This is a genomic window from Pseudomonas sp. WS 5071 (assembly GCF_012985765.1).
Classification (GTDB): domain Bacteria; phylum Pseudomonadota; class Gammaproteobacteria; order Pseudomonadales; family Pseudomonadaceae; genus Aquipseudomonas; species Aquipseudomonas lundensis_A.
The window spans coordinates 57,672-99,439 of the sequence record NZ_JAAQWY010000017.1; the positions used below are offsets into that span (position 1 = coordinate 57,672).

Here is a 41,768-nt window from a genome sequence, read left to right on the forward strand (position 1 = left end):
CCTCTCAACGAATTTGTCGGCAGCGCGATTGGCAAGCGCAAACAAGCCAGCGAGCCGGGCCACGTCAGCACCACCATGCCTGGCAACATCGTCGATGTGTTGGTCAGCGTCGGTGACACCGTCAAGGCTGGCCAATCGGTACTGATCACCGAAGCCATGAAAATGGAGACTGAAGTACAGGCCGCCATTGCAGGAAAAATTGTCACCATCCACGTAATCAAAGGCGACCGCGTCAACCCGGGCGAAATCCTGATCGAAATCGAAGCCTGATACGCCTTTGATTCAAACGCTTTAAACCTCGGGGGAGCACGTGCTCCCCTTTTTTTTTGCGCGCTCCTGCCACGCTGTTCACCCTGCGTGTCGCTGCTGCTCGCGTCCTGTGCGCGGTCAACACGTATCAAGGGCTGACGCGGTTAAAACGTCCTGTTCTTAGTCTCATTGCCGCCTCAATCCAGGCGCAGAGACAACCTTTGTGGTTTCAACATATCAACCGGCACATTGACCCAATTGCTGATCCCGTCTTGATCAATCATCGCCACCAGCACCGTATCGCTTGCGCCCTTGGGGTTTGAGTAAAGCGACCGAACCCCGCCGTGGCGCCAGAATCCGTCACCGATGTACGACGCAGCTGGGCGATGATTTCCATTGCGGCAGCAGACAGCGTCAACTGGATACCCGCTTGGGTGGGTAGCACCTTGGTCGCGGCTGCGGTTGGAGGTTTATCGGGCCAATTAATGTTGCACTCGCCGCAATGGCCCGATGGGTCATCAGAAAGTCTGCTCGAAGAGGGTTTATCACTACGCCTCTCAGGGTTGCAGGCAGCGGCAGTCTGCAACGGTGGTTAAAACGTACATTGAGTAAATACCTGTTCGAGCAGTACATCGACAGTCTGTTTTATTAACGTTAAGTCATTGCGCGGGTTTCATTTATTTAAAGAAGCGTCTTACATCGATGCGTGATAAGTGGCGTTATTTATTGATGATAAAACGCGAAAGTTGCCGTGTAGTTGTAGGGGATTCTCCAAGTTGGCGATTGAAAGGTAAGGCATGTTGTCGAGGTGATGCCTGTTCTGATCATTTTTTATACAGTCATTGCCCTGCATTCTTCCAGCGTCTTGATTTGGCCGCTTACTGGCTGGTTATCACGTGCCAGCCATTTTTCAAAGCCGGTGGCGATAGCGGGCCATTCCGTACTGATTATGCTGTACCACGTGGTATCCCTGTTTTTGCCTTTAACTACCATATGCTGGCGAAAAACACCTTCGAATGTGTAACCCAATCGTACTGCAGTACGTTTGGATCGCGCGTTGTCGTTGTTGCATTTCCACTCCAACCGACGATTGCCCAAGTTGAAGGCTTCTCTGGCCAGCAGGTAGACGGCTTCGGTGCTTTTGGGCGAGCGCTGCATGGGGGCGCCAAATGCCACATGGCCAATCTCGATGCGCCCGTGCTCCGACACGATACACATCAGGCTGAGCAGGCCCTGGGCCTGTTCAGCGGCGCTGTCGATGACTGCATAAAAATGCGGGTCGCGGCTGGCGGCGTTTTTTGTCAGCCATTCATCAAATGCAGAGCGTTCGCTGAAAGGTCCATAAGGCAAGTAATCCCACAGCTTGGGATCACTCGCTGGTCCCTGTAAGGCTAGCCACAAATCGTCGCTATGCCGGGTCGGATCGAGTTTTTCGAGGCGAATGTAAATCCCCTCAAGGGTTCTGCTATCCGGGGCTGCGGCCGGTTGCCAGTGTTGTAGAGATTCGGACATGGCGCGTTCCTTGATTACGACAAAACGTTACGAAATTGAATGAAGCCGGGACGATCTGCGATGCGTTCATACAGGCGAATCGCCGTGGCATTGGTTTCCTGCGTCAGCCAATGCACTTTGGCGCAATCAAGGGCGCGGGCGTGGGCATAAACGTGCTCAATCAACTGGCGTCCCACTCCGGTACCCCGCACCTGCGGGCTGACATACAGGTCTTGCAGGTAACAGGAATTACCCACGCTCCAGTTAGAGCGATGAATGACCGTCTGCACCATGCCCACTGCCTCATCACCTTGCCAGGCAAGGGCCAGATGGGTGGGTTCGGACGGGTCCATGAAGCGCTGCCATGTGCTCTCGCTCACTTCGTCGCCCAGCGTGGTGTTGTAGAACGTCAGGTACGCCTGCCAGAGCGGCATCCAGGCGTCACGATCGGCCGCCGTGGCGGGTTTGATTTGAAGGGACTGAGTCATGGGGCTATTCCTTGGTGATTAAATGAGCGAGTGCGTGGTCTTGCGGGTTATTACTGGCCAAAAGGCCGTCGCGCACGCCCGCCTGATCGGCAGCGCTGCGGCTTTGGCTGAGTTTGCGTTGGCCGATGAGGCGGCTGATGGGCAGGCTGAAACCGACAATCGCCTTGAGCAGGCTGTCGATGTAGTCGCGCGGTGCGTCACTGACCGCCCACGGTTGGGGTCGATTGGCCTCATGGCGCTCGCTTAACCGGGTGACCACGCGCAACAGGCCTGGGCCGTCATCAAAAACAGTGGCCTTGCCGTAAGCATGAACGGCGACGTAGTCCCATGTCGGCACGGCTTTCCCGTGATCGGCTTTGCTGGGGTAGAAGGTCGGGCTGATGTAAGCCTGTTCACCCGCAAAAATGACCATTGCTTCAGCACCCTCGGCCAAGGCGCGCCATTGCGCATTGGCGCGCGCCAAGTGGCCATAGAGCGTGCCGTGGCTGCCTTCATCAGGGCTTAGCAATAAGGGGATGTGACTCGCTGCCAGACCTTGCTCGCCTTGGGTGACGACCACGGGTAGCGGAGTTGCCAGGATTTGGGCATGCAAACGTTCGAGGTCGTTTTCTGCAAAGGCGCGGGGTACGTACATGGAAGATTTCCTTGGCGAATGCCTGCATCCTAGGCAGGCTATTGGCTTGTTGTAAGAGCCACTCCCGGTCAATTTCGTAGGTCCAATTTATGTCGGATTCAGCACTGTCCATCGCTTTCAACCCTGCGGGTATCCAGCTTGACCCCAAAAAGGGGCTGAGCCGACAGCTGTATCACGCGTTGCGTGAGCGCGTGCTGGACGGTCGGCTGAGTAGCGGCGCGCGTTTGCCCGCCAGTCGCGATCTGGCTGCAGCGCTGGGCATTTCACGCAATAGCGTGGTGCGCGCCTACGATCAGCTGTACGCCGAAGGCTTTATCGAGGGACGCATCGGGGACGGCACGTACGTGGCGCAGTTACCCGATAAATCGGCCTTGCCGAAAAAGTTGTCCACCAACTTGTCCACAGGGTTTCCAACAGGCTTACCCACAGGTTTATCCACAAAAATCCCCGTTTTACCTGTAATTACATCCAGTAAAGTTATCCACAGCAGTGCTTTGCACAAGGTAGCCAGGCACTCATTGGACTTGCCGCCGAGTGGTCCTCCGCGGGCTTTTAGGGTGGGCGTTCCGGCCTTTGACTTATTCCCTTTTGATGTATGGAGCAAGCTGCAAGCGGGTTTCTGGCGAAAACCGGATTTACAACAACTGTGCTACGGCGACCCGGCGGGGGATGCGCGATTACGTGGGCTAATCGCAGCGTACTTACGGGCTTCACGGGGATTATCCTGCACAGCTGAACAAATTTTGATCACCTGCGGCGCGCAACAGGGAATTAGCCTTTGTGCACAGTTGCTGGTGGAGCCCGGCGAAGGCGTGGCTGTGGAAAACCCGGGCTACCACGCTGCCGCGCAAGCGTTTGCGATTGCAGGGGCGCAGGTGCTGGGCGTGCCGGTCGATCAAGAGGGCATGCGCTGCGACTTGTTGGCGAGGCTGGCCAATTGCCGTTTGGCGTATGTCACGCCTTCTCACCAGTACCCTTCAGGTGTGACCCTGAGCCTGGCGAGGCGCCTGGAGCTACTCGATTGGGCCGAGCACACCCAAGGCTGGATCGTCGAAGACGACTACGACGGCGAGTACCGTTACAGCGGGGCACCACTGTCGCCACTGGCGGCGCTGGATCGTCAAGGGCGAGTGATCTATGTAGGCACCTTCGGCAAGGTGGCGTTTCCGGCGCTGCGTTTAGGGTATTTGGTGCTGCCCAACGCCCTGATCGAGCCTTTCGCTCAGCGTCGTTCGTTGGATATGCGTCACTCGGAAGTCAGTACTCAGGCCGTGATGGCTGAGTTCATGGCCAGTGGGCACTTTCAGCGTCATATCAGGCGCATGCGCCGTGCTGCCATCAGTCGGCGCAATGCGTTGATGGCGCATTGGCCGCAGGGGGTGGAAGGCTTGGGGGATTTACCGGCGATTGCAGCAGGCCTGCACGTGACCGTGGCGGTCAGTAGCCTTGAGCGCGAGCAAGCCCTGTTGGCGCAAGCCAATGAGGTGGGTGTGGAAATCAACGGCTTGAGCCGCTACTGGCTGCATCACTCCACCGAGCCTGTGGATAACCGTGCCGGGCTGGTGCTCGGGTTCGCAGCCGTGCCCGAAGCGGATATCAAATCCGCGTTAGCGCGGCTCAGCCGCGTGTGGCGATAAAGCCCTGTAGCCGCTGGCGCCGCTGGCGCCGCTGTCGCGGGTTGCGCCAGCGGCTCCGGTCGACTCAGGTGCCCGACTTGATTTTGGTCCAGGCCCGCGTGCGGGCGCGTTCAGCTTCACGGGGCAGTGGGGTCAGGGTGTACAGCGTTGTCATTGCCGCTTCAGTCGGGTACAGGTTCGGGTTGTTGCGGATGCTCGGGGCCACGAGGTCGGTCGCATCTTTGTTCGGGTTGGGGTACCCGACAAAATCACTGATTGGCGCAATGACCTTGGGTTGTAGCAAGTAGTTGATGAAGGTGTAGGCGTCTTCTTTATCTTTAGCGCCTTTGGGGATCGCGAGCATGTCGAACCAGATCGGGGCGCCCTCTTTAGGTAAGCGCATGTCCACGGTCACGCCGTTGTTGGCTTCTTTCGCCCGGTTGGCCGCTTGGGAGAAACTGCCTGAATAACCCACCGCCACGCAGATGTCGCCATTGGCGATGTCGGCCATGTACTTGGATGAGTGGAAATACGTGACATAAGGCCGAATCTTCAACAGCAGCGCTTCAGCTTTGGCGTAGTCCTTTGGGTTGGTGCTGTTGGGATCAAGCCCCAAATGTTGCAGCGCCAGCGGCAAAATTTCCGACGGAGAATCCAGTAACGCCACACCGCATTGTTTGAGTTTGCTGATGTTCTCTTCGTTGAAAATCAGATCCCAGCTGTCCACAGGCGCATTGTCACCCAGTGCGGCTTTGACTTTGTCCGGGTTGAACCCGATCAAGATAGTGCCGTACATGTACGGCACCGCGAACTGGTTGCCGGGGTCGTTGGCTTCGATCAGCTTCATCAACTTGGGATCAAGGTGGTTCCAGTTCGGCAGCTTGCTGCGATCCAGGGGCTGAAACACGCCCGCCTCGATTTGCTTGGCCAGAAACACATTCGACGGCACCACCACGTCATAGCCTGAGTTGCCGGTGAGCAGCTTGGCTTCCAGCGCTTCGTTAGTATCGAAAATGTCGTAGATGAGCTTCACGTTGGTGTCTTTTTTGAAATCCACCAAAGTTTGCGGGGTGATGTAGTCGAACCAGTTGTACACCCGCAACGTGCGGTCTTCGGCATGCACGGCGGCGCTTGCCAGTGCCGCAGCACACAGCGCGGGAGTGAATAAACGCGTAAGAGCTTTCATTGTTGTTAGGTCCTTATTGAGCGCTCAAAAAGCCTTCAAGTACGTTGACGGCATTGACGCCAATCTCTTCTACCGCGTACCCACCTTCCATCACAAACAACGTCGGCTTGCCCAGGCGCGCAATGCGTTCGCCCATGCGCAGGTAGTCCGGGCTGTCGAGCTTGAACTGGGAAATCGGGTCGGTTTTGAACGTGTCCACGCCCAACGAAATCACCAGCACCTCGGCGTCGTAACGCTCGATTTCAGCACACGCCTCTTCCAGGGCGGCGCTCCAGCGATCCCAGGCCGAACCGGCGGCCAGCGGATAGTTGAAGTTGAAACCTTCGCCCGCGCCTTCACCCCGTTCATCTTCGTAGCCCAGAAAGAACGGAAACTCGGCTTCGGGGTGACCGTGAATCGAGGTGAACAACACGTCGTTGCGTGCATAGAAAATCGACTGCGTTCCGTTGCCGTGGTGGTAGTCCACGTCAAGGATGGCCACTTTGCTGCGGCCCTGATCGAGGAATGCCTGCGCCGCAATGGCTGCGTTATTGAGGTAGCAATAACCGCCCATCAAATCGCTGGCGGCGTGATGACCCGGCGGCCTGCACAACGCGAAAGCGCTGTGAGCGCCACGTTGAATTTCTGCTTGTGCTGTAAGCGCCACTTGCGCGGCGCTGTAAGCCGCTTGCCACGTGCCCGCTGTAATTGGCGCGCCGCCATCGAAGCTGTAATAACCCAATTGCCCATGCAGGCTCGTGGGAATGACCGCGCGTAAGGTGCGGGCAGGCCAGGTGTAGGGCAACAAGTCGCCGTCGCGCCCGTGCTCGGTCCAGCGCTCCCACGCGCCCTGGAAAAAATCCAGATAGGCCGGGGTATGAATGCGTTCGATGGGCACGCGGCCAAAATCGCGCGGGGCCTGCACCGGGCCCAGTTCACGGGTTTGAACCCGTTGCAGAATGTGATCGGCACGTGAGGGCATTTCGAAGCAAGGCATCAGTTGCCCGTCCATCAACTCGCAACGGCCGTGATGCAGGTGGTGATCATCTGAATAGATCGTCAGCATTTTTCTTATTCTCCGCAGGCTTGATCGGTGACCTACAGTCTTGCGGCCTCGGACGTTTCAGAGAACGGCAGGAGCGGCCAAAAGGGGATGGATATGGCCAAAATGACTGACCTGAATTCGCCCCTTTTCGGCGCGGGTGTGCGCCATTTTCAGGCATAAAAAACAGACGGCAGGGTGGTGGGGTTAGGCGCGAAACTGGCTGGGTGAGACACCGCTCCAGCGCACGAACGCGTGGCGAAAGCTGGCGGTTTCGCTAAACCCCAGGTTCTCGGCAATCCGGTAGATCGGCCATTCGGTCTCATTGAGTAGCAGTTTGGCGCGCTCAAAGCGCAGGTCGTCGAGCAGCGTTTGATAGCTGCACCCCATGTCGTGCAAGTGGCGACGCAACGTACGCGGCGAGCAGTTCATTTGTTCGGCCAAGCCCTCCAGCCCCGGGGCGGCATGCAGTTGTGCAGCCAACAGCTGGCGGATGCGATCCAGCCACGACTGGCGGCCCGTGAACTCCAGGTTCTGTTTGCGGCAGCGCTCGGCCATCGCCTGATGGGTCACGGCATCGGCCAGCGGCAAGGGTTCATCGAGCCAGCGCGGGTCGAAGCCGAACGCGTTGTCACAGGCTTGGAAGGCGTGTGGGCAGTCAAAGCTGTGCGCGTAGTGGGCGTAATAGTCCGGGGCAGGGTGAGCGAAGCGTGCGCCCGCGAGGGGAAGCGGACGGCCTAATAAATCCTCGCAAATGACTTTGAGCGACGTCAGGCACAGCTCGGCGTTGAATACAGCCAAGTGCGGGCTTTCGCGATAACCGGTTGCGCAGAACCAGACGACCTCGTCTTCAACGTTCAGGCTCAGTTCAAAAAGTGTTCCCAGCAGCGCCGGGTAGCGCAAAGCCAGGCGTAAAGCGTCACCTAAGGTGGCACTGGTGAGTAAGGCGTAACCCAGCATGCCGTAGGACGACACGTGCATACGTTGACCCAATTCCAGACCGATTTCGCGGCGAATGGCCACGGCGTTGGCGCACACGCGCATTTCCTGATTGGTGGTGATGCGCGTGTCGGCGCGGCTCAAATCGGCGGCGCGTATACCGCTGCCGGCCAATAGCGCTTCACTGGACAAGCCTTCGGCCCTGAAGGTGCTGAGCACCAACGAAACCGCGTTCAGGGTGGTGAGATGGGAATGCAGCATGCTCGCTTCCAGCGGGAGGATGCTGGAAGGGAGCAAGTTGTGTGCCGGATAACGATGTGATGAGGGCGTTACACCAGCTCCCCGCACACATCGAGTTCAATCAGGCGGCGCACTTCGGTCAATGGCAGGTCGGCACCCAGCAAGGCATGGAGCTTGCCAAACACCGCTTCGCGGGTCATGCCGCCACCTGAGAGCACACCCGCCTCACGTAGGCGGCTACCGGCTTCGTACACGTCCAGCTCCACACCGCCTTCATGGCATTGAGTGATGGCGACAATCACGATGCCGTTTTCCTGCGCCCGTTGCAGGCTGGCGAGGAAAGCCGGGTCGTCACTGGGGCCTGTGCCGCTGCCGAAACACTCCAGTACCAGGGCTTCGATGCCGCTGTTGAGCAGCGCATCGAGTTGCGGCGCGCCAATGCCCGGCACCAGTGGCAGCACGCCCACGTTAGCCATGTGCTTAGGCCGGGTGTAGAGCAGCTCGCCGGGGATGTAATCCGCCGGGGTGCCACCGCCGTTGCGGGTGAGCGTCACGAACGGGTTGCGCCCGAAGCTGCGCACTTTGGCGCAACGGGTGGGCGCCATCAGTTGGCCATGGAAGTACAGCTGAACCCCGTGTGGTTGGCCTTGGCTCAATGCTGACAACGCGCCGCTGACGTTTTCCCACGCGTCGCTGTCAGGCACGCCCGCGGGCAGCATGGAGCCGGTGAACAGTACCGAAGCTGGCAGGCCGATCAGTTGAAAGCTCATTGCCGCCGCGCTGTAGGCCAGTGTGTCTGTGCCATGCAGGACCAGGACGGCGTCGCAGCCTTCCTGCTCGATTGCCGCAATGATCGCGGCACTCAGGCGCAGCCAGTAGGCGGGGGTCATGTTGGCGCTGTCGATCAGCGGGCTCATTTCGCGAAAGCACCATTGCGGCACGTTCAAGTCGGGCTGGCTGGCGAGAAACTCGCCCATGCGCGCTTCAAAACCCGAGGCAGGCGCAAGGCCGTTGGCGCTGGCTTGCATGCCGATGGTGCCACCGGTGTAGAGCACCATCACGCGTTCGGCAGGGTAGGAAGTGGCAGCAGTCATGTGTAGTCCCCATAAGCAAAAACGCGGCGGTTCTGTTCAGAACCGCCGCGTCAGTGTCAGCGTTTTGTGTCTTCGACCTTGGCGGCCGGTGTCGGCGGCCAGGCCTTCAAGTCCAGGTCCAGGTCCGAGAATTTACTGGAATCGAACACCGGTGTCTTGATCCCGGCGCGACGTTGGTCGTCGTAGTCCTTGAGCACGCGCATACAAATTTTGAACAGCATGGCCAAGGCAATCAGGTTCACGAACGCCAGCATGGTCATGGTGATGTCAGCGAAGGCGAAGACCGTTTGCAGGTTTTCAATCGAGCCCCAGAAGATCAACACCAGCACCAGTGCGCGGTAGCCCATCAGTGCCTTGCGGTTTTCACCGACCAGGAAACGCAGGTTGTTCTCGCCCAGGTAGTAGTTGTAAAGCATCGAGGTGAACACGAACAACGCCAGGGCCACGCTGATAAAAATGCGGCCCCATTCACCGACAACAGCGGCCAGCGAGTTTTGGGTCAGGGCAATGCCGTCGCCTTCAAAGCCCGGCGTGTAAAAGCCCGATAGCAAAATCAGCAGCGCTGTACAGGTGCAGATGACAAAGGTGTCGAGGAACACGCTGAATGCTTGCACCACGCCCTGCGCGATCGGGTGCTCAACGTCTGCCACTGCGGCCACGTTCGGAGCGCTGCCCAAGCCTGCTTCGTTGGCGAATACGCCACGTTTGACACCCATCACAATCGCGCTGCCGATCAGGCCGCCAAACACCGGGTCCATGCCGAAGGCGCTTTTGACAATGTGGCCGAGCATGGCTGGCACTTGGTCAAACTGCAGCACGATCACGTACAGGGTCACGGCGATGTAGGCGAGGGTTTTGACCGGCACCAGCAGGTCGGCCACCGAGGCGATGCGTTTGATACCGCCGATGAACACCAGGCCCAGCAGCACGGCGATGGCGAAACCGGTGTAGTTAACCTCAAAACCGAAAGCGTCTTGCAGCGAGTGCGTCACGGCGTGGGCTTGCAGGCCCATGAAGGCAAAGCCGAAGGTGATCAGCAACAACACCGCCATCAGTTTGCCCATCCAGGCTTTGCCCAACCCGTGCTTCATATAGAAGGAAGGACCGCCCCGCAGTTGGCCTTCGGCATCGCGGCGTTTGTACAGTTGGCCCAAAGAGCATTCGATCAGGCTGCTGGACATGCCGACCAGCGCGGTCACCCACATCCAGAACACGGCGCCGGGGCCGCCGAGGGTCACGGCAATGCCGACGCCCGCGATGTTGCCCGCGCCCACACGGCCCGCAAGGCTCAGCATCAATGCCTGAAACGAGCTCAGTTGACCGGCGCTGCTGCGCAAGCTGTCTTTGAACACCGCAAACATGTGCAGGAAGTAACGAAACTGAACGAAACGCGAGCGGATCGTGAAGTAGCCACCGAGCCCAACCATGAGCACGATTAGCACTTTCCCTGAGAGGAAGTCATTGATGACTTCAAGCATGGATTATTCCTCGCTGTTTTTATCTGATGGCAATACGGCCGGATCGAAATATCGCGTTACACCCGTGTGTGCAGGGCAAAAACGTAGGCGATCAAGGCGACCCTGGCCATGTTGCTGCTTGGTTTACGATGCTGTTTGCGCAGTGCCGCTGGCCGCTGTTGCGGGGCCGATGCATGGCAAGAGGGCGGGCACTATACCTAGGCGCAGTGGAAGCGTCTGCATAAGCCATTGATTTTTCATGTGCACACGTCTGAAAAGTGCTGTTTTGGTGTAGGAATTAACCTTGATTCCGGGGGGCCAGCACGTGCCGATATCACTGCGTGGCAGTGGCTGAAAATCGGATGGACGGGCGCCTTGCCCTCGATCGTTGCTGCAAGCCGCACCCTGTTCTTAGGCAGGAGCTCAACGCCACGCACGATGGGCTGCGAACCGCTAAAAAAGAGGGTTTTCGTACGACGCTTCCCTTTCAATCCGCAGAAACTTCCTTGAAAATCCCGTTCGCTTGCGCCTGCCAATATCGGGGTCTAGTCTCGGCCCATCGCTGCACACTCAGCGGTCGGGTTTAGTCGCCCGGTATGAAACCAGGCGCAAGGCGCCACCTCCGCGAGGCGTTTTTTTCGGCCTCTCGTTTTATGGTGGCCGTGCGCAGGGCGCCTTCGAGCGCGCCGGGTTCCTGGTTTCTCCGGTCGACTAACCTGCGTACGGCTGCCACCCATTCGTTTAGTCGCGACAGGTGACAGCTCCTTTATTGAAACCAGGAGTGATGTCATGAAAAAAATTGTTCCAGATCCCCCTTCGTCCATCCTGCCGGATGCGGCGCAGTGCCTTTCTCCGTCACTTGACCGTGCGGCCGCCGAACGCGCGCTCAATTACTACCTTGACGACCATCAGCCTGCTCGCCCCGTGGGGACGGCCACGTATGCCATCCCGGACAGTGTCAATTTAGAAGCGGCCCTGGCCCAGGCGTCAGACTTGTTGCGCTGCATGGGGGCAACGGCGAGCGAGGCGGGGAATGGATTGAACGGGTCGCCGCGTGATGTGGTGTTGTCGATTGTGTATCTGGCGGAGCTGGCCAAGGCGTACGTCGACAAATCGCTGGACTGTCTGGTGACGCACTAAGCCGCACGCGCCTGCTTGGCGACAGGCGCGTCAACCCCCTCATGGCGTGCAACGATACGCGAGCAAAAAAAAGGACCTGCAGATAAATCTGCAAGTCCTCAAAAGGTGAGAGGTGTCTAGTCCCTCGACCTGGTGATCGTGTTACCGCATCAGGCCTTCAGAGGCACCAGACGCGGAGCAATCATGTTTTCCGGGCGCAGGATGTCGTCGAGCATGGCGTCGTCGAGCAAGCCTTCTTCACGCACCAGTTCCAGCACGCCGCGGCCGCTTTCAAGGGCGATGCGGGCGATGCGGGTGGCGTTTTCATAGCCGATGTACGGGTTCAGTGCGGTCACCAGGCCGATCGAATGTTCGACCAGTTCGCGGCAACGCGCTTCGTTGGCGGTGATGCCGACGATGCAGTGTTCGCGCAGCATGTCCATGGCACGTTGCAGCAAGCGGATCGAGTCGAAGATCTTGAAGGCGATCAACGGCTCCATCACGTTCAATTGCAGTTGGCCACCTTCGGCGGCGATGGTCAGTGCCAAGTCGTTACCGATGATCTGGAACGCCACCTGGTTAACGGCTTCCGGGATAACCGGGTTGACCTTGCCGGGCATGATCGAGCTGCCGGGCTGACGCGCTGGCAGGTTGATTTCATTGATACCGGTACGTGGGCCGCTGGACAGCAGGCGAAGGTCGTTGCAGATCTTCGACAGCTTGACCGCTGTACGCTTGAGCATGCCGGAGAACAGTACGAACGCGCCCATGTCGGAGGTGGCTTCGATCAGGTCGGCAGCCGGAACCAGCGGGTGACCGCTGATGGTGGCCAGACGGGTCACGGCCAGGTGCTGGTAGCGCGGGTCGGCGTTGATGCCCGTGCCAATCGCGGTACCGCCCAGGTTCACTTCGGTCAGCAGCTCTGGCGCCAGTGTCTTCAGGCGTGCCAAGTCTTCGCCCAATGTGGTGGCGAATGCGTGGAATTCCTGGCCGAGGGTCATCGGCACAGCGTCTTGCAGCTGGGTACGGCCCATCTTCAGGACGTGGTTGAACTCGACGCCTTTGGCCGCGAAGGCCTGAATCAGGCTGTCGAGGCTGGCCAGCAGCGCGTCGTGACCCAACAACAGGCCCAGACGGATGGCCGTCGGGTAAGCGTCGTTGGTGGACTGCGCCATGTTTACGTCGTTGTTTGGGTGCAGGTATTGGTATTCGCCTTTCTGGTGGCCCATGGCCTCCAGCGCGATGTTGGCGATCACTTCGTTGGCATTCATGTTGGTTGAAGTGCCAGCGCCGCCTTGAATCATGTCCACCACGAACTCTTCATGGAAGTCGCCGCGTACCAGACGGGCGCAGGCTTCGCTGATGGCCGCATGCTTTGGCGCGCTCAGGTGGCCCAGTTCGCGGTTAGCATCTGCCGCGGCTTGCTTGACCATGGCCAGGGCCACAACCAACTTTGGGTAATGCGAAATCGGAACGCCGGAGAGACGGAAGTTGTTCACCGCTCGCAGGGTCTGGATGCCGTAATACGCTTGAGCGGGTACTTCGAGTACGCCAAGCAGGTCTTTTTCAGTGCGGAAAGATGCAGCGGAGGACATGATAGAAATCATCTCGATAAGGACCCGGTATAGGCCGGAACGCTGCGAATCCTAGGCTTGCGGACTATTTTGGGCCAATGCCTTTAAACACTATCCTATGCAGAAACGGCATAATGCCGACGTGACGCGACGGGCGCGTCGAACGTGTGACCCAAATTGGTGCACCTCGGAGAGGCTCAATGAATCTCGAAAGTAAATGGCTGGAAGACTTCAGTGCACTGGCCGCCACCCGCAGTTTTTCTCAAGCGGCTGAGCGTCGTTTCGTGACGCAACCGGCCTTCAGTCGACGTATTCGCAGCCTCGAAGCGGCCTTGGGGCTGACGTTGGTGAATCGTTCCCGCACCCCGGTGGAGTTGACTGCGGCCGGTCAACTGTTTTTGGTCACCGCGCGTACGGTGGTCGAGCAGTTGGGCGAGGTGTTGCGCCACCTGCATCACCTTGAAGGCGGGCAGGGTGAGGTCATGCAAGTGGCTGCCGCGCACTCGCTTGCGCTGGGTTTTTTCCCGCGCTGGATCGCGCAATTGCGCAATGAAGGGCTGAACATTGCGACACGCCTTGTTGCGACTAACGTCGGAGACGCGGTGCATGCATTGCGCGAGGGCGGCTGCGATTTGATGCTGGCTTTTTACGATCCGGACGCTGCGTTGCAGATGGACCCGGAGATTTTCCCGTCGTTGCATTTAGGCAATACCGAAATGTTGCCAGTGTGCGCTGCCGATGCGGACGGCAAACCGCTGTTCGACCTGGAAGGCGATGCAAGCGTGCCCTTGCTGGCCTACAGCGCGGGGGCGTTTTTAGGGCGCTCGGTCAATTTGCTGCTGCGCCAGCGCAGCCTGCGCTTTACCACTATTTATGAAACTGCCATGGCAGATAGCCTCAAGAGCATGGCGCTAGAGGGGCTGGGCATTGCCTGGGTGCCTCATTTGAGCGTGCGCGCCGAGCTGGCGCGCGGCGAACTGGTGGTGTGTGGCGGGCCGCAATGGCACGTGCCCCTGGAGATTCGTCTGTATCGCTGTGCGTTGGTGCGCAAGGCTAACGTGCGATTGCTGTGGCGCAAGCTGGAAGGCGGGGCTACCCCTTCGGCAACGTGAAAAGGAAGGCCTGTCGAGCAGGCCTATCCGCTTATTCGACGCTTTCGTTAAAAGCCGAATGGGCAACCACGCGTGCGGGGGGTCAGGGGGCGTCTTTCAGGTAATTAACAATGTGCTCACGGTTTTTCCGGGTATAGCGATAGCAGTTTGCACGGGCTGCACTCACCTCTGGGTACACATAGGTTTCGCACGGGATACCCCAGGGGTTCCAGCCTATTTCCGCGTCTTCATGAGTCGCTGTGAAACTATGCCCTACTTCATGGGCAATCACTTGGTAGCTACTGACACTGGCAATGAGGGCGGGTTTTCGCGGGATGGCGGCCCCTAAGACCTGGTCGTTAATCTTGCCATTGATCACCAGAATGTAGCGCTCGGTTTGGGTCCAGCCCAAGTTGTTGGCGTTTTTATAGGCGGCGGCCACGGCCATCCAGCGATCCGCGACCTCTTGAGCGCTTTTGGAGGTGTAGTTGAAATCAGTGACCCCCGGAATGTTTCTTAGCAAGTTGAATTTGAATGTGCGCCCTGTAATGGCAGAGATTTCGTCCGTGAAGTCTTTGAAATATTGAAGGGCGAGAACACGATCGCTCAAGGTCACATCGTTGTGTACAAAAATATGAAACGTGATGGGCTTCATCTATAAATCCTTTTATGCATGAAGAGCGCTTTGCAGGGTGTGCTGGGCACGGTGTCATGTCGCTTGTTATCAAGCTGGCTTCATTAGTTAAGGCGTAGACGGGGGGGTTAACGACGCGTGGTGTCTGTGAGTCGACCTGCTTTTTTCGCCTGTGGCTGTAAGTTTTTTCGATTGCGTGTTGGCGTGGCCGCAGGATGCGCGGGCGTGCATGTGGCCTGACCCAAGGGTCAGTAAAACCGGGTGTTTGCACGATTTAAATGGCTGCGGACAGATGGTCGTCAAAGGTGCTTTTAACGCACTTCTTTGGGGTATACTGCGCGGCCTTCGGCTGGCTTGACCGGCCTTAATTCCTATAACAAGCCACGTCGGATCCCCCACGTGGCTTGTTGTTTTTTGACGCGCCTGCGGGCGCCCAAGAGAAGAGGCGCGACGATGAGTGCACTGGTAGGCGTGATCATGGGCTCCAAGTCCGATTGGTCCACCCTCAGCCACACCGCCGATATGCTGGAAAAACTCGGCATTCCTTACGAAGTGAAAGTGGTCTCTGCCCACCGCACGCCGGATTTGCTGTTCCAGTATGCCGAAGAGGCCGAAGGCCGCGGAATCGAGGTCATTATTGCCGGTGCCGGTGGCGCAGCCCACTTGCCAGGCATGTGTGCGGCAAAAACCCATTTGCCTGTGCTCGGCGTGCCGGTGCAGTCATCGATGCTGTCGGGCGTCGACTCGCTGTTGTCGATCGTGCAAATGCCCGCGGGCATTCCAGTGGCGACGCTGGCCATCGGCAAGGCCGGGGCGATCAACGCCGCGTTGTTGTCCGCCAGCATCCTGGGCGCCAAGCACCCGCAGTTCCATACCGTGTTGAAAGCATTCCGTGCTGAACAGACTGACAGCGTGCTGGACAATCCAGACCCGCGCCTGGCCTGAGGTTTCTAACGATGAAAATCGGTGTAATCGGTGGCGGCCAGTTGGGTCGCATGCTGGCTCTGGCGGGCACTCCGCTGGGCATGAACTTCGCCTTCCTTGACCCTGCGCCTGACGCCTGTGCGGCGCCTTTGGGCGAGCATCTGCGTGCGGATTACGGCGATCCGGATCACCTGCGCCAGTTGGCGGACGAAGTCGATCTGGTGACCTTTGAGTTCGAAAGCGTGCCGGCCGAAACCGTGGCGTTCCTGTCGCAGTTCGTACCGGTGTACCCGAGTGCCGATGCGCTGCGCATTGCCCGTGATCGCTGGTTCGAAAAAAGCATGTTCAAGGACTTGGGTATTCCTACCCCGGCCTTTGCCGACATTCAGTCCCAGGCGGACCTGGATGCAGCGGTGGCCAGCATTGGCCTGCCAGCCGTGCTCAAAACCCGCACCCTGGGTTACGACGGCAAGGGCCAAAAAGTGCTGCGCACCCCGGCCGATGTGGTGGGTACGTTTGCCGAACTGGGCAGCGTCGCATGCTTGCTGGAAGGGTTTGTACCCTTCACGGGTGAAGTGTCGCTGATCGCCGTGCGCGGTCGTGATGGCGAAACCCGGTTCTACCCGTTGGTGCATAACACCCACGACAGCGGCATTCTCAAGCTGTCGGTTGCCAGTACCGACCACCCGCTGCAAGCGCTGGCCGAAGACTACTCCAGCCGTGTGCTCAAGCAGCTGGATTACGTGGGCGTGATGGCGTTCGAGTTCTTTGAAGTCGACGGGGGTCTCAAGGCCAACGAAATCGCGCCTCGGGTTCACAACTCGGGTCACTGGACCACCGAAGGCGCCGAATGCAGCCAGTTCGAAAACCACCTGCGTGCCATTGCTGGCCTGCCGCTGGGTTCGACGGCCAAAGTGGGCGAGAGCGCCATGCTCAACTTTATTGGTACGGTGCCTGCGGTTGAGAAGGTGGTGGCGATTGCCGATTGCCATTTGCATCACTACGGCAAGGCGTTCAAGGCGGGTCGTAAAGTGGGCCACGCCAACTTGCGCTGTGCCGACATGGCGACCCTGCAAGCGCAGATCCTGCGGGTTGAAGCGCTGATCGACGAAGCATAAACGGTACATCGGCGGGAACCATTCGGTTGCCGCCGCCCTCTGATGGCGTGATGCCAAAGTGCTGTCTAGGCTTTGGTTTAACACCATTCAAAGAGAGGGATCGTCCATGGGCATCATCGGAACCATTTTTATCGGCTTGATCGTTGGCCTGCTGGCCCGTTTCCTGAAGCCGGGCGACGACAGCATGGGCTGGATCATGACCATCCTGCTGGGTATCGGCGGTTCGTTGGCAGCTACGTACGGCGGCCAGGCGCTGGGTATCTATAAGGCGGGCGAAGGTGCCGGCTTTATCGGCGCAGTGGTCGGTGCCGTGATTCTGCTGATCATTTACGGCATGGTCTCTAAAAAGAACTGACCGGATGCGGCTTCTCTCTGCGCCAGGCGCAGAGAGGGCTAGAATGCGCGGCGTCCTACGTCTTTCTTAGTTGAGTCCGCCATGCGCCGTCTTGTAATGACCTTTCTTTTGCTGGGCGCAAGCCTGGTACACGCGGCAGACTTGCCGGAAACCGATTGGCTCGAGCTGATGCCGAAGTCGGATCAATTAGCCCTCGAACAAATGCCCGAAATCGATCATGACTCACCTGAAGCGCAGGGGACGTTTACCGATAAGGGTGGCCTGAAACAAAGCGAAGGCCTGCCAGCCGTTATGTATTCCACCAAGACAGTGGCCAGCATGAACGGCAAGACCATCCGTCTGGGCGGCTATCCGGTGCCGCTCGAAAGCGACGCGAAAGGGCGCAGCACGCTGTTTTTCCTCGTGCCTTACCCGGGTGCCTGTATCCACGTTCCGCCTCCGCCTCCCAATCAATTGGTGCTGGTGCGTTATCCAAAAGGCTTGAAGCTGGATGACATTTACACGCCGTTGTGGGTAACGGGCACGTTGAAGGTCGAAAAGGTTACCAATGACTTGGCCGATGCGGCGTATGCGCTGGACGCCGGGCAGGTGCGGGTGGTGAAGGAAGAGGATCTGTAAGGGTTTGTAAGTCGCTGACAGGCCGCACGTGTTGATCGCGGCCTCGTGCTGATTGTCAGCGGTTACAGGTGTCAGAGCGCGGTTGTGCCAATACTGACGCCCAGCGTGTGGCTGGCGCCCGGCTCCAGTGTGACGACGTCGTCCATTACGTTGGCGGTTTCGATGCACAGCATGCGCTGCCAGCCGTCGGCGGCCATGTCGTTGAAACGCGCGGTCTTGTCGATCCACGGGTTCCAGATCACAGCGCTGCGTGAACCCTCGCTCTGGAGGGTGATGCGACGTTCCCATTCAGGGTCAACGATGCTCAGTGTGTCAGGGGTGTTGAGGTAGATGCGGTCGGTTTCGCCGCTGAAGGTCAAATCCCCTGACTGCTTGACGCGTTTCCAGTCATCCAAAGTTTCGATGTAGGTCAGCCCCTCCACGCCTTCGACACGCACCTGGCTTACATTGCTGACCGCAAAATAGCTGTGCAGCGCCTGGCTGATGCTGACCGATGTGTTGCTGCGGTTATGGCTGACGAGGCTCAGGTGCAGGTGGGTGTCGAGGCGGATCTTCAGGGTCAGCGATACGTCGTGCGGCCAACCGGGCAGGCCGCCCTCTACGTGCGGCAAGCCCAGTTCTATATGCAGCGCTTCGCCGGCGTCATCGTAATCCAGCAGTTCCCACTCTCGGGTGCGTACCAGACCATGGGCGGTGGGGGGTTCTGCGCTGGCACGCATGGCTTGCACGCTGGGCGGGTTGAGGGCTAGGTTGCCAAACCATGGCCAGCAAATCGGTACACCCGCACGAATACCTTTGCCGTGGACGAACTGCGCCTTTTCGTTCAGCCAGATCACCGGTTTGTCGTCACCGACCTGATAGCTCAGCACCTGCGCGCCCTGTTTGGCGATCAGCAGTTGCGCTTGCCCGTGGATAAAGTGCCAGCAGTCCAGCTCGCCCAATTTCAATGAAGTGCTCGGGAGTGACGTGTGGCTGGGCATGACAGGCTCTCTTTACAGGACAAGGGCAGCAGTAGACAGGCAAAACGCCGTCAGGTTTAACGCCGTGGCGGCACCGAGCGCGTGCGGCCGCTGCCATCGATGGCGACGAACACAAATACGGCTTCGGTCACTTTGCGCCATTCGCTGGACAGCGGGTCGTCGCTCCACACTTCGACCATCATCTGGATCGAGCTGCGGCCGATTTCCAGGGCTTGGGTATAGAAGGACAGTTGGGCACCGACTGCCACTGGGACCAGAAACGCCATGCGGTCAATGGCGACGGTGGCGACACGCCCGCCTGCCACTTTGCTGGCCATGGCCGTGCCAGCGAGGTCCATCTGGGACACCAGCCAACCGCCGAAAATATCACCGAAACCATTGGTTTCGCGTGGCAGTGCAGTAATTTGCAAGGCCAGGTCGCCTTGCGGGATTGGATCTTCTTGTTCGAGCTCTAGCATGCCGAAGGGCCTCTGACCCGTGATTCATCATGTGTATTGCGGGTGAAAAAGCGTCTTTAGAAAAACGATTCAGCCCGAACATACTCCGTTCGTCACGTTCTTCCCAAGCCGCACCAAGGGGAAACAACTTCGAGGTATCGGCTGAAGGGACGCATTAGGGCGTGTCGTACAGCCACTCAAAATCCGCAGGTCGTTGCTTACGGTCCGCGAGTATATCGGTCGGCAACGCCGTCTACGACCGTCTGATTCTGCTTTTTAAAGGGGCGACACGTCTACCTCTGTGCTTTTGCAGGCAATTTGTTATCGTTCGTGACCGCCCGGCCTATGCCTGGGGCGTTGCCGCTTTTGCCTAGCCTAATAAGAGATGCCCAAATCCTATGATCACCGAGCCTTCCAGTGCTGCGCCACCTTCGCGTCCCTTGACCCGTAATGACTACAAAACACTCTCGTTGTCTGCCTTGGGCGGCGCGCTGGAGTTTTACGATTTCATTATTTTTGTGTTCTTTGCCACGGTCGTCGGCAAGCTGTTTTTCCCGGCCGATATGCCCGAGTGGCTACGACTGATGCAAACCTTCGGCATTTTCGCTGCCGGTTATCTCGCACGGCCACTGGGCGGCATTGTCATGGCGCACTTTGGCGACCTGCTGGGGCGCAAGAAGATGTTCACCTTGAGCATTTTCATGATGGCTGTACCGACGCTGATCATGGGTTTGCTGCCGACGTATGCGCAGATCGGCATGTGGGCGCCGATCCTGTTGCTGCTGATGCGCGTTATTCAGGGTGCGGCCATTGGGGGTGAAGTGCCGGGCGCGTGGGTCTTTGTGGCCGAGCACGTACCGCCACGGCATGTGGGCTACGCCTGCGGCACGCTGACCTGCGGCCTGACAGCGGGTATTTTGCTGGGCTCGCTGGTGGCCACGGCCATCAACACCCTTTACACCCCGATGGAAGTGTCTGACTACGCGTGGCGTATTTCCTTCTTGCTCGGCGGCGTATTTGGTTTGTTTTCGGTCTACTTGCGTCGCTGGTTGCATGAAACCCCGGTGTTTGCCGAGTTGCAACTGCGCAAGGCACTGGCCGAAGAAGTGCCGCTCAAAACTGTCTTGCGTGACCACCGTGGTGCCATCGCAGTGTCGATGCTGCTGACATGGTTGTTGTCGGCCGGGATCATCGTGGTGATCTTGATGACCCCGACCGTGCTGCAAACCATTTATGGTTTCTCGGCCACGGTTTCATTGAAAGCCAACAGCCTGGCCATTGTTTTCCTGAGCTTGGGATGCATCGCGTCGGGCGCATTGGCGGACCGATTTGGTGCGGGCAAGGTGTTCGTCTTCGGCTGTGCTGCGCTGTTGATTACCTCGTGGACCTTCTATCACAGCCTGTTGCAACACCCGGATTGGTTGTTTCCGCTGTACGCATTGAGTGGTTTGTTTGTAGGCACCATCGGGGCGGTGCCGTATGTCATGGTTAAAGCGTTCCCGCCCGTTGTGCGTTTCAGCGGTTTGTCGTTTTCCTACAACCTGGCGTACGCGATTTTCGGCGGTCTGACCCCGATGGCCGTGACGTTGCTGCTCAAAGAAAGCCCGATGGGCCCGGCGTATTACGTTGCAATCATTTGCACCATGGGTTTATTGGTCGGTGCTTATCTGTGGAAGAAAGGCCGCTGACCCCCGGCCTCTAGCCCTAGGGCGCGCCCGCGCCACTTCTCTGGAAGGCCAGCCATTCATTGCGAATGCTGGCCTTTCATCTAATTGTCACAATCGGTTCATAGAGTAGTCACATGGCCTGCAGATACTGGCCCCCGATTCATCTAACCCCGTTTGCTAGGAGTAAGGCATGAGACTGAAGCGTGTGATGGCGGCCCTGACTTTTGTCGCCGCAGGCGTTGCAACTGCGAATGCGGTTGCCGCGGGTGTTGATCCGGCAATCCAGCCGTACGTTAAGACCACTGGTGTGTCGGGTAACCTCTCCAGCGTTGGTTCCGATACCCTGGCGAACCTGATGACCTTGTGGGCTGAGGCCTACAAAAAAGAATACCCGAACGTCAATATCCAGATTCAGGCTGCCGGTTCCTCGACCGCGCCCCCTGCGATTACAGAAGGCACCGCTAACCTGGGCCCGATGAGCCGCAAGATGAAAGACAACGAACTGGCAGCCTTCGAGCAGAAGTACGGCTACAAGCCGACCGCCATCCCGGTGGCCGTCGATGCCTTGGCGGTGTTCGTGCACAAAGACAACCCGATCAAGCACATGACCATGGAGCAAGTTGACGCTGTCTTCTCCTCCACGCGTCTGTGTGGCGGCAAATCGGACATCAAAACCTGGGGTGACCTGGGAGTGACCGGCGATCTGGCCAACAAGCCGGTGCAACTGTTTGGTCGTAACTCGGTGTCCGGTACGTACGGCTACTTCAAAGAAGAAGCCTTGTGCAAAGGTGACTTCAAGCCAAACGTGAACGAGCAACCGGGCTCGGCCTCGGTGGTGCAGTCGATCAGCAGCTCGCTGAACGGCATCGGTTATTCGGGCATCGGTTACAAGACCGCCAGCGTGAAAACCGTGCCGCTGGCCAAGAAAGGCAGCACTGAGTTCGTTGAAGACACTGAAGAGAACGCATTGAACGGCAAATACCCGCTGTCGCGTTTCCTTTACGTGTACGTGAACAAAGCACCGAACAAGCCGCTGAACCCGCTGGAAGCCGAGTTCATCAAGCTGGTGCTGTCCAAACAAGGTCAAGAAGTCGTGGTCAAGGATGGCTACATCCCGCTGCCCGCCAAAGTTGCTGCCAAAGCCTTGGCCGACCTGGGTTTGAAAGAAGGCGCATAACCCTGTAGTTGCTGCCTCAGGCTGTAATCAAGGCATGCAGCCTGCGGCCGCGACATCAGGTTCTGAGCCCGGTAACTACTTAATTTTCCACTCCGCTGCCAGCCCCACTGGGCAGCGGCTTTTTTGCGTCACTGCTTTGTCATCTTTTTGTCATACAGGACCGCTAGGGTGTGCGCATGAATGATCTGGCCAATTCCCCAATGACTACGACATCCGCTCCCAAGCGCATTGATTTCAATACGCCTGAACTGCAACGCAAGCGCCGCATCCGCGCGCTTAAAGATCACCTGACCCGCTGGTATGTATTTATCGGCGGTCTTGCCGTGCTCGGCGCGATCACCCTGATTTTCTTCTTCCTCGGGTATGTGGTGCTGCCACTGTTTCAGGGCGCCGACCTGAATGCCAAGCAGGCGATTACGCCTGTGTGGATGCAGGACGCAGGCAAGCCGTTGATGCTGTCGGTTGAAGAGCAGAATCAGGTCGGTATGCGCGTGTCCGATCAGGGCATGGTGCTGTTTTTCAATGCCAAGAACGGCGATGAGCTCTCCCGCGTGAACCTGCCGCTGCCTGCCGACACTCATGTGACGTCGCTGGGTGAGGATCAACCGGGTAACCCGGTGGTGGCCTTGGGCTTGTCCAATGGCCAGGCGCTGGTGTTCCGCCACACGTATAAAGTCAGCTACCCGGATGGCAACAAGACCATCACCCCGGCCATCGAATACCCGTACGGTCAGGCGCCTGTCGCGCTTGATCCTCAAGGGCGTGCGCTGGATCACGTGAACCTCAGCGTGAACGATTCAACGCTGGTGCTGGCCGGTTCTACCGGCGCGCAGTTGCACGTGCTGTCGTTGGCCAGTGAAGAAAACATGATGACGGGTGAGGTCACGAACTCCGAAACCCGCATCGAGTTGCCGCAGATGACCGAGAAGGTCAAAGCGTTGTACATCGACCCGCGTCAGCAATGGCTGTATGTCATCAATGGTCGTGCTCAAGCGGACGTGTTCAGCCTGCGCGAAAAAAGCTTGAATGGCCGTTACAAATTGGCTGAAGACGCCACCACTGAAATCACGGCCAGTACCCAGTTGGTGGGTGGCATTTCGCTGATCCTGGGTGATTCCACCGGCACCCTGAGCCAGTGGTTCATGGCCCGCGACCCAGATGGTGAACAGCGTTTCAAGCACATTCGCAGCTTCAAAATGGGCGACTCACCGATTGTTGAAATCACCGCCGAACAACGCCGCAAAGGTTTCCTGGCGCTGGACGCCGCAGGTGAAATTGGTGTGTTCCACAGCACCGCGCACCGTACTCTGCTGGTCGAGAAGGTCGCTGAAGGCCCCGGCATCATGGCGCTGTCACCACGCGCCAACCGCATCATCGTGGAAGAGGGCGGCAAGCTGCTGCCGCTGACCTTGAAGAACCCGCACCCGGAAGTGTCCTGGAGCGCGCTGTGGAGCAAGGTCTGGTACGAGAACTACGACGAACCGAAATACGTCTGGCAATCAACTGCGGCCAACACCGACTTCGAACCGAAGATGAGCCTCGCGCCTTTGACCTTCGGTACGTTGAAAGCCGCGTTCTACGCGATGTTGCTGGCTGCCCCGCTGGCAGTTGCCGCGGCTATTTACACCGCTTACTTCATGGCCCCGAGCCTGCGCCGTAAGGTCAAGCCGGTGATCGAACTGATGGAAGCGATGCCGACAGTGATTCTGGGCTTCTTCGCCGGCCTGTTCCTGGCCCCGTATGTGGAAGGGCATTTGCCGGGGATTTTTAGCCTACTGATGCTGTTGCCGATCGGGATTTTGCTGGCGGGCTTCACTTGGAGTCGTCTGCCGGAGTCCATCCGCCTGCGCGTGCCGGATGGCTGGGAAAGCCTGATTTTGATTCCGGTGATTCTGTTCATTGGCTGGCTGTCGCTGTACATGAGCCCGTTCATGGAAGCATGGTTCTTCGGCGGCGACATGCGCTTGTGGATCTCCCACGACCTGGGTATCACCTATGACCAGCGCAACGCTCTGGTCGTCGGCCTGGCGATGGGTTTTGCAGTGATCCCGAACATTTACTCGATTGCTGAAGATGCCGTGTTCAGCGTGCCGCGCGGCCTGACGCTGGGTTCGCTGGCGCTGGGTGCCACGCCGTGGCAAACCATGACCCGCGTGGTCATCCTGACCGCCAGCCCGGGCATTTTCTCGGCACTGATGATCGGCATGGGCCGTGCGGTAGGCGAGACCATGATCGTGCTGATGGCCACTGGCAACACGCCGGTCATGGAAATGAACCTGTTCGAAGGCTTGCGGACTTTGGCGGCGAACGTGGCGGTGGAGATGCCTGAATCCGAAGTGGGCGGCAGTCACTACCGCGTGCTGTTCCTCTCGGCGTTGGTGCTGCTGTTGTTCACCTTCATCATGAACACTCTCGCCGAGCTGATCCGTCAGCGTCTGCGCAAGAAATATTCGTCGCTTTAAGGAAGGTAGAAGTCTGTGAAACAGAATTCCCTCAAAGGTTGGTTCAAGAGCGGCGCCCCGGGCGTCTGGATCAGCGGTGGCGCGGTGTCGCTCGCGGTCATCATGACCATTGGTTTGCTGGCAGTGATTGCCGTGCGCGGGCTGGGCCACTTTTGGCCGGCTGATTTGGTGCTGGCGCAGTACAACGTGCCGGGCTCAGCCAATCACGTGGTGCTGGGCGAAGTGGTGCAAAAGGAAGAAGTGCCCCGCGAACGCCTGAAAAGCGCCGGTTTACCGGTGCCGGAACAAGGCCCCGAATTCATGACCCGCGAGCTGATCAAGGTCGGCAACCGCGACCTCAACGGCAACGACTTTTCGTGGGTGGTGGGCGAGTGGCTGACCGACCAGAAGACGCCGCCCGAGTTGCTGGCGGTCGAGCGTCGCGAGTGGGGTAACTTCTACGGCTATCTGGTCAATGTGAAAGAAAACGGCAAGGTGATTGCCGAAGGTGAAGCGGCGTGGCCTGAGCTGCAGGCGCGGGTCAAGCGCGTTAACGAGCTGGCCAAGCAACTCAGCCAGCTGGAAAAGAAAGACATCGGCGCCATCAACTATGGGCTTGAGCGGATTCGTCTGCAGGGCCGCAAGCTGGAGCTGGAAGGCAAACTGACACCGCAAGCCCAAGCGGACATGGAAGCCGAACGTGCCGAGCTGAATGCGCGCTACAAAGCGATTGAAGACCGCTTGGGTGATCTGCATGCCCAGTTCAATCGCGACAGCCTGACGGCCCGCGATGCCAACGGTAAAGAGCTGGAAATCAACATCGGCAAAGTGGTCAAGGCCTACCAGCCGAACGCCATGAACAGCTGGCAGAAGCTGGCGATGTATTTCAGTAACATTTGGGAATTCCTCAGCGAAGACCCGCGAGAAGCCAACACGGAAGGCGGTATTTTCCCGGCGATTTTCGGCACCGTGATGATGACCCTGATCATGGCTGTGATCGTGACCCCGTTCGGCGTGCTGGCGGCGGTGTACCTGCGTGAATACGCCAAGCAGAACACCCTGACCCGCGTGATCCGTATTGCTGTGAATAACCTGGCCGGTGTGCCGGCAATTGTGTACGGCGTGTTTGGTCTGGGCTTCTTTGTGTACGTGCTGGGCGGGTCGGTTGACCGACTGTTCTTTGCCGAGGCACTGCCCGCGCCAACCTTCGGTACGCCGGGCCTGATGTGGGCCTCGCTGACGCTGGCGCTGCTGGCCGTCCCGGTGGTGATTGTGGCCACTGAAGAGGGGCTGGCGCGTATTCCGCGTACGGTGCGCGAAGGTTCGCTGGCGCTGGGTGCGACCAAGTCCGAGACGCTGTGGAAGATCGTATTGCCGATGGCCAGCCCGGCCATGATGACCGGCATGATCCTCGCCGTGGCGCGGGCAGCGGGTGAAGTGGCACCGCTGATGCTGGTGGGTGTGGTCAAGCTGGCGCCGTCGCTGCCGCTGGACGGCAACTACCCGTACCTGCATTTGGACCAGAAGATCATGCACCTGGGCTTCCATATTTATGACGTGGGCTTCCAGAGCCCGAACGTTGAAGCCGCGCGGCCGCTGGTATACGCCACGGCGCTGCTGCTGGTGCTGGTGATCGCGACCCTGAACCTGTCGGCGGTGTGGATTCGCAACCACCTGCGCGAGAAGTACAAGGCGCTGGAAAGCTGATAACGAACATAGATGGCAGGCGCGGCCCATCGGCCCTTCTGCCAACGAGAAGCCCGGTTTTTAGTAACCGGAACGAATTTTTAGCGTATGGAGCAACCCATGCAGCATGAATCCACGTCCCACGGCATCAACATGTCGGCCTTGGGTCGCAGCAAACAAAGCTTGAACCTGGCCAATGAAGAAGTCGCCATTGAAGTCCCGGGGTTAAACCTTTATTACGGCGACAAGCAGGCATTGTTCGACGTGAGCCTGAACATCCCGAAACAACGGGTGACTGCGTTCATCGGGCCGTCGGGTTGCGGCAAGTCCACGCTGCTGCGCACATTTAACCGTATGAACGATCTGGTGGACGGTTGCCGCGTCGAAGGTGAAATCAACCTCTACGGCCATAACATCTACCGCAAGGGCGAAGACGTGGCCGAGCTGCGTCGTCGTGTGGGCATGGTGTTCCAGAAGCCCAACCCGTTCCCCAAGACCATCTACGAAAACGTGGTCTACGGCTTGCGCATTCAGGGCATCAACAAAAAGCGCATCCTCGACGAGGCCGTGGAGTGGGCCCTTAAAGGTGCAGCGTTGTGGGATGAGGTTAAAGACCGTCTGCACGACTCGGCGCTGGGCTTGTCCGGTGGTCAGCAGCAGCGTCTGGTGATTGCCCGTACCATCGCGGTTGAACCCGAAGTGTTGCTGCTCGATGAGCCGTGTTCGGCACTCGACCCGATCTCGACACTGAAAGTCGAAGAGCTGATTTACGAGCTCAAGTCCAAGTTCACCATCGTGATCGTGACCCACAATATGCAACAGGCTGCGCGGGTGTCGGATTACACCGCCTTCATGTACATGGGCAAGATGGTCGAATACGGCGACACCGACACGCTGTTCACCAACCCGGCCAAAAAGCAGACCGAAGATTACATCACCGGGCGCTATGGCTAGTGGGAGCGGCCCCTGCCGCTTGGCGTAATGACACAATTGGCTGGCCGCCTGGCGCGTGCCGCTCACCGATTTGCGGAGCAGAACCATGATTTCAAAGGATGGCCTCACCCATCACATTTCCGCGCAATTCAACGCGGAACTCGAAGAAGTGCGCAGCCACTTGCTGGCCATGGGCGGGCTGGTCGAGAAGCAGGTTAACGACGCGGTCACGGCGTTGATCGAGGCCGACTCCGGGCTGGCTCAGCAAGTGCGTGAAATTGACGAACAGATCAATCAGATGGAGCGCAACATCGACGAAGAATGCCTGCGCATTCTGGCCCGCCGTCAGCCTGCGGCCTCTGACTTGCGGCTGATTATCAGCATTTCCAAGTCAGTCATTGACCTGGAGCGCATCGGTGACGAGGCGACAAAAATTGCACGCCGTGCGATCCAGCTCTGTGAAGAGGGCGAAGCGCCGCGCGGTTACGTAGAAGTGCGGCACATTGGCGATCAGGTGCGCAACATGGTGCGCGATGCCCTGGACGCTTTCGCCCGTTTCGATGCTGACCTTGCGCTGTCTGTGGCGCAGTACGACAAAATCATCGACCGCGAATACAAAACGGCACTGCGTGAGCTGGCCACTTACATGATGGAAGACCCGCGTTCGATTTCGCGGGTGCTGAGCATCATTTGGGTACTGCGTTCGCTGGAGCGGATTGGCGACCACGCACGCAATATTTCGGAGCTGGTGATCTACCTCGTGCGCGGAACGGATGTGCGCCATATGGGCCTCAAGCGTATGCGCGAAGAAGTTGAAGGCACGGGTGTGGATAACGCTAATGTTCCGCAGGTGCCTGACGATAAATAAGACTGCCCGAGATTAAAAACGCCCGGCTTTAGCCGGGCGTTTTACGTTTCGGCGTTCACATTCAGGCGCTCTGCGAACGTAAAGTCATTCGGGGTGCCCCCAAGATTTGGCACATGGCCATCATTCGGCGCATGCTAGTCAAGATTTCAAAGGAGCAGTCGATGAGCAAGGTCAGTGTGTTGGTGGTGGATGACGCGTCGTTTATTCGCGATTTGGTCAAAAAGTGCCTGCGTAACTACTTCCCGGGCATCAAGATCGAAGACGCGGTTAACGGTCGCAAAGCCCAGGCCATACTGGCCCGCGAAACCTTCGACCTGGTGCTGTGTGACTGGGAAATGCCTGAAATGTCCGGCCTTGAGCTGCTGACCTGGTGCCGCGAGCAAGATCACTTGAGAACCCTGCCGTTCATCATGGTCACCAGCCGTGGCGATAAAGAGAACGTGGTGCAGGCGATTCAAGCGGGTGTGTCGGGTTACGTCAGCAAGCCCTTTACCAACGAGCAGTTGCTGACCAAGGTCAAACACGCACTGAACAAGGCCGGAAAGCTCGAAACCCTGCTGGCCAGTGCGCCGACGCGGATGAACTCGGCATTCGGGAATGATTCGCTCAATGCATTGACTGGCGGCAAGGCTCAGACCGTGGCTGCAACGCCTGCCGCTGCGCCTGCACCCGTTGCACGCCCGGCAGTCGCAGCCAAACCTGCGGCAAAGGCACATACACCTGCAGGGCGTGGTCAGGGTCAATTGCGCCTTTCCAGTGGCACACAGGCATGCGTCATTAAGGCCTTGAGCCTCAAGGAGGCGCTGCTGGTGGTGCGTCGTGGCGACGTGCTGCCTCAAGTGCTGGAAAGCGCCGTGCTTGACCTAGAGCAGGGCGAGAGCGCCGAGGTGGCACGTCTCAATGGTTACCTGCATGCGGTCGTTGCCTACGAGCCCAAGCCTGACAGCGACTGGTTGCAACTGACCTTCCGCTTTGTGGATCAGGATGCCGCGAAGATGGGCTACCTCTCGCGGCTGATCGCCCATGGCACCGCACAAAAACACTTTGTGCCCGGTGCGTAACCACTGAACACAGGCTTACGGCAATTGCAGGCCGCCTGAAGCCTTGTGAATCGCCCGCAGATGCTCACCGATCTGTTTGACGTTGGCTTCGGTCGCGGCAATTTCGGCGGCGCGGGCGGGTTCCAGCAGGCTGCGTACTTCCTTGTCCAGATCCCCGGTCAGGCGCAGTAGCTGTTGCTGGCGCTGACTGCTTTCGGATTCGAGCATTTCCCATTCTTGGGCCTGTGGCAGGCCATAGCCGCTGCTGCCCAGCAACTCCGCCGGGCGACTGAGAAAGCCGCTGCTGGCGAGAATTTCTTGAAGCGTCTTGTTGGCCTTGTCCATGCCGGCACCTTCAATGCCGCGCACTTTTAAGTATTTCTGTTTGACTTCGTCTTGAGCCAGCAATAATTGACGGCGAAACGCGGCTTGCTCAAGCAGCAACAACGCAGCGCTGGCGCGCAGATCGGCTTGTTCGACCCACGGACGTCGAGCGTCCGGACTGAGGGCGAGCCAGTCTTCGACGCTGGTTTGCTGGATCGGCAGGCGGGTCTTGAGAACATCGAACATCGCTTGATAGCGATCGCGGTAGGAGTCAAAGCGGTAACCCAAGCGCAGCGCTTCTTTCTTGTCATCCAGCACGCGGGTATCGGCCAGCCCACGCGCTTTGAGCACTTCCAGCAGGCCATTGGGCATGATGCTGTCCAGGCCCTTGAGCTGCGCGTTGTCACTGCCGCTGCGCAGCAACTTCAGGGTTTCGACCGCGCAGTTGTTGGAAATGAAGTAGTAGTTGCCGTCATAGCTCCAGTGCATCTCTGCCGCGTGCTCGACCACTTCTTCGATTTCTGGGCGGCTCAGCGTGAGGGGCACAGACGCGAGGCTGCGCAGTTCGGTCTTGGTGTATTCGTCAATCACCTGAGCCAGTGGCAAGACAAAGAGGCGCGACGGGTAGGCGCCGGTCAGGCCGTCCCAGCTCGATAACTGTACGTCGTTGACGAATGCCCGGTAGGACAACACCAGATGTTCTTGCAGGTCGAGTCGGCAATCAGGGCCGCGTGGACGGCCGGGCGCGCAGATTACCAGCCGCAACATGCTGTGGCCCCAGCGGCTGGCCCATTCCTGATTGGCTTCGGCAAGCAGGTAATCGACGGCATACACACGCTCGGGGTCGACGGTGCCGAGGGGTTGTTTGGCAAAATCATTGCCGGCATTGAGAAAGGCGAAGCCTTTGGAACATTCATCCCGGGCAGCCGGGGCCCAACCGAAGTGTTCCTTGTAGTAGCGATACAGCGCCGGGCGGCGACAGGCATAGGCCGGATCAAGGAGGAAATACTCCATGTTCACCGCGACAAACTCCCGGGGGTTGGTGACTTCGTACAAGTCCGGGCTGCGGACGATCTGGTGATTGTCTTGCTCACGCTCGCCACGACGGCCGACATATTGTTGCCAGCCGGCCAGGTCGAGCAGGCGCGGATCATCGCTGAGGGTGAAACGGCGTTCGGTTTGGCCCCGGCACCCGTCCGGCAGGCCAATCAGCCCGGCGCTGTTGTGCTGACGCGTGCAGCGCTGGATGAGCGTGCGCTGTGCGTCCGGCCACAAACGGGCGCGGTCATAAATGTGGGTCAGTTCGTGCAGCACCGTGGCGAGCATTTCCCGGCGCACAGTGCCGTGGGGGCGACTGGTTTGCTCAGTGGCGGCCGAGCCGTCGGTCAAACTCGTCAGCAGCTTGCGATTGAGATCCAGCTCGGCCACCAACGAAGCTTGCCCGTAGGCGTTGCTCGGCATGTCATCGGTCCAGCCCACCAGGATCTGGCGGTCCAGTTGCTCGATAAACCGCGGTGGCAGCTTCTGCATGGCCTCGTCCAGCAACGCCTGACTGGCCTGCTGTTCAGCCGGGCTCAGGCCGTCGCTCTTGAGTTGCAGATGCAGCGCGGCCTGGGCGCTGCTGCCGATTAGCAGCAGGCCGCAGGCGGCAAGCCAACGCGCGAGTGGCCTCACAGTGCGAGGATAGCTTCGGCAAGTTCCTGGTCGCTGGCGCTGCGAGCTTCTGGCACACGCTCACGCAAGGTGTTGAAGGCGGATTCCAACTGGACGCCGCGAATGTTGCCTTGGCTGGCAACGAAAGTGGCGGCGTCATCGTGGGCTTCACGTACCACTTTGGAGTCGCGTATCGATGTCGTGGTGTCAGACGTGAAGTCAATCGCGCGTCCGAACGCACGAACAATAATGTTACTGGTTTGCACCAGGGTTTGTGCCTGAGCCACATCGGCCAACAACAGCAGGCCAAGGGTGGCGGCAATCAACGGGCTACGCATGAACATTCTCCAGAAAACGCGGGTAGTTATTGGACGAGAATTGTTTGTGCCAGTTCAAGGTCACTGGCAGTCAATTTTGGCTGGTCCTGACGCAAATAGTGCAAGGCTGATTCCAGCCGGGAACCTCGGAGTTGGCCGTCACTGGCGATAAAAGCGGCAGCGTCATCCTGAGCGGCACGAATCAGTTTGTTTTCGAAGGGTGCTGAGGTCACTTTGCTGGTGACATACCCGGTGAGCACAGTGGTTTGCGTGCTCGTGTCGAAGGCAGCTGCAGTTTGAGTCCAGCAAAAGGCAAGTAGGGCAATTGAGAGAAAGCGCATGGGTCTCGACGTTAGTTGAGCGAGGGCCAAGGCTAGCGTAATGGGCGGGGCAGGGCAAAGTGGATGTGCCCGCTGTCCGAGGGCGAGGCTGTGCTCGGGTTACGTCGCACATAGCCTCGCGCTGCCCGGCAGCAATGGCACGGCAAATCAGAGGGTCAGAATGGCCTGGGCCAGTTGTGCATCGGACGCTTGCAGTTGTGGTGCTTGCTGACGGATGAAGTCCAGTGCGCTTTCGAGTTTCACCCCCCGGATAGTGCCTTCACTTGCCACGAAGCTTGCGGCATCGTCGCGGGCAGCGCGCACGATTTTGTTGTCGCGGATGGAGTTGGTGGCATCGGACGTCAGATCTGTAGTGGCCTTAAGCGTGCCTACAATGGCGTCTGTGGTCACGATGAAGCTGGAAGCGTGGGCGCTGGCAGCAACAGCCAGCAAAGCCGCAGCGCTGAGTAGGCGAAGAGTGGGCATGGTGATACTCCTTGGCATGAGCTTATAAGTTAGACGTTTATAAGCCGAATAGTAGGCCCGGTACCGCGCAGGGCAAAGAAGGTTTTACGGCCAAGGGCTGAAATAAGGCGAAAACGTATTGGAATCTGAAACTGTACTTGTCTATTTTTTTGAATTTATAACTGTACCTGTCGCATTAACTGCTCATAAAGAAGCCCTAAAACGACAAAACCCGTCAGCGGTTGCCCGCGACGGGTTTTGTTTTACAAATTCTGGGTGCTGGCGGTGAATCGTAAATCAGGGCCAGCGAGCGCGTGTTAGCGCCAGAACGGCTTGCTCAGCTCTTCGTAACGCTGTGCTTCGCTAATCCCGGCATCTGCCAGAAGGCGCGAGTCCAGACGAGCCAGTTGATGGCGGCTGGAAATACGGCGCTGCCACAACATCAGGTTGGCAAGTACGCGCAAAGGCATCGAGGCCTGGTTTTTGACAGTGTTGCTTTCGGTGAACAAATCGGAACTGAGGGTACGTTCCATGATGGCATCCTTCCGCTTGTGGCGGCATTGGCTAGTGGTTTAACTGGTGCCCATGATCCTCTTCCGCGTCCAGAGTCTCTAGATACAGTTCACCTGTATTGTGCAGAGCCAGTTAACTGTTTAGGGGTGCTGTACGGGCGTAAATGGGCACAACTGTACCGGTAGGCACTAAGTTGGTGCATTTTTAATCAATTTTGTATGAAATGCGGCTTGTAAGGGTAGGAAATGACCAGTACAGCAGTACAGTTTTTGGAATAGCGCGCATAAAAAAGCCGCCGTGAAAACAGTGTTTTCGTCGGCGGCTGTCTAGCTCGCGTATTACGGGAGCATTTTACCGGTTTCTTCCAGGTTGATATGCCAGCTCAACGCTTCGCGCAGAATGTGCGGGGTGTGGCCACCGATTGCACAGGCTTTGCTGAAGTAGTCGTTGAGTGCTTCACGGAAGTCCGGGTGCACACAGTTGTCGATAATCACTCGGGCGCGCTCGCGTGGCGCCAGACCGCGCAGGTCGGCCAGACCCTGTTCGGTTACCAGAATGTCCACATCGTGTTCGGTGTGGTCAACGTGGCTGACCATCGGCACTACACTGGAGATCGCACCGGCCTTGGCGATCGACTTGGTTACGAAGATCGCCAAGTGCGCGTTACGGGCGAAGTCGCCCGAACCGCCGATGCCGTTCATCATGCGGGTGCCGCAGACGTGGGTGGAGTTCACGTTGCCGTAGATGTCGAATTCCAGCGCGGTGTTGATGCCGATGATGCCGAGACGGCGCACAACTTCAGGGTGGTTGGAGATTTCTTGTGGACGCAGGACCAGTTTGTCCTTGTAGCGCTCCAGGTTGCCGAACACGTCCGTGTTGCGACGCTCCGACAAGGTAATCGAGCTGCCCGAGGCGAAGCTCATCTTGCCAGCGTCGATCAGGTCAAAAGTCGAATCCTGTAGTACTTCGGAGTACATGGTCAGGTCTTCGAACGGCGAGTCGATCAGGCCGCACATCACGGCGTTGGCGATGTTGCCGATACCGGCCTGCAGCGGACCCAACTTGTTGGTCATACGCCCGGCTGCAACTTCTTGTTTGAAGAAGTTGATCAGGTGGAACGCAATGCCGTCGGTTTCGCTGTCCGGTACAGAAACGGTGGACGGTGAATCAGGCTTGTTGGTGATGACGATAGCGACGATTTTTTCCGGCGGGATCGGGATGGCAGTGCTGCCGATGCGGTCGTCAACTTTTACCAACGGGATAGGCGTACGTGTTGGGCGGTAAGTCGGAATGTAGATGTCGTGCAGGCCTTCCAGATTCGGGTTGTGCGCCAGGTTGATCTCAACGATCACTTGTTTGGCGAAAATCGCGAAGCTGGCCGAGTTGCCGACGGAGGTAGTAGGAACGATATGACCTTGCTCGGTAATCGCGACGGCCTCAATCACAGCGATATCCGGCAGCTTGAGCTGCTGGTTACGCAGTTGCTCAACGGTTTCGGACAAATGCTGGTCGATGAACATGACTTCGCCGGCATTGATCGCCTTGCGCAGTGTGCTATCTACCTGGAACGGCATGCGACGAGCCAGTACGCCGGCTTCGGTCAATTGCTTGTCCAGGTCGTTGCCCAGGCTGGCGCCCGTCATCAGGGTGATTTTCAGCGGCGCCAGTTTGGCGCGTTCGGCCAGCGCGTGCGGAACGGCTTTGGCTTCGCCGGCACGGGTAAAACCGCTCATGCCAACGGTCATGCCGTCTTGGATAAGGGCGGCGGCTTCTTCGGCGCTCATGACCTTATCGTGTAGGGAATTTAGGCGAATACGTTCACGGTACATGGATTGTTATCTCGGGCAACGGAAGCAAGATGCGCAGTCTATTCATTTTCAAAGGCTGGCGTCCCGCTACCATGGTCGAATGCCTGACGGCGATTTAGACCCTTTGGTCGGGATCTTTGCAGAAATAAAAAACCCCGGTCAATTCAGCTCCGGGGTTTTCGGTGTGGCAGTGGCGGGGGATGTTACTCGACCGCTTTGACCATATCTTCAATAACTTTCTTGGCGTCACCGAAGACCATCATGGTTTTGTCCAGATAAAACAGTTCGTTGTCCAATCCGGCGTAGCCACTGGCCATCGAGCGTTTGTTGACGATGACGGTCTTGGCTTTGTAAGCCTCAAGAATCGGCATGCCCGCAATCGGCGATTTTGGGTCGTTTTTCGCGGCCGGGTTGACCACGTCGTTGGCGCCAAGCACCAGGACGACATCAGCCTGTCCGAATTCGGAGTTGATGTCTTCCATCTCGAACACCTGGTCGTAAGGCACTTCTGCCTCGGCCAGCAGGACGTTCATGTGGCCGGGCATACGACCTGCCACCGGGTGGATCGCGTATTTCACAGTGACGCCGCGGTGGGTCAATTTTTCGGTCAATTCTTTAAGGGCGTGTTGGGCGCGTGCAACCGCCAGGCCGTAACCCGGCACGATGATGACAGTGTCTGCGTTGGTCAGCAGGAAGGTGGCATCGTCAGCCGAGCCTGATTTGACTGGCCGGGCTTCTTGCGTACCCGCCGGGCCGCCTGCATCCGTTGCACCGCCGAAGCCGCCCAGAATCACGTTAAAGAAAGAACGATTCATCGCCTTGCACATAATGTAAGACAGGATCGCGCCCGAAGAGCCCACCAGCGAACCGGCAATGATCAGCATTGAATTGTTCAGTGAGAAGCCAATCCCGGCAGCTGCCCAGCCCGAATAGCTGTTGAGCATCGACACCACGACCGGCATGTCCGCTCCACCAATCGGAATGATGATGAGCACACCCAGTACAAAAGACAGTGCCAGCATCAGCGCGAAGGCGTTGAGGTTGCCGGTTAGCATGAAGGTGATGCCCAGCGCGAGTGTGGCCAGGCCCAGCACCAGATTCAGCGTGTGCTGACCACTGAATTGCACGGGTGCGCCCTGGAACAGGCGAAATTTGTATTTGCCTGAAAGCTTGCCGAAGGCGATCACAGAGCCGGAGAACGTGATGGCACCAATCGCAGCGCCCAAGAACAGCTCCAGGCGGTTGCCCGCAGGAATGGCGTCACCCAGTTGCTTGACGATACCCAGTGATTGCGGCTCGACCACCGCGGCGATGGCAATGAAGACCGCAGCCAGGCCGATCATGCTGTGCATGAAGGCAACCAACTCTGGCATTTTGGTCATTTCCACACGCTTGGCCATGATCGACCCCGCCGTACCACCGACCAACAGGCCGACGATCACATAGCCGATACCCGCTGTCGCTATTTCAGCGCCCAGTTTGAAGACCAGGCCTACAGTGGTGATGACCGCCAACGCCATGCCGAGCATGCCGAACAGGTTGCCGCGACGGGATGTGGTGGGATGCGACAGGCCTTTAAGGGCCTGGATGAAACATATTGATGCGATCAAATAAAGAACAGTGACCAGGTTCATGCTCATGGCTTGCGCACCTCTTCTTTGGCTTTAGGTGCTTTCTTCTTGAACATTTCCAGCATTCGCCGGGTGACCAAAAATCCACCAAATACGTTAACGGCGGCTAATGCCACAGCCAGGGTGCCCATGGTTTTGCCCAGCGGGGTGACTGTCAGCGCAGCAGCGAGCATGGCACCTACGATCACGATTGCCGAAATGGCATTGGTGACCGCCATCAGAGGCGTGTGCAAAGCAGGTGTAACGTTCCAGACCACGTGATAGCCAACATAGATGGCCAGCACGAAGATGATCAGGTTGTAGATGCCGGGGGAGATCAGCTCTTCCATTGTTTTTATCCTCAGCCGTTTTTGCGCACGACTTGCCCGTCGCGGCACATCAGGCACGCGGCGACGATGTCGTCTTCTAGGTTGATCTGGAACTGTCCTTCAGGGGTGAAGACCAGTTTGAGGAAGTCCAGCAGGTTGCGGGCATACAGCGCGGAAGCATCTGCAGCAACCATGGCGGCCAGATTGGTATGGCCGACGATGGTGACGCCGTGCTCGACCACCACTTGATCCGCGACGGTCAGCGGGCAGTTGCCGCCTTGGGCTGCGGCGAGGTCGATGACCACTGACCCCGGTTTCATTTGCGCCACGGTTTCTGCGCTGAGCAGCACTGGCGCCTTTCGCCCAGGGATCAGTGCGGTAGTAATGACGATGTCGGCCTGTTTGGCGCGTTCGTGCACAGCCAGTGCCTGACGCTGCATCCAGCTCGCAGGCATTGGCCGTGCATAGCCGCCAACGCCCACTGCGCATTCGCGCTCTTCGTCGGTTTCGTAAGGCACGTCGACAAACTTGGCACCCAGCGACTCGATCTGCTCTTTAACAGCAGGTCGCACATCAGACGCTTCGATCACGGCACCCAGGCGTTTGGCGGTTGCAATGGCCTGAAGCCCCGCAACGCCTGCGCCAAGGATCAGCACGCGGGCGGCCTTTACCGTGCCAGCGGCGGTCATCAACATCGGCATGAAACGTGGGTAATGATGGGCTGCCAGTAGTACGGCTTTATAGCCGGCAATGTTGGCTTGGGAAGACAACACATCAAGACTTTGCGCGCGAGAAGTGCGTGGCGCGGCCTCCAGTGAGAATGCGGTAATGCCATGGCTGGCCAGTTTGGCAATGGCTTCATTGCTGAACGGGTTGAGCATGCCGATCAGCACAGTGCCGCTATTGATAAGGGCCAGTTCGCTGTCATCAGGCGCAACGACTTTCAGGATCAACTCAGCGCCAAATACGTCATTGGCGCTGCCAATAGTTGCGCCGGCGGTTTCATAAGCACTGTCGATGACGCTGGCATTGATACCTGCACCCCGTTGAACAGTCACTTTATGGCCCTGGCCGATCAGCTTCTTGATGGTTTCCGGGGTTGCAGCAACCCGCGTTTCACCCGTATGGGTTTCGAGAGGAACACCAATGTGCACGTCATATCTCCTGCGTGATCTTTTATAAGAAATCCAGTGCACTTCGGATGGTGCTACTGGGGCGGCCGATCAGCACGGCCCCACCGGAATCAGGGTGGGGCGCCGCATAATGCAGGCGATTATTTAGCCCTTCAAGAACTTATGAAGGGTGACGGAATATTTACTACAAGTCATGCCGTGACCGAATGTCGCAAGTGTCGCTTTGAAGCCAGTAACGGCGTGGCTTCTAGGCATTAAAGGATGTTTTTGACTATTTTTCACATTTCTTTTAGTTATCCGCGCATAACTTTCAGAAATACCCTGCAAGCCACGTGGTTACTGGCTTACAGGTTTGTCCAGTTAGACATAAGTTTAGTCTGCTTAAAAGCGACATTTACGTATATATGTAGGGTGTTTTTATGAGGCGCTACATAACTCGTATGGACGATGTAATGCGTTAATTAAGGCTGTATTGCTGGGCTTGCTGGATAAGCCAGTCGCGAAAAGCCTTTAGTGAGGCGGACTCGATTTTGCGTTCGGGGATCATCAAGTGATAAGCCTTCGTACTCGCTAGCGTTGCAGTGTTGGCTATCACGAGGCGTTGCTCGGCTAATTCACGTTGAATCAAGAAAGGTGGGATCAATGCGATCCCCATGTCGTGCATAGCGGCCTGAGCCAGCATCGAGAACAGTTCGTAGCGCGGCCCGGTCATGTCACGGGGTACGTTCAAACCTTGTGCGTTAAACCACTGGCGCCACGCATAGGGGCGGGTGGTTTGTTGCAGTAACGGGAGTTCAGCGATTGCGTCTCGTGTAAGGCTTTTCTCGGTCGGCAGCAGGCGAGGGCTGCATACGGGGACTGGGTTTTCACCCATCAAGCGGTAGGACGAAGTACCTGACCAGTCGGCATCACCGAAATAGATAGCGGCGTCAAAGTCGGTGTCAGCAAACAGAAAGGGGCGTGTGCGGTTAGTGAGGTTGACCGTGACGTCGGGGTGCTGCTGCTGGAAGTCCTTGAGGCGCGGGAGCAGCCATTGCGTGCCGAAGGTGGGCACTACGGCGAGTTCAATCACGTTGGCACCTTGCTGCCCCATGATCGAGAGGGTGTCACGTTCGACGGCATCCAGTTGAGTCGCAATACGTCGGCTGTAGGAAAGCCCTGCTTCAGTCAGCTTAACGCCACGTTTTGAGCGTCTGAAAAGTTCGATGCCAAGGAATTCTTCGAGGCTGGCTATTTGTCGGCAGATAGCACCTTGGGTCAGAGAAAGCTCATGCGCAGCTTTGGTGAAGCTTTCGTGGCGAGCTGCCGCTTCAAAACTGATGAGTGCGGACGTGCTGGGAATCTTGCGGCGCATGTACGGCTTCCTCACTAAAGGTCTTTAAATATGGCGTTTTTGATCTCCACGGAGTGAGAAATTATCACAAGAGAGTTCCGAATCCTCGTTTGTCCTTCTATATAGGTGGGGCCTACGATCTGCCCACGACATTTGATCTATTTCGCGAGGATTCACTCATGGCGGGTAAGGCAAGCTTCAACTGGATCGATCCACTGTTGCTGGATCAGCAGCTCACTGAAGAAGAGCGCATGGTGCGCGACAGTGCTGAGCAATTCGCTCAGAGCAAGTTGGCGCCTCGTGTGCTTGAAGCCTTCCGTCATGAGAAGACTGATCCGGCCATTTTTCGTGAAATGGGAGAGACCGGTTTGCTGGGGGCCATGATCCCCGAGCAATACGGCGGCAGCGGCCTCAATTATGTGAGCTATGGCTTGATTGCGCGGGAAGTGGAGCGTGTGGACTCGGGCTACCGTTCAATGATGAGTGTGCAGTCGTCGCTGGTGATGGTGCCTATCAATGAGTTCGGCACTGAAGCGCAGAAGCAGAAATACCTGCCAAAGTTGGCTTCAGGTGAATGGATCGGATGCTTTGGTCTGACTGAGCCTAATCATGGTTCTGATCCTGGAGCGATGATTACGCGTGCACGCAAAGTCGAAGGTGGCTACAGCCTGACTGGCGCCAAGATGTGGATCACTAACAGTCCAATTGCTGATGTGTTTGTGGTGTGGGCTAAAGATGATGCCGGTGATATTCGTGGCTTTGTGCTGGAAAAGGGTTGGAAAGGCCTGAGTGCGCCTGCGATTCACGGCAAGGTAGGTTTGCGGGCATCGATTACCGGCGAAATCGTTATGGATAACGTGTTCGTACCTGAAGAGAACATCTTTCCGGATGTGCGTGGTCTGAAGGGGCCTTTCACTTGTCTGAATTCGGCCCGGTACGGTATTTCGTGGGGTGCACTCGGGGCTGCCGAGTTCTGTTGGCATACCGCGCGCCAGTACACGCTTGATCGTCAGCAGTTTGGTCGTCCACTGGCGGCCACACAGTTGATTCAGAAAAAACTGGCGGATATGCAGACTGAAATTACGCTGGCGCTACAAGGTTGCCTACGCTTGGGGAGAATGAAGGACGAAGGTACTGCTGCGGTGGAGATCACTTCGATCATGAAGCGTAACTCGTGCGGCAAGTCACTCGATATCGCTCGCATGGCGCGTGACATGCTGGGGGGGAATGGCATTTCTGATGAGTTTGGTGTGGCGCGCCACTTGGTCAACCTTGAAGTGGTGAATACCTATGAAGGCACCCATGACGTGCATGCTCTGATTCTTGGTCGGGCGCAGACAGGTCTTCAGGCGTTCTATTAATAGAGGGGGCGGCTCATGGGGGCTTTATCGCATTTGCGGGTGCTGGATTTGTCGCGGGTACTGGCCGGCCCATGGGCGGGCCAGATTCTGGCCGACCTTGGGGCTGAGGTCATCAAGGTCGAGCGTCCGGGCAATGGAGATGATACGCGCGCTTGGGGCCCGCCCTTTCTTAAGGATGCTTATGGGGAGAGTACTGGCGAGGCCGCGTACTACTTGTCTGCCAATCGCAACAAGCAGTCTGTGACGATCGATTTCACCAAGCCTGAAGGTCAGCGACTGGTACGCGAGCTGGCGGCGAAGTCTGACATTTTGATTGAGAACTTTAAGGTGGGCGGGTTGCAGGCTTATGGTCTGGACTATGCCTCGCTTAAAGACGTGAATCCGGATTTGATCTATTGCTCAATTACCGGATTCGGTCAAACGGGACCTTATGCCAAGCGCGCCGGTTATGACTTTATGATTCAGGGCCTGGGTGGTTTGATGAGTCTGACGGGCCGTCCTGAGGGTGACGAGGGGGCGGGGCCTGTGAAGGTGGGTGTGGCGCTGACCGATATATTGACCGGGTTGTATTCGACGGTTGCGATTCTGGCGGCGCTGGCTCATCGCCAACATGACGGCGGTGGGCAGCATATTGATATGGCGCTGTTGGATGTCCAGGTTGCCTGCCTGGCTAATCAGGCAATGAATTACCTGACTACGGGCGTATCGCCCAAGCGGTTGGGTAATGCCCATCCGAATATCGTGCCCTATCAGGATTTTCCGACAGCCGATGGCGACTTCATTCTTACTGTCGGCAATGACGGTCAGTTCAGGAAGTTTGCGCAGGTGGCGGGTTATGCCGAGTGGGCTGATGATCCCAGATTCGCGACTAATGCAGCCCGTGTGGCGAATCGTCTGGTGTTAGTGCCTTTGATTCGTCAGGCGACTGTGTTCAGGACAACGGCGCAATGGGTGTCTGAGTTGGAAGCGGTTGGTGTGCCTTGCGGGCCTATCAACGATTTGGCGCAGGTGTTTGAGGATCCTCAGGTGCAGGCTCGTCATTTGGCGATAGAGCTGCCTCACGTGTTGGCTGGGCTTGTGCCTCAGGTGGCGAGCCCGATTCGGTTATCTGCAACGCCAGTCGAATACCGTAATGCGCCACCCTTGCTGGGTGAGCATACGCAGGAGGTTCTGCAGCGGGTCCTGGGGATGACTTCGGGAGTGCTGGAAGGGTTGCGCAAGTCGGGTGTTGTTTAACTGCCTACCTATATAGAGGGGGCGTTAGCCCCCTCTATATAGGTAGCGGCTTTTAAGCTTTTTTGTATAATTGATAGAGTCGCTCAATTAGGGCTTGACTCAGAATTCCATCGGCCTATAATTCGCCCCACTTCCGGCGCAGTCGAAACGGAAAACTCCTTGAGATTCAAAGAGTTAAACGATTTCGAAAGTGTCAGCTTCAAGTCATCGAAGCAGGAAATGAGGTGTTGACAGCAGCGTGTAACGCTGTAGAATTCGCCTCCCGCTGACGAGAGATCGAAAGCGCAAG

Annotated in this window: 39 protein-coding genes (1 of these 39 only partly in view); 17 read left to right on the forward strand and 22 right to left on the reverse strand. The window is 57.8% G+C overall.

Annotated features, from left to right (window positions below; genetic code table 11):
• Positions 1–270, forward strand: partial view of a sodium-extruding oxaloacetate decarboxylase subunit alpha gene (gene oadA, locus HBN61_RS12375; protein ID WP_094991127.1) — the end only. It extends 1,539 nt beyond the left edge of the window; 270 of the gene's 1,809 nt are visible here — the last part of the coding sequence; its start codon lies off the left edge, out of view; its stop codon occupies positions 268–270.
• An 810-nt stretch (positions 271–1,080) separates the two neighbouring features.
• Here oadA and HBN61_RS12380 read toward each other — a convergent pair.
• The 3 genes from HBN61_RS12380 to HBN61_RS12390 are packed head-to-tail and all read right to left on the reverse strand — an operon-like array spanning position 1,081 to position 2,862.
• A complete protein-coding gene (locus HBN61_RS12380) occupies positions 1,081–1,761 on the reverse strand; it encodes a GNAT family N-acetyltransferase (RefSeq protein WP_170046879.1) in 681 nt (226 codons plus the stop codon).
• A gap of 14 nt (positions 1,762–1,775) precedes the next feature.
• On the reverse strand, positions 1,776–2,228 hold the full coding sequence (locus tag HBN61_RS12385; RefSeq protein WP_170046880.1) for a GNAT family N-acetyltransferase: 453 nt from the start codon (positions 2,226–2,228) through the stop codon (positions 1,776–1,778).
• A gap of 4 nt (positions 2,229–2,232) precedes the next feature.
• Positions 2,233–2,862: an FMN-binding negative transcriptional regulator gene (locus HBN61_RS12390; RefSeq protein ID WP_170046881.1), complete on the reverse strand. Its 630-nt coding sequence runs from the start codon at positions 2,860–2,862 to the stop codon at positions 2,233–2,235.
• An 89-nt stretch (positions 2,863–2,951) separates the two neighbouring features.
• Here HBN61_RS12390 and pdxR point away from each other — a divergent pair, with 89 nt between their 5' ends.
• Positions 2,952–4,499: a MocR-like pyridoxine biosynthesis transcription factor PdxR gene (gene pdxR / locus HBN61_RS12395; protein ID WP_170046882.1), complete on the forward strand. Its 1,548-nt coding sequence runs from the start codon at positions 2,952–2,954 to the stop codon at positions 4,497–4,499.
• Positions 4,500–4,563: 64 nt separating this feature from the next.
• On the opposite strand, the gene HBN61_RS12400 is transcribed toward pdxR, so the two are convergent.
• The 5 genes from HBN61_RS12400 to HBN61_RS12420 form a co-directional block, all read right to left on the reverse strand.
• Positions 4,564–5,664 carry a polyamine ABC transporter substrate-binding protein gene (locus tag HBN61_RS12400; RefSeq protein ID WP_169962513.1) on the reverse strand — a complete coding sequence of 367 codons (1,101 nt, stop codon included), beginning with the start codon at positions 5,662–5,664 and terminating at the stop codon, positions 4,564–4,566.
• Between the two features lie 13 nt (positions 5,665–5,677).
• Complete coding sequence (locus HBN61_RS12405; protein ID WP_170046883.1) at positions 5,678–6,709, reverse strand: histone deacetylase family protein; 1,032 nt, start codon at positions 6,707–6,709, stop codon at positions 5,678–5,680.
• Between the two features lie 183 nt (positions 6,710–6,892).
• On the reverse strand, positions 6,893–7,885 hold the full coding sequence (locus HBN61_RS12410) for an AraC family transcriptional regulator (RefSeq protein WP_094994105.1): 993 nt from the start codon (positions 7,883–7,885) through the stop codon (positions 6,893–6,895).
• Positions 7,886–7,953: 68 nt separating this feature from the next.
• Positions 7,954–8,958: an asparaginase gene (locus tag HBN61_RS12415; protein ID WP_094994106.1), complete on the reverse strand. Its 1,005-nt coding sequence runs from the start codon at positions 8,956–8,958 to the stop codon at positions 7,954–7,956.
• 56 nt (positions 8,959–9,014) lie between these two features.
• Complete coding sequence (locus tag HBN61_RS12420) at positions 9,015–10,436, reverse strand: alanine/glycine:cation symporter family protein (protein WP_170046884.1); 1,422 nt, start codon at positions 10,434–10,436, stop codon at positions 9,015–9,017.
• Between the two features lie 768 nt (positions 10,437–11,204).
• Here HBN61_RS12420 and HBN61_RS12425 point away from each other — a divergent pair.
• Positions 11,205–11,555, forward strand: coding sequence for a DUF6124 family protein (locus HBN61_RS12425; protein WP_169962519.1), 351 nt, complete (start codon positions 11,205–11,207; stop codon positions 11,553–11,555).
• Positions 11,556–11,704: 149 nt separating this feature from the next.
• On the opposite strand, the gene aspA is transcribed toward HBN61_RS12425, so the two are convergent.
• Positions 11,705–13,129 carry an aspartate ammonia-lyase gene (gene aspA / locus HBN61_RS12430; RefSeq protein WP_094994109.1) on the reverse strand — a complete coding sequence of 475 codons (1,425 nt, stop codon included), beginning with the start codon at positions 13,127–13,129 and terminating at the stop codon, positions 11,705–11,707.
• Between the two features lie 179 nt (positions 13,130–13,308).
• On the opposite strand from aspA, the gene HBN61_RS12435 reads away from it, so the two are divergent.
• On the forward strand, positions 13,309–14,220 hold the full coding sequence (locus HBN61_RS12435; protein ID WP_094994110.1) for a LysR substrate-binding domain-containing protein: 912 nt from the start codon (positions 13,309–13,311) through the stop codon (positions 14,218–14,220).
• Between the two features lie 82 nt (positions 14,221–14,302).
• Here the strand turns inward: HBN61_RS12435 and HBN61_RS12440 are convergent, their stop codons facing one another.
• Positions 14,303–14,854 (reverse strand): reprolysin-like metallopeptidase, encoded by a 552-nt coding sequence (locus tag HBN61_RS12440; protein ID WP_094994111.1) that lies wholly within the window; start codon positions 14,852–14,854, stop codon positions 14,303–14,305.
• A gap of 432 nt (positions 14,855–15,286) precedes the next feature.
• Between HBN61_RS12440 and purE the strand changes: the two genes are divergently transcribed.
• The 4 genes from purE to HBN61_RS12460 all read left to right on the forward strand — a co-directional run bounded on the left by purE (position 15,287) and on the right by HBN61_RS12460 (position 17,848).
• Positions 15,287–15,778 carry a 5-(carboxyamino)imidazole ribonucleotide mutase gene (gene purE, locus HBN61_RS12445; protein ID WP_047279087.1) on the forward strand — a complete coding sequence of 164 codons (492 nt, stop codon included), beginning with the start codon at positions 15,287–15,289 and terminating at the stop codon, positions 15,776–15,778.
• A gap of 11 nt (positions 15,779–15,789) precedes the next feature.
• On the forward strand, positions 15,790–16,875 hold the full coding sequence (locus tag HBN61_RS12450; RefSeq protein WP_094994112.1) for a 5-(carboxyamino)imidazole ribonucleotide synthase: 1,086 nt from the start codon (positions 15,790–15,792) through the stop codon (positions 16,873–16,875).
• 106 nt (positions 16,876–16,981) lie between these two features.
• Positions 16,982–17,230: a GlsB/YeaQ/YmgE family stress response membrane protein gene (locus HBN61_RS12455; RefSeq protein WP_094994113.1), complete on the forward strand. Its 249-nt coding sequence runs from the start codon at positions 16,982–16,984 to the stop codon at positions 17,228–17,230.
• 81 nt (positions 17,231–17,311) lie between these two features.
• Positions 17,312–17,848, forward strand: a complete 537-nt coding sequence (locus tag HBN61_RS12460) for a DUF3299 domain-containing protein (RefSeq protein ID WP_169962523.1) — start codon at positions 17,312–17,314, stop codon at positions 17,846–17,848.
• Between the two features lie 71 nt (positions 17,849–17,919).
• Here the strand turns inward: HBN61_RS12460 and HBN61_RS12465 are convergent, their stop codons facing one another.
• Together HBN61_RS12465 and HBN61_RS12470 are read right to left on the reverse strand one after the other, a co-directional pair.
• Complete coding sequence (locus HBN61_RS12465) at positions 17,920–18,828, reverse strand: D-hexose-6-phosphate mutarotase (RefSeq protein WP_170046885.1); 909 nt, start codon at positions 18,826–18,828, stop codon at positions 17,920–17,922.
• A 56-nt stretch (positions 18,829–18,884) separates the two neighbouring features.
• Positions 18,885–19,286 carry an acyl-CoA thioesterase gene (locus HBN61_RS12470; protein ID WP_003438129.1) on the reverse strand — a complete coding sequence of 134 codons (402 nt, stop codon included), beginning with the start codon at positions 19,284–19,286 and terminating at the stop codon, positions 18,885–18,887.
• 377 nt (positions 19,287–19,663) lie between these two features.
• Between HBN61_RS12470 and HBN61_RS12475 the strand changes: the two genes are divergently transcribed.
• From HBN61_RS12475 to HBN61_RS12505, 7 genes are all read left to right on the forward strand, one after another.
• Positions 19,664–20,953, forward strand: coding sequence for an MFS transporter (locus HBN61_RS12475; protein WP_170046886.1), 1,290 nt, complete (start codon positions 19,664–19,666; stop codon positions 20,951–20,953).
• A gap of 169 nt (positions 20,954–21,122) precedes the next feature.
• A complete protein-coding gene (locus tag HBN61_RS12480; protein WP_047279100.1) occupies positions 21,123–22,109 on the forward strand; it encodes a phosphate ABC transporter substrate-binding protein PstS in 987 nt (328 codons plus the stop codon).
• A 176-nt stretch (positions 22,110–22,285) separates the two neighbouring features.
• Positions 22,286–24,571, forward strand: a complete 2,286-nt coding sequence (locus tag HBN61_RS12485) for an ABC transporter permease subunit (protein WP_094994117.1) — start codon at positions 22,286–22,288, stop codon at positions 24,569–24,571.
• Positions 24,572–24,586: 15 nt separating this feature from the next.
• Entirely contained in the window at positions 24,587–26,257 is a 1,671-nt protein-coding gene (pstA, locus tag HBN61_RS12490; RefSeq protein ID WP_094994118.1) for a phosphate ABC transporter permease PstA, read from the forward strand.
• A gap of 99 nt (positions 26,258–26,356) precedes the next feature.
• The gene (gene pstB, locus HBN61_RS12495; RefSeq protein ID WP_094994119.1) at positions 26,357–27,190 is read left to right on the forward strand and encodes a phosphate ABC transporter ATP-binding protein PstB; all 834 of its coding nucleotides are present in this window, start codon (positions 26,357–26,359) and stop codon (positions 27,188–27,190) included.
• 85 nt (positions 27,191–27,275) lie between these two features.
• Positions 27,276–28,037: a phosphate signaling complex protein PhoU gene (gene phoU, locus HBN61_RS12500; RefSeq protein WP_094994120.1), complete on the forward strand. Its 762-nt coding sequence runs from the start codon at positions 27,276–27,278 to the stop codon at positions 28,035–28,037.
• Between the two features lie 161 nt (positions 28,038–28,198).
• Positions 28,199–29,098 (forward strand): response regulator, encoded by a 900-nt coding sequence (locus HBN61_RS12505; RefSeq protein ID WP_094994121.1) that lies wholly within the window; start codon positions 28,199–28,201, stop codon positions 29,096–29,098.
• Between the two features lie 15 nt (positions 29,099–29,113).
• Here the strand turns inward: HBN61_RS12505 and HBN61_RS12510 are convergent, their stop codons facing one another.
• From HBN61_RS12510 to HBN61_RS12555, 10 genes are all read right to left on the reverse strand, one after another.
• On the reverse strand, positions 29,114–31,075 hold the full coding sequence (locus HBN61_RS12510; RefSeq protein ID WP_170046887.1) for a DUF7844 domain-containing protein: 1,962 nt from the start codon (positions 31,073–31,075) through the stop codon (positions 29,114–29,116).
• On the reverse strand, positions 31,072–31,392 hold the full coding sequence (locus HBN61_RS12515; RefSeq protein WP_170046888.1) for a DUF2388 domain-containing protein: 321 nt from the start codon (positions 31,390–31,392) through the stop codon (positions 31,072–31,074). The genes HBN61_RS12510 and HBN61_RS12515 overlap by 4 nt, the downstream gene beginning before the upstream one ends.
• A gap of 26 nt (positions 31,393–31,418) precedes the next feature.
• Positions 31,419–31,712: a DUF2388 domain-containing protein gene (locus HBN61_RS12520; RefSeq protein ID WP_170046889.1), complete on the reverse strand. Its 294-nt coding sequence runs from the start codon at positions 31,710–31,712 to the stop codon at positions 31,419–31,421.
• A gap of 147 nt (positions 31,713–31,859) precedes the next feature.
• Positions 31,860–32,177 carry a DUF2388 domain-containing protein gene (locus HBN61_RS12525; protein ID WP_094994125.1) on the reverse strand — a complete coding sequence of 106 codons (318 nt, stop codon included), beginning with the start codon at positions 32,175–32,177 and terminating at the stop codon, positions 31,860–31,862.
• A 296-nt stretch (positions 32,178–32,473) separates the two neighbouring features.
• Entirely contained in the window at positions 32,474–32,689 is a 216-nt protein-coding gene (locus HBN61_RS12530; RefSeq protein WP_094994126.1) for a DUF1127 domain-containing protein, read from the reverse strand.
• Between the two features lie 318 nt (positions 32,690–33,007).
• The gene (scpC, locus tag HBN61_RS12535) at positions 33,008–34,498 is read right to left on the reverse strand and encodes a succinyl-CoA:acetate CoA-transferase ScpC (protein WP_094994127.1); all 1,491 of its coding nucleotides are present in this window, start codon (positions 34,496–34,498) and stop codon (positions 33,008–33,010) included.
• 182 nt (positions 34,499–34,680) lie between these two features.
• Positions 34,681–36,117, reverse strand: a complete 1,437-nt coding sequence (locus HBN61_RS12540) for an NAD(P)(+) transhydrogenase (Re/Si-specific) subunit beta (RefSeq protein WP_094994128.1) — start codon at positions 36,115–36,117, stop codon at positions 34,681–34,683.
• The gene (locus HBN61_RS12545; protein ID WP_003438157.1) at positions 36,114–36,437 is read right to left on the reverse strand and encodes an NAD(P) transhydrogenase subunit alpha part 2; all 324 of its coding nucleotides are present in this window, start codon (positions 36,435–36,437) and stop codon (positions 36,114–36,116) included. Before HBN61_RS12545 ends, HBN61_RS12540 begins: the two co-directional genes overlap by 4 nt.
• Before the next feature lie 11 nt (positions 36,438–36,448).
• Positions 36,449–37,570: a Re/Si-specific NAD(P)(+) transhydrogenase subunit alpha gene (locus tag HBN61_RS12550; protein ID WP_170046890.1), complete on the reverse strand. Its 1,122-nt coding sequence runs from the start codon at positions 37,568–37,570 to the stop codon at positions 36,449–36,451.
• A 436-nt stretch (positions 37,571–38,006) separates the two neighbouring features.
• Positions 38,007–38,903, reverse strand: a complete 897-nt coding sequence (locus HBN61_RS12555) for a LysR family transcriptional regulator (RefSeq protein ID WP_094994131.1) — start codon at positions 38,901–38,903, stop codon at positions 38,007–38,009.
• Positions 38,904–39,061: 158 nt separating this feature from the next.
• Between HBN61_RS12555 and HBN61_RS12560 the strand changes: the two genes are divergently transcribed.
• Entirely contained in the window at positions 39,062–40,243 is a 1,182-nt protein-coding gene (locus HBN61_RS12560; protein ID WP_094994132.1) for an acyl-CoA dehydrogenase, read from the forward strand.
• Between the two features lie 15 nt (positions 40,244–40,258).
• Positions 40,259–41,479 (forward strand): CaiB/BaiF CoA transferase family protein, encoded by a 1,221-nt coding sequence (locus tag HBN61_RS12565; protein WP_170046891.1) that lies wholly within the window; start codon positions 40,259–40,261, stop codon positions 41,477–41,479.
• Positions 41,480–41,768: the final 289 nt, after the last annotated feature.

Excerpts from the sequence above, each read along its gene's own strand:
- HBN61_RS12380 (WP_170046879.1), bottom strand. The coding sequence starts at position 1,761 with ATGTCCGAATCTCTACAACACTGGCAACCGGCCGCAGCCCCGGATAGC.
- HBN61_RS12385 (WP_170046880.1), bottom strand. The coding sequence starts at position 2,228 with ATGACTCAGTCCCTTCAAATCAAACCCGCCACGGCGGCCGATCGTGAC.
- HBN61_RS12390 (WP_170046881.1), bottom strand. The coding sequence starts at position 2,862 with ATGTACGTACCCCGCGCCTTTGCAGAAAACGACCTCGAACGTTTGCAT.
- pdxR (WP_170046882.1), top strand. The coding sequence starts at position 2,952 with ATGTCGGATTCAGCACTGTCCATCGCTTTCAACCCTGCGGGTATCCAG.
- HBN61_RS12400 (WP_169962513.1), bottom strand. The coding sequence starts at position 5,664 with ATGAAAGCTCTTACGCGTTTATTCACTCCCGCGCTGTGTGCTGCGGCA.
- HBN61_RS12405 (WP_170046883.1), bottom strand. The coding sequence starts at position 6,709 with ATGCTGACGATCTATTCAGATGATCACCACCTGCATCACGGCCGTTGC.
- HBN61_RS12410 (WP_094994105.1), bottom strand. The coding sequence starts at position 7,885 with ATGCTGCATTCCCATCTCACCACCCTGAACGCGGTTTCGTTGGTGCTC.
- HBN61_RS12415 (WP_094994106.1), bottom strand. The coding sequence starts at position 8,958 with ATGACTGCTGCCACTTCCTACCCTGCCGAACGCGTGATGGTGCTCTAC.
- HBN61_RS12420 (WP_170046884.1), bottom strand. The coding sequence starts at position 10,436 with ATGCTTGAAGTCATCAATGACTTCCTCTCAGGGAAAGTGCTAATCGTG.
- HBN61_RS12425 (WP_169962519.1), top strand. The coding sequence starts at position 11,205 with ATGAAAAAAATTGTTCCAGATCCCCCTTCGTCCATCCTGCCGGATGCG.
- aspA (WP_094994109.1), bottom strand. The coding sequence starts at position 13,129 with ATGTCCTCCGCTGCATCTTTCCGCACTGAAAAAGACCTGCTTGGCGTA.
- HBN61_RS12435 (WP_094994110.1), top strand. The coding sequence starts at position 13,309 with ATGAATCTCGAAAGTAAATGGCTGGAAGACTTCAGTGCACTGGCCGCC.
- HBN61_RS12440 (WP_094994111.1), bottom strand. The coding sequence starts at position 14,854 with ATGAAGCCCATCACGTTTCATATTTTTGTACACAACGATGTGACCTTG.
- purE (WP_047279087.1), top strand. The coding sequence starts at position 15,287 with ATGAGTGCACTGGTAGGCGTGATCATGGGCTCCAAGTCCGATTGGTCC.
- HBN61_RS12450 (WP_094994112.1), top strand. The coding sequence starts at position 15,790 with ATGAAAATCGGTGTAATCGGTGGCGGCCAGTTGGGTCGCATGCTGGCT.
- HBN61_RS12455 (WP_094994113.1), top strand. The coding sequence starts at position 16,982 with ATGGGCATCATCGGAACCATTTTTATCGGCTTGATCGTTGGCCTGCTG.
- HBN61_RS12460 (WP_169962523.1), top strand. The coding sequence starts at position 17,312 with ATGCGCCGTCTTGTAATGACCTTTCTTTTGCTGGGCGCAAGCCTGGTA.
- HBN61_RS12465 (WP_170046885.1), bottom strand. The coding sequence starts at position 18,828 with ATGCCCAGCCACACGTCACTCCCGAGCACTTCATTGAAATTGGGCGAG.
- HBN61_RS12470 (WP_003438129.1), bottom strand. The coding sequence starts at position 19,286 with ATGCTAGAGCTCGAACAAGAAGATCCAATCCCGCAAGGCGACCTGGCC.
- HBN61_RS12475 (WP_170046886.1), top strand. The coding sequence starts at position 19,664 with ATGATCACCGAGCCTTCCAGTGCTGCGCCACCTTCGCGTCCCTTGACC.
- HBN61_RS12480 (WP_047279100.1), top strand. The coding sequence starts at position 21,123 with ATGAGACTGAAGCGTGTGATGGCGGCCCTGACTTTTGTCGCCGCAGGC.
- HBN61_RS12485 (WP_094994117.1), top strand. The coding sequence starts at position 22,286 with ATGAATGATCTGGCCAATTCCCCAATGACTACGACATCCGCTCCCAAG.
- pstB (WP_094994119.1), top strand. The coding sequence starts at position 26,357 with ATGCAGCATGAATCCACGTCCCACGGCATCAACATGTCGGCCTTGGGT.
- phoU (WP_094994120.1), top strand. The coding sequence starts at position 27,276 with ATGATTTCAAAGGATGGCCTCACCCATCACATTTCCGCGCAATTCAAC.
- HBN61_RS12505 (WP_094994121.1), top strand. The coding sequence starts at position 28,199 with ATGAGCAAGGTCAGTGTGTTGGTGGTGGATGACGCGTCGTTTATTCGC.
- HBN61_RS12515 (WP_170046888.1), bottom strand. The coding sequence starts at position 31,392 with ATGCGTAGCCCGTTGATTGCCGCCACCCTTGGCCTGCTGTTGTTGGCC.
- HBN61_RS12520 (WP_170046889.1), bottom strand. The coding sequence starts at position 31,712 with ATGCGCTTTCTCTCAATTGCCCTACTTGCCTTTTGCTGGACTCAAACT.
- HBN61_RS12525 (WP_094994125.1), bottom strand. The coding sequence starts at position 32,177 with ATGCCCACTCTTCGCCTACTCAGCGCTGCGGCTTTGCTGGCTGTTGCT.
- HBN61_RS12530 (WP_094994126.1), bottom strand. The coding sequence starts at position 32,689 with ATGGAACGTACCCTCAGTTCCGATTTGTTCACCGAAAGCAACACTGTC.
- scpC (WP_094994127.1), bottom strand. The coding sequence starts at position 34,498 with ATGTACCGTGAACGTATTCGCCTAAATTCCCTACACGATAAGGTCATG.
- HBN61_RS12540 (WP_094994128.1), bottom strand. The coding sequence starts at position 36,117 with ATGAGCATGAACCTGGTCACTGTTCTTTATTTGATCGCATCAATATGT.
- HBN61_RS12545 (WP_003438157.1), bottom strand. The coding sequence starts at position 36,437 with ATGGAAGAGCTGATCTCCCCCGGCATCTACAACCTGATCATCTTCGTG.
- HBN61_RS12555 (WP_094994131.1), bottom strand. The coding sequence starts at position 38,903 with ATGCGCCGCAAGATTCCCAGCACGTCCGCACTCATCAGTTTTGAAGCG.
- HBN61_RS12560 (WP_094994132.1), top strand. The coding sequence starts at position 39,062 with ATGGCGGGTAAGGCAAGCTTCAACTGGATCGATCCACTGTTGCTGGAT.
- HBN61_RS12565 (WP_170046891.1), top strand. The coding sequence starts at position 40,259 with ATGGGGGCTTTATCGCATTTGCGGGTGCTGGATTTGTCGCGGGTACTG.